The following is a 57,671-nucleotide window of genomic DNA, read 5'->3' on the forward strand; positions in this document are numbered from 1 at the left end:
CTGTTGCGCGACAACCTCGGCTGGCCCGCCGGCGCAGAGCGTTCGGCCATCCTTCGACCCGGCTTCACTGCCCGCCTTCGGAGGCTCGGCGCGGCCCTGGACTCGGGGACGGACGTGGAGGAGGCTCTGGTCGGCGTTCTTGACCACCGGGAATCCACCCTGGCCGGCCAGGACCTCGCGCCGCGCATGGCCGTGCGGCTGTCACGCTGGCTCGCGACGACGGAGGTCACGATGCACAGTCTGGGGGCGGACTTGCAACGCCAGCTCGACGACGGAGCCTGGGTCGATGCGGCACTCGGTGTGATCTGGAACGGCTCCTCTGACTCCGAGGTTGGCGCCGCCTACGGGCGTCTCATCGAACGCGTCCGTGCGCGCCGCCGTGGACGAGACGAGATCGCCGCGGCGCACCTCGGCGACACAGTTGCCATGCGGTCTCTGGCGGAACTGTTGGACGGTCCGGCGCTGGGCATCGAGAACATCCTGCGCACTGTCGTTGACCCGTGGAAGGCCCATGGCGGAGTACTGCTCGTCGTTCTCGACGGTATGAGCGGAGCAACGGCCATTGACCTCGCTGGGGAGGTCGGACGGTCCGGTCTTGTCGAATGGGTGCCCTCGGCGTCGAAGCACCGGCTTGCAGCAGTCGCGGCACTGCCGTCGATGACAGAGACTTCTCGCACGAGTCTGTTCTGCGGAGAGATCCGCATCGGCAACTCCTCGACCGAGAAGTCGGGCCTGGCCGCGACCTTCCCCGGCGCTAAAGTTTTCCACAAGGGTGAGCTACGCGCTCCGGGTGGCGCTCAACTCGCCGATGGCGTCGCCTCAGCCATCGCCGACCCTGCGATCCCAGTCGTCGGCGTGGTCATCAATGCCATCGACGACGCTGCGCACAAGAACGACACCTCGGCGAGGACGTGGACGATGGGGGACCTCGAGCCGCTCCGCGCGCTCTTGAACGCCGCATCCATCGCAGGTCGCGTCGTCGTCCTTACCTCCGACCACGGCCATGTCGTTGAGCGCTCGACTGAGATGCTCCCTGCGGTGTCGGGCGGGGACTCCCGCTGGCGGCCCGCGTCGTCTGGGCCCGCCAGGGAGGGCGAGGTGCTCGTCGATGGGTCACGGGTGGCAATAGACGCTGGCCAGGTAGTCATGCTCTGGCGCGACGACGCTCGATACGGCGCCGCACGGGGCGGGTACCACGGAGGCGCATCTTTGGCAGAGCTGACGGTGCCGGTACTCGTGTACCAGCGGTCGCTCGCGCAAGACGCTCCTGAAGGGTGGTTGCCCGCACCGCCTCAGGCGCCGACGTGGTGGAACGATCCGATCATCGAGACCACAGCCCGGGAGGTCGCGGCCGCGCCCGTGAAGAAGACTCGGAAGAGGCCAGACGTCCACAGGGAATCTCCGTCGCTGTTCGAGCTCGAGACGGAACCGGCTCCACCACCGCCGAGCGACAATCTGGTCGATCAAGTCCTCGCGTCCACCGTTGCCGAAGACCAGCTGAAGCTTGCCGGACGTGCCGCATCCAAGTCGCTGGTCGAGGCCGTGCTCCGCGCCCTGATCGAACGTGGCGGCCGGGCCCACCGGGACACCGTCGCCTCCGCAGCGGACATGCCCTATACCGCCATCGGACAGCGCCTCGCCGTGGTCAAGCGCGTCTTGAACGTCGAGGGTTACGACATCCTGTCCTTCGACAGCGACGGTGAGACTCTGCGACTCGACGTTGACCTGCTCAAGGAGCAATTCGAGGTCAGATGATGGTGGACGTTCCGATAAGCCCCCGACGGCGCAGGGAGATCATTGACGCCCTGCGGCGCGGCACCGTGCCCCAGCAAGGGCTCGATGTGATGGCCGTCGGCCTTGGGAAATTCGAGTCAGCGATCGACGACGAGCTCGACGCTGTTCGGCAGGGCGGAGCGCAGTTCAAAGCTGTGCGAGGCGACTACGGGTCCGGCAAGACCTTCTTCTCCCGCTGGCTGACGGAGCGAGCCAAGAAGAAGAACTTCGCCACGTCCGAGGTCCAGATTTCGGAGACCGAGACCCCGCTGTACAAGCTGGAGAAGGTCTATCGGCGCATCGTCGAGAGCCTCGCGACACCTGGGGTGTCGAGCGGTGCGTTCAGGGACGTTGTCGATGGCTGGTTGTACGTGCTAGGTCAGGACGTGCAAAACGCTGGGCCAGCCGACGCGGCTGAGCTCGAGGTGCGGACCGATGGGCTGCTCGAGAAGCGGCTCGCCGCGGTCTCGAAGGAAGCACCGGCCTTCGCGATGGCGCTTCGCGCCTACCGGCAGATGAGCGCCTCTGGGCAGACCGCGGAAGCCGACGCGCTCCTGGCATGGCTCAGCGGTCAACCCCATGTATCGGCAAGTGCACGACGATCCGCCGGTGTCCGCGGCGAGCTCGACCACTTCGGTGCGCTGGGGTTCCTGCAGGGTTTGCTGACCGTGCTGCGGGACTCCGACTATGCCGGTCTTGTGATCGTCCTGGACGAGGTCGAGACCCTGCAACGCATGCGCTCCGACGTTCGGGAGAAGGCACTCAATGCGCTACGTCAGCTCATGGACGAGGTCGACAGCGGACGGTTCCCCGGTCTCTACCTGTTGCTGACCGGCACGCCTGCCTTTTACGACGGACAGCAGGGCGTGCAGCGACTTGCACCGCTCGCCCAGCGGCTTCAGACCGACTTCGGCACCGACGCACGATTCGACAACCCTCGGGCCCCCCAGATTCGGCTTCACGGTTTCGCACCCGAGTCCCTGGTCGAACTCGGTAGTCGAGTTCGCGACATTTATGCGGTCGGAGCCGAGACCGCCGACCGCATCCACTCCGTCGTCGATGATGCCTACATTGCCGACCTCGCGGGGGCTATCGCAGGCGAGCTGGGTGGTCGCACCGGTGTCGCGCCCCGAGTGTTCCTCAAGAAGCTCGTCGCCGACGTCCTCGACCGCGTAGACCAGTTCAGCGACTTCGACCCGCGCGAGCATTACGAGCTCACCCTCAGCGTCACCGAACTGACCGACGTTGAGCGCGAAGCCCAGACCCGGGGTGACTTGCGGGCAGCGTCGTCCGTTGATGACGTCGACCTCGGGTTCTGACCTATGACCGGCGAGACCGGCCTGGAAGAGGCCATTGAGTACCACGTCGTCAACTCCCTCGGATGGAACAGTCTGCGGCCGCTGCAGTCAGCCTCGGTTGAACCGGTGCGCTCAGGAGCGGACTGCGTGCTGATCGCTCCGACGGCTGGAGGCAAGACCGAGGCTGCCGTCTTTCCGCTGTTGTCGTCTATGGTGCAGGAGAACTGGAGCGGTTTCTCCCTCCTGTACGTGACGCCGCTGCGCGCGTTGCTCAACAACCTCCACCCGCGCATCACGAGATATGGCGACTGGCTTGGTCGGCGGGTGGGGCTTTGGCACGGTGACGTCGGTGATACCGAACGAAAGCGAATGCTCGCTGAGCCGCCCGACATCCTTCTGACGACTCCCGAATCGCTTGAAGCGATGCTCGTCTCACGACGTGTCGACCACGACCGGTTCTTCTCAGGGCTACGAGCAATTGTGGTCGACGAACTGCACTCGTTTGCCGCGTCTGACCGCGGTTGGCACCTGCTTGGGGTGCTCGCACGCTTGGAGCGCATCGCAGGTCGACCGATCCAGCGTGTCGGATTGTCTGCGACTATTGGCAACCCCGAGGAGATCGGTCGCTGGCTGCAGGGCGGGCAGGGTCCTGGTTCACCAGAGGAGCGGGAGCTGCACGTGGTCTCGGAGGAGGCCTCCGCGGCTGCCCCCGACCCCGAAGTCATGCTCGACTACGTCGGGTCTGTGGAGAACGCCGCGAAGGTGATCTCCGCGCTCCACCGCGGCGAGAAACGCCTTGTGTTCTGCGAATCACGCAGAGTGAGCGAACAGCTCGCATTCGAGCTGCGAGAACTCGGCGTGGAGACGTTCGTCTCGCACTCGTCATTGTCCGCCGAAGAGCGAAGACGCTCTGAACAAGCGTTTGCCGAAGGACAGAACACGGTTATAGTCGCAACTTCCACACTTGAGCTCGGCATTGACATCGGCGACCTCGATCGCGTTATTCAGATCGATGCTCCGCGGACCGTTGCATCATTTCTCCAGCGGCTGGGGAGGACCGGACGCAGACCCGGTACCCGTCGAAACACGCTTTTCCTCGCCACTTCCTCCGACTCGTTCCTTGAGGCTGCTGGCCTGCTACTCCTCTGGCGGCGCGGCTTCGTAGAGCCGATCACGCCTCCACCCCACCCGCGGCACCTTACTGCCCAACAACTCCTTGCGCTCGCGCTGCAAGAGGGCGCTTATGGGGCGAACCTCTGGAAGAAGTGGTGGGGGGACCTCGCGTTGATGGACGATGGCGACGAGGTCCTCACCTACCTGCGGGACGGGGGCTTCCTCGTTGAAGACAGCGGACTGCTGCTGATTGGACCAGCGGCAGAAAAAGCGTTCGGCCGTCGACACTTTATGGACTTGCTGAGCTCGTTCGACGCCGAGAAAGAGCTGAGGGTCGTTGCGGGGACCAAGGAAATCGGGTCCATCTCTCCCCTCGCACTTCCCCGTGAGGGGTCCGAGAAACTCGGGTCGAAGCCCCTCCTCATCAACGGCCGAGCCTGGAAGGTCGAGCAAGTCAGTTGGGAGCGGTTCGAGATCCTCGTCAGCCCAGTAGGGCGCAAGGGCGACGTCCGCTGGCAAAGCGGCGCCATCGCACTGTCCTTCGAGATGATGCGCGCTCAGCGCGACGTCCTCCTCGGCGAGACGCCGGACGTGCCGTTCTCCCGGCGTGCCGTAGACCGATTGGGCCTTGTTCGAGAAATGCGTGCGGGCCAGGTGTCGGCTGACGGCCTCGTTGCTGAGAGTTCCGGACAAGATCTTCGCCTGTGGACCTGGGCTGGGCTCAAAGCCAACGAGACCCTTCGAACCGGCCTCGGTGGCGCGGAGGGGCAGTCGTACAACGACGTCATGATGTTGCGAGGGGTGGGGGCCAGCGACGTAGGCCGACTCGCAGGCGCCTCCTTCGAGAACGTCGCACCGCGCATTCCCATAGAGATGGTCGACAACTTGAAGTTCTCGGCGGCGCTCCCCGAGGTTGTAGCGATCAAAACGCTTGCTGAGCGCTTCGCTGATCGTCGGGGTGCTTCAGTCACCGCTGCCTCTCTGCTTCCCGTGGTGGCCGGTTCGAACGAAACCACTAGCGAAGGAACGACGTGACCGCAGGAGAGCCACGGCACCGTCGTCGCTGACAGCCCCCACTGAACCGCGGGGGGTCCGCTCGGGCGATAGGCAGTTTTGGGACGTTCCGTTCTAAGTGACGCTCTTACAGGACCTTCTCCCTTTTCGCCTTTGAGCGAGGATGAAACTGCTTGTAATTGAGCAGCGCTGACGAATCTCCTTCGATGAACATCGCGAGTGCAGTCATCGCCTTGCTCTCAATCTGTCGAATGCGTTCCCGTGTCACCCCGAACCGTTGACCGATGACGTCGAGGGTCTCAGGCTCGTCTGTGTACCAGCCGTGGCGTCTGCGAACGATTTCGGAGTCACGGTGGGGCAGCAGATATACAAGATCCTCGACGGCCTGGCGGCGTTCGTGCTCAAGCACCGCGAGTTCCGGATGCGGCAGCACGTGATCCGAGCGCTCGGTGCATTCGTCGAGGAGGGAATGCCCGTCGTTGAACATGCCCTTGAAAGTGTCGAGCTCCATCAGGCGGTCGAGCGCGAACGGTTCGAGACGCAGAATGCGCTCAGCTTCCTTGGCGAAGTCCCTATTGTGCTCTGGATCCAGCCGCCACTTGCTGAGGCTCTCGGTGACGTGAACCGGCAACCGAATCGTTCGACTCCTGTCCGCGATTGCACGAGTGATCGCCTGCCGAATCCACCACGTGGCATAGGTCGAGAACTTGAAGCCCCGTTTGAAGTCGAACTTCTCCACCGCGCGAACGAGACCGAGGTTCCCTTCCTGAATAATGTCGAGGAAGTCGAGCTTCAGGCTCGGGCTCACGTAGCGCTTGGCGATGCTCACCACCAGGCGGAGGTTGCAGGCGATGAACCGCTCCCGTGCTCGGATCCCGTCACGGACCACCCATTCGAGCTCGCGGACTTCCGATCGAGTGGAAAAGCGCTGCGTGTTGAGGACATGCTGAGCATAGAGCCCCGCCTCGATCATCTTTGCGAGCTCGACCTCTTCTTGGGCGGTGAGAAGCCCCGGTTCCCCGATCTGCTCTAGGTACTGCTTGACCGGGTCGTCAAATACCGGAGTGTCTCGGAGCCGCTCAGGGGGAGCATCGTCTTCATCCTCATCGATGAGAAGCACGATCTCGGCAGGGGTCAGAGAGGGGCTCTCCGGAGCAGGAACATCTTCGATGAGCGCTGCAGGCGAAGGAGCAGCTGCCGGGCTCCCTTCGGCGGGTATATCCGAGCGAGAAGCACCAGAGGGGTCGCCTCCAGCTGGCGGTCGCTCGTCCGCCGTGAGCACCAGGCGCTCCGGCGCGGGTTGGGGTTCTGCCGCTGGAGATTCCGGCTCGGCCAGGAGGAACTGCCGCAACTCGCGGACTTGATGCTCCTGGAAGTAGCCCGTGCGTGCCGCCGGTTCCAGGATAGGTTCGAGGTGATCCGCTTTCCCCTGCTTGAGGTCCTCGATCGTGTCCATCGCGTACAGGTGCACGTATCTGCCCGGTCCGCCGTCCTGCTTCCGTCGGATGACACGCCCCAGACGCTGCACGATCTGCCGCGACTGCCGGCTGGCCGACACCACTATGGCGAGGTCGGCCTCAGGAACGTCGATGCCCTCGTCCAGAATCCTCGGAGCACACAGCGCCTGCGCATGTCCGAGAGCGAACCGCTGCAGGGCGCCTCGGCGTTCCTGGGGCTTCGACTCGCTGCTGATGACCTCAGTCGGGATTCCCGTCCGGGCCAGGGTCTGGCCGGCTTCGGACGAGGTGCCGATCGTCTCCGAGAACACCAACGTTCCAGCGGATTTCTTGATGACTGGAGCGAGCTCGGCGAGGAGTTTCTGCTTCGCGGCGGAGTTCGAGAGCACCCGCTGGCGGCGGGCCACGGCATCCATGTAACGGCGCGCCATGATGGCCTCGGGGGAGTGGTCGTTCTCGCGTCCTGCCAGTTGCTGGATCTTTTTGAAGAACGCGTTTCCACGGGCACCCTGGAGGTTGAGCCTGACCGAGAGAGCTCTGCCCGCCTTGGTGATCGTCTGCGTCACCTGGTCGTACTCGGACCTCTCCTCGGGATTGAGCGAGACCCCGACGAAGGCGAGGTGGAACGGCGCAATGACATTGTCCTGAAGCGCGCGGTCGTACCAGAGGCGGAACACCACCCCGCCGAAGTAGGGATCCAGTTCCGCAGTATGAGCCTGATCCGGCCTGGCGTACGTTGCGGTGAGGCCCAGCCGGTACTCGAATCGGCGGCTCAGCGCCTTGAAGAATGTCGGCGCCGCATAGCGGTGGCATTCGTCAGCGATAAGGAGGCCCTGCTGGTGCTCGGCAAGCAGGGTGCGCCTGGCGGCGGAGTTGATGATTGACACGAGAATGTCGCAGTCCGCGAGGCCGTCATGGCGGCCGTTGCCCAACGTGCCGATGTCCGCTTGCGGGATTGTTTCGGACAGCCGTCGCTGCCATTGTGCCTGCAGCTCCGTTGTCGGAACGAGCACGAGTGTCTTGATGCCGTTCTTGAAGGCTTCGAATGCAGCGGTGACCCCGAGCATCGTCTTGCCGGCACCCGTGACGGCTTCGATGACTCCTCGGGCATCTGACTGGTGCCACGTGTCGAGTGCTTCCCGCTGCCATTGCCAGAGGTGCGGGTTGACCTCGCTGACTGGACGCGACTTCAGGATCCGGAGGAACTCGTCCTTGCCAGAGTTTGCTTCCGGCGCTGCCAGGACGATCTCGTTCACCGTAGAGTCGCCGGAATCAGTCGCTGGTGGAAACCGGGGCGGGTGCGCCGGCTTGGGCGGAATGTGGATATTGGGCGGGTACACGCGCGTGGCCATCTTTGGTCCTTCGCTTACCGAAAAGTTCGTTGAAAATGAGAGTAACTCCACTCGCGGACACAGGCCTCTCCGACCGCCGAGTGAGACAACCAGTAGCTCAGCATCCCGCCGCTCATTTCTTGCCCGGGCTGCGACTGCCCTCTGCATGAACGAAATTCGCACTACCTCCGCTAGAGTTCGTGCCAACAGCGTGGTTTCGACGCGTCACAGCGGGGAACGACCGAGCGGTTCGAGGGAAGGCGAAGATCGCATGGTGAACCTGACACCGGCAGAGCGGATCAATCGGGCTGGGGCCTTGATCGGCGAGGCGGTCGCTCCGTTCGTTGCGGCAAACGCTCCTTCCGAGGGTGATCTCGATTCGTGGCTCCCCGTGCTTGCTGCCAAAGACAAGACCGACGGGAAACCGCCGTTGCAGCGCAGCATGAGGGACGTCCGTGTCCTGCTGCTGGTGCAGAGCCGCTATTGGAGGAACTTCCGCTACCCGACCAAGCCGAGCCAGACTGCGTGGGCCAACGAGCTGCTCGGAACCCTGAATCGGGTCGCTCACGTGCCCCATGAGATCACCTTCGTCGATCTCATCACCTTCCTCGGCATCGCCCAGAAGCTCCTCGTCAGCCTCAACGCGGACCCCGGGATCCTGGGGGGCCTGCAGCAGCAGACGCACGAGGCGATGCGGGACAGCCTGCAGCACGACGGAGTGCTGCCGATTGCAGAAGCACCGCTGCCGCCGGCGACCCAGGAACCACCGAATCCCGGGACTCCGGGCCCCGCGGCGACCGCAACTCCAGCTCTGGTGCAGGCCGCATCTCTGACTCCACCACCAGTTCCGCCCGAAGTGGCCGCGGATACCGAGGACCTCCCACCCGCACCAGCCCCCGAACCGAGCGAGCCCAGCGGCCCTGAGTCCGCGACCAACCGAAAGAATGACCTCGCCGGCACGGAAGCCAAGGACGAAGAAGCTCGGCTGATCGAACTCTTCTTCCCCCGTATCCCTGGCAGCGACGTCGGCCTCGACGACGAGTTCATCGCATTCCGCGACCTCCGGATGGCCGTGTTCTACCGGAAGGACCTCAACTTCGCGCTGGCTCACAACCGCGTCAGCGTGTTCGCCGGAATCGGCGTCGTCGCGGGCGCCGCTGATTCGGACGGTGCCGACAACGAAACCGCTGTCCACGAGATCACCGGACTCACCGCGCGCCTCGGCTCCCTCAAGAATGACGAGAGCGCCGGCTGGACCGGCCCGAATATCGAGCTCAACCATGGAGAGAGCTGGTGGGCCGAGCCCGCCGATCTCAACTGGGCACTGCCGCACGGGCACTTCATCGGAGTCGACGAGGCAACTGCGGACACGCTGGAGCTCGAGTTCGACTACGACGGGGTCCGCATCCAGCGCTCCATTCCGCTGCGGATCCTCGCCCACGACCAGTGGACACCCGCCACGGTGCCGGAGATCGTCGCCGCATTCGTCCGACCCCGCGCTGAAGCCGTCGGCAGGGTCCTGTCCAAGACCTCCGACCTCCTGGCGGAGCGGACCGGCGACCCCTCGCTCGTCGGCTACCAGGACAGCCCGGAGCGCGTGCTGGAGACCGCGAGGGCGATCTACGACGCCGTCCGCAGCTTCGACATCCGCTACTCGGAGCCGCCCGCATCGTTCGAGACTGACGGCCAGAAGATCCGCACCTCCGACGTCGTCCTCAAAGAGCGCTTCGGCACCTGCCTGGATACCGCGGTGCTGTTCGCCGCGGTGCTGGAGGAAGCCGGTATCCAGCCGTACATCGTCCTGCTCAAGGGTCATGCCGTGGTCGGCTTCACGCTCAAGGAGATCGTCACGGAGATGGTGATCGCCGACTCCGATCAGCTCAGCAATCTGTTCGGCAGCGACTTCTTCATCCCTATCGAGACCACGCTGTGCGTGGCCGGCAGGGACGCGAGCTTCGAGGACGCAGTGTCCTCGGCGTTCTCGACCTGCAAGAACGGCCGAGCCGTGCAACTGGCCGTCAACGTTCAGGCCGCCCATCGCCGGATCAAACCCCTGCCCACCGTCGTCGACATGGGCGGGGAGCGGACCATCGTCGTCGTCGAGAACCGGGCGGGCAGCGAACGCGGACTGCCTGGTGCCTCGGCGACGTCGACCGACGGGGCCGGCCCGACCGTGCAGCTGACCGGATCCAGCTACCCATACAGAGTGCAGCGCTGGCGCTCGGACCTGCTCGATCTGTCGTTCCGGAACCCACTCCTCAAGCTCTCCGATTCGCGCGGCATCAAGTTTCTGGTGCCCGGCGACGACCTGGGTGAACTCGAGAACCGCCTCGCCGAGAACCAGTCCGTCCAGCTGACACCGCACGAGAACGTCGAGCACCTCGACCTCGAACAGGGAGTCCAGACGGCGTCGCAGTACGACGACGTCACGCTCTCGCGCCTGTTCCAGGAGGAGGGACGGACCTACGTCAGCGCGCAGCGAGGCCGCACGATCAACAAATTAACCAGCCTCCGCCGGGATGCCAAGTCGATCAAGGAGGACACCGGCGCCACGGCCCTGTTCGTCAGCCTCGGCCTGCTCAAGTGGAAGTCGGCCGGTCGCCGGAGCAAGGCGCAGGAAGGGCGCAGCCCGCTGTTCCTGCTCCCGGTCGAACTCACCGGCAGCACCACCCGCCCCTACTCCATCCGCATGGAGCCCAACGCGGAGGTCCAGCCGAACTACTGCCTCATCGAGAAGCTGCGGCAGGAGTACAACCTGACTCTGCCGCAGCTGGAGAGTCCGCCCGCGGACGAATCGGGCATCGACCTGCCGCGGGTGTTCCGGGAGCTGCGCGAGCTCTTCCTGGAGCGCGGCCTGGACTTCGCGGTCGAGGACCGTGCCCACCTGGCCATCCTGCAGTTCGCGAGCCTCGACATGTGGCGAGACGTGGGCGACAACTGGAAGGCGCTCACTGCCAGCCCGGTGGTCGACCATTTCGTCCACCACCCCAGTGAGCTGTTCCGGGACTCGGTCGAACCGGCGGCGGTGAAGCCCGCCGACGAGGTCGACACCTTCCTGCCGCTGCCCGCGGACGGCAGTCAGCTCGCTGCGGTCAAGGCCGCCTCGGCAGGCTGCAGCTTCGTGCTCGAGGGTCCTCCCGGCACGGGCAAGTCCCAGACCATCACCAACATGATCGCCGACGGGATCGCCCAGGGACGCACCATCCTGTTCGTCGCGGAGAAGCAGGCCGCGCTGACCGTCGTGCACGACCGCCTCAAGAACGTCGGGCTGGAGCCGCTGGTGCTCAACGTGCACGGCAAGGACCAGTCGATCAACCTCGTCCGGGACCAGATCAAGAAGTCGCTGCTCGCGAGCGCGAAGGGCAACGCCAGTGTCTTCGACACGCTCCGGAACCAGCTGCGCCATCACATCGAGGACCTGGAGAGCTACCCGACCGTCATCCACGACGGTGCCGACGGGCAATCGGTCTGGGACCGCTACCAGCGCTGCCTCCTGCTGGAGCGGAACTACCCGGCTGACGCCGGGTGGACGCCGGAGGAGATCACCGTCACTCCCGAGGTGCTGAACCTGGACCAGGACGACATCCGCCGGCTGGCACAGGCCGTCAACCTCGCCGCCAGGCGGGCACGAGGACAACGACTCTCGCAGGAGTGGACGTTCATCGGGCCGCACGCCGAGGCGCCCTCCGGGGAGAACGACACCGGCGCCATCCTCGGGGTGGCGGCGACAATCGCCGAGGCGGCACACCGTCTGGCAGCAGCGCTTGCCGAGGTCCCGCAGCCCCTGGCTGAGCTGCTCGACCGCTTGGATGCGCGCCAGCAGGGGGCATTGGACGCGTGGCTGGAGGACCTCCCGACCAACCAGGCAGTCCTCCCACGGGACCTCGATGCGCCGCGGCTGACACCCGTCGTGCTCAACCAGCGCGTCAACGAACTCCAGCGGTTCCGCCAGCGCTGGATGGGCGAGCACGCAGGCTTCGGCCCAGCGGCAGCAGACGCGGATACTGCGGCTCTGCAGGCGGAGTACGAGGAAGCCCAGCGTGCCGGGATTCTGCAGCGCAGGCGCCTGACCAAGCTCGCGTTGAGCAAGATCACCGCCGTCGCCACCCCGCAGGCCGTAGCAGCTGTCGAGCAGGATCCGCTGCGCTTCCTCGCCTCGCTGCGAGCGTTCCAGCAGGAACACGCAGAAACCCGGGCACGCCTGGCGGAGGGGCTGCCGGAACTGGCCCGGCTTCCCCTCTTCAGCGATGAGGCCGTTCGCCTGTTGATGCACGAGGAGCAGCGCGCGCGGAACTGGGAAGGGCACGCCGCGATCACTCGCGCACTCCTGGCCGCCGTTCCCGAGGCAGGCCCAATCGTCGACGCGATGGTCCGACAGGACCCGAGAGCTGCACAGCAGGGCCGATTCGGCACTGCCGTGCAGCAGTTCCGGACAGCGTGGGACGAGCTGCGTCAGGCCGCTGGGGCGACCGACGCCTCGGTCACCGCCTGGCTGCAGAACCGCACCCTGGTCGCGCGCATCCGCGAATGCGCCGCCGAGTGGAACCGCGTTGCAGCTGACCGGTCGGCGCAGGCGGACTTCATGCGGCAGGTCGAGCTGCAGCGCGTGCTGAGCGAGCTGGCGGAGAAGGGCCTGGCCGCCGAGGCGGAGGTGATCCAGCACGGGCACGCGACCGATCACCTCGCCGAGGCAATCGAGCTGGCGGCCGAACGAGAGCGGCTGGAAATCCAGCTGCGCGGCAGCGACCTCGACATCTTCGACTCCCGGAAGCGCGGCGCGCAGGTGCGCGAGTACGTCCGGCTGTCCAGGGAGCTCAAGCGGCAGCTGTGGAGCGAACTGCCCGCACGACTGCTGGCGGAACGGGGTGAACGACCCAACGTCAGCGTCGGGCTGCGCAAAGAGATCGACCGCAAGCGTGGTGGATCGATCCGGCGGTTGTTCGAGAACTACGGCGAGGAGATCCTCGGCCTCACGCCGGTGATCCTCATGAGCCCGTCCTCGGTCGCCCGCTTCCTCCCCGTGAACTCGATCCGCTTCGACACGGTGATCTTCGACGAAGCTTCCCAGGTCAAGGTCGCCGACGCGGTCGGTTCCCTGGGACGCGCGAACTCCGCGGTGATCGTGGGCGACTCCAAGCAGATGCCGCCGACGAACGTCTTCGGCACGGCTTCCACCAGCGAGGACGACGAAGACGTCGACGCGACCAACGCTGCCGAGCTGGTGAGTAGCATGCGCGGCAAACCGGAAGGCCAGGGCGACGGATCCGACCAGGGGCGGGGCGCCTCGGCGGTGGGTGATCTTGCGGGCGGTGACGGCGTCGGTGGCCGGCCGGATGGTGCCTCGGCAGCAGGTGAACAGGGGAAGGACCAAGGCTTCGCGCTCGCGGCGGCCGACCAGGAATCGATCCTCTCCGAGGCGGTCGGGTCGGGCCTGGAGCAGCGCTGGCTGTCGTGGCACTACCGCTCCAAGCACGAGAGCCTCATCAGCTTCTCCAACGTCAAGTACTACAACGGGAACCTGCAGGTGTTCCCCGGCCCGCCCGAGGCGCGCGAGGGGTTGGGCATCAGTGTCAAGCACGTCGGCGGACGTTTCGACCGCGGCAAGACTCGCACGAACGAGGACGAAGCCCGCGCTATCGTCGCCGAGATCACCGAGCGGCTGCAGGCGAACCCGATGGCTTCGATCGGCGTGGTCACGTTCAACACGCAGCAGCGCGACCTGATCCTCGACCTGCTCGAACAGTCGGAGTCGGTGGAGGTGCGGAGGTCGCTGGAGCGGGACGACGAAGCGGTGTTCGTCAAGAACCTGGAGAACGTCCAGGGCGACGAGCGCGACGTGATCCTGTTCTCCATCGCGTTCGCCAAAAACCCGGAGACCGGGGTCCTCAGCCACAACTTCGGGCCGTTGAACCAAAGCGGCGGTGAACGGCGCCTCAACGTCGCCATCACGCGTGCCCGCGAGGAGGTTGTCCTGTTCTCCTCGATCCGCTCCGGCGACATCGACCCCGCCAAGACGCGGGCGGAGGGCCTGCTTCATCTCAAGGAGTACCTCGCCTACGCGGAGCACGGCGGCTTGGCCGGTCCGGGTGGGGCGCTGCAGTTCAATGCCGACGACCTCTACCGGGAAGAACTGGCCGAGGCGCTGCGGACAGCGGGCCTGGAAGTGGTCACCGATGTCGGCACATCGAAGTTCCGGGTGGACCTGGCAGTGCGTGCCGGGGACGATTACGGATGGCTGGCGATCGTGCTCGACACCCCGGAATGGGCCAAGCGGCAGACGACCGCGGACCGGGAGTCGCTGCCGTCGGAGATCCTGCAGGGAGTGATGGGCTGGCAGGACACCGTCCAGGTGCTGCTGCCGGCATGGATCCAGGGGCGCGAGGTGATAGTCGAGGACATCGTTGCCCGTGCTGAAGCGCTCGCTCCCGGTTCGGCGGATGTGGTTGGCGATGAGGAGCCGGGAGAGCACCGGGGTGACAAGTTGGAGGACTGCCCTGGTCGGGAGCCGGGGGAGAGCACCGGCACAGGGGCAGAATCGCTCTTCTCGGAAGAGCCGTGGGACGAGGACGTCGACCCGGTGCTTGAGCTCGAGTTCAGCGGTGACTTCACGGAACCGGCCGGAGCGGAAGGACACCGCGAGGATGCACTGAGCGGTGGCGCGGGCAGGGAAACAGCTCAAGAGCTGGACCCACTTGCACCGATGCGATCAGCGGTCCAGGTCGAAGAAACTGCCGCTATGCCGCGGGAACTCGACGTCTCCGGCGAGTATCCCTTCGTCGAGGCGTCCGATGAGCAGATTGGCGAACCGGACGTGCTCGACGGGCTGTCGGATCGGCATAACAAGGTGCTGGTGCAGGAGCAGCTGACGGAGATCATCGAGACTGAGGGGCCCATCGAGGCGCAGCGCTTGGCCCGGGTTCTCGGTAGTCGGTTCGGTTTTTCACGGATGAGCAAGCCGCGCGCGGTTCAGATCCTGGGGAGCTCACCGATCAAGCCGGAGAAGAACCGCAAGTTCGGCGACTTCTACTGGCCGTCCGGCATAGTCCCTGGCGAGTACACCGGCTACCGCTCCCGCTACGATGCGGAACTCACGCTCTCGGTCAACGAGATCAGCCACCGGGAGTTGGCCAACGCTATGGCGGCAGTGCTGCACGACTCCGATCCGCTGCCGGAGGAGGCGCTGCTCCGGGAGACCATGGGGGTCTTCGGCTGGTCGCGGATGGGACGTCAGATTCGCGAGCGGTTGGAGGACGTCGCCGACTGGGCCGTGAAGGAGGGGCGGTTCGAGAAGGATCCGAATGGGGATTACCGGGCCGATGGTGACTACGGCGGTGTTGAGGCGGAGGCTGGCGTACCTGAGGTCGCCGTGGTGGAAGACACTGGAACGGACACTGATCAGCGAGCGAGAACTCCCCACGAAGCTTTCGCAAGCGGACATTTTGGTGCCTGGGTACTCACGTGCAACCCCAGCGTTTTCGACCCGAGGGACCTCGTCGAAACCGACTATTCGGAGGGCGGTTGGACTGTCAATCCCCGCGCTACGTCCCGGACTGCCCTGATGGAACCGGGGCAACGAGTGCTGATGTGGATGACGAATGGCTCGGACGAGTTCCCACGAGGCTTCTGGGGAGCGGGCTCCTTGACGTCATCCGTCTTCGCCGACGCCGCCGACTACTCCCAAGGTTGGTTGGTCGAGCGCGATCGCGAGCAGGAGATGTTCATCGAGTTCGAGATGGACATGTTCCGAGAACCTGTCCGAGCTGAACAGCTCGTCGCGGACGAGCTGCTCGCCGGGATTGAACCGTTGCAGGCGCCGCAGGTGACCCCGGCATTCCTGACACTTGCCGAGCTCGAGCACCTCAACCAACTCATGGAGGTTTCCTATGAGAAGTTGCTCGTCGATCCGCTTCCGCAGAACTGGCGGAAGATCGAAAAGCATGAGGCGCCGCATTTCGAGCACCGCCGCAGAACCGAGATGATCGCTATGGACATCGTGACGCAGCACTACGAATCGCTCGGGTACGAAGCGCGAGATGTGTCGCGAGACCGTGTTGGATGGGATATCAGCTTCGTCACTGAGAGCGGCGCGAGGAAGAACGTCGAGGTCAAGGGACTGTCACGAAGCCAACCAGTAGTCAGCCTCACGCGCAACGAACTCCGGAAGGCAGGAAGCAACCCGCACTGGGAGCTGGCAATCATCACCGATGCCCACAGTGACGTCAGACGCACAGCACGGTTCTTCTCACGCGAAGCAGTGCGCGCTGCGCGGAGTGAAAAGCGATTCCGTCACCAGTCGAAAGCGTTAGTGCTCGACTTCTCCTCGGTCGAACCCGACCTGGAGATCCGTCTCTAGCGAATCCACACACGAAAGAAGGCAACACATGGCAGTTCCCGGAATCTGGGTCACCGAGGGTTACTGGTCCTCAGATGTGTCCGATTCGCTATCGGTCAGACCGATGATGCAGGTGCTAGCGGCGTCGAAAACCGCGGACCACGTGCACCGGCATATCAATGATCCCGACGATCTGGTCAAGGCGTTGACCCTATTGGGGCAACGGCGACAGGACCGATTTTCGATTGCATATATTGCTTGTCATGGTTCCCCCGGTGTGATCTCCTTCGGAGACGACCAGATCAGCCTTGAGGAGCTTGCGGATGCGCTGCCGTCGGGCGCGCTGGAGTCGAAGACGCTTCACTTCGGCGCATGCTCGGTTCTCCAGGACGAGGCAGCGTGCCGGACTCTTCTCGAAGCCACCGGAGCGAAAGCGATCACCGGCTTCACCCAGGAAGTCGACTGGCTGGAATCCATGGCCCTCGATCTCCTGATGTTCAACTTGTTCTTCCAGTACGAGCGCATCGGCTTCTTTGAACGAGCGATGAAGCGGAACTACGGAGAACTCGTGGACAAGACTGGCTTCACGGTTTTCCGCTGACCAGCCGATTCGCGAACCGCAGCACCTGCTCGTCAGCACCCGGTTGGCCGACGATCTGCACCGACAGCGGCGTTCCGACGGTCGCACTCCGGGGAACCGGAATCGTGATTGCGGGCCAGCCGAGCACGTTGAACGGGGCCGTGTACCTCATGAACCGGGCCGCCGATCCGCTGTCGAGATCCGCCCAGCGCACGACCTCGCCCGCAATCGCGGGTGTGACCAGCAGGTCGGTCTCCTCGAAGATCGCCAGCGCGGATTCGCGGAGCTGCTCCAGGTCCTGCACTGCTGACTCGTATTGGTCCTCGGTCACCTCCGCGCCGGACAGGATCTTGCCCAGTACGCCGGGCTGATAGCGCTCCCGCTGGTCCGCGACGAGTTCGCGGTGGATCCGGTAGGCCTCGACTCGGCGGATTATGTCGTACAGATCGAGTGTGTGATCGAGGACTTGGACGACGTCGGTGCGGCTGACGGTCGCCTCGACAGGGCTGACATCGAGGGACGGGAACTTGCGCCGGAGGGATACGAACTCGCGGGCGGCCGATGGCGCCTCGGCGTCGTTCAGCAGGAGGCTCGTGTCCACGCTAAGCCGGCCACCCTGGCCGGCGCCAGGTGCGGCGCCCAGGCCCTCCTCATCTCCGGCGAACAACCCGTAGGCTCGCTCGATCAGCGCGATGTCCTTCGCGAAGAACCCGACCGTGTCGAAAGACGGCGCCAGCGGGAAGACGCCATCGATCGGCACAGTGCCGGGAGTTGGCTTGAACCCGATGACCCCGGTGCACGCGGCGGGCACCCGCACGGATCCGGCGGTGTCGGTGCCGACCGCCAGCGGCACGACGTCCGCGGCGACCAGGGCGGCCGACCCCGAACTCGACCCGCCCGTGCACAGCTCCGGATCCACCGGGTTGACCACCCGGCCGAACGCGCTCTCCTCACCGAGGATGCCGTAGGAGAACTCCTGACAGTTCGTCTTCGCGACCGGCAGCCCGCCCGCCTCCTCGAGCACGGTGATCACCGGCGCGGACGCCTCGGCGGTCCCGCCCACTCTCACATCCGACCCCATGAGGGTGGGGTAGCCGGCGACGTCGACGACGTCCTTGATGACGAAGGGAACGCCCTCCAACGGCCGAGGCGGCCGGCCGGACCCGACACGATCGTCAGCGACCCGTGCCAGTGCCTCGGCCCGTTCCCGAGTCACGGTCACAACCGCATTGAGGTCCCGCCCGGTCGTCTCCAGACGGTGGAACACGTCCTGCAGGTCCCGAGAAGACTGACCCATCCCTCACACCTTCCTGTCGGCCAACGTGCAGAACGCCGCGGCGATGAGGTTGGCGGCGGCGAGGTACAGCGCCACGGCTACCCAGGACCCGAACTGGGCGTACAGCAGCGTGGAGATGATCGGGGCCGGCGCGGAGGAGATCAGCCCGCAGACCTGGTAGGAGATCGAGGCGCCCGTGTAGCGGACGTTCGGTTGGAAGAGCCCCGCGATGAAGCCTGAGGACGTCGCATAGGTGAAGGAGTGGGCGATGGGGAACGCGATCACCATCGCCAGCACCGCTCCGAGGAAGGTGCCGGTGTTCATCGCCATGAAGATCGGGATCGCAGCGAGCGCCGTGAGTACGTTGCCGACGATCATCATCGTCCTCTTGCCGTGCCTGTCCGCGAGGATCGCCACCAGCGGGATCGCGAAGATGTCGAGGGAGGCGCCGATCGCGATCGCGAGCAGCACATCGCCTCGGGTGAGCGCGGTGGCCTCCGGGGCGTAGGCGAGCAGGTAGACCGTCGCGACGTAGAACAGGGTGTTGGAGCCGACCAGGCAGAAGATGCCGATGAGCAGCGACTTCTTCGAGGTGCGCAGCACCTCCGCGACCGGCACCTTGACGTCCTTCTTCTCCTCTTTCACCCGGTCGAACTCCGGGGACTCGGCCAGGCGCAGGCGGATGAACAGGCCGATGACGACGAGCACCGCCGAGAGCAGGAATGGGATCCGCCAGCCCCAGGACAGGAACTGCTCGTTGGGCATGAGCTGGACGACGAAGAAGACCAGGCTCGATAGCACGGACCCGGCAGGCACTCCCGCCTGTGGCCAGGCCCCGTAGAACGCCTTCTTGGCAGGAGGCGCGTGCTCAACGGCCATGAGGACCGCACCGCCCCATTCGCCGCCGACGGCGAAGCCCTGGATCACGCGCAGGACGACCAGCAGGATGGGCGCCGCAACGCCGATCTGGGCGTAGCCGGGCAGCACGCCGATGAGGAACGTCGCCGCGCCCATCAGCATGAGCGTCAGGACGAGCATGGACTTGCGGCTGAGCCGGTCCCCGAAGTGCCCGAAGATCAGTCCGCCGAGAGGACGCGCGACGAAGGCGACCGCGAAGGTGCTCAGCGCGGCCAGCTGGCCTGCCAGCGGGTCGAGCTGCGGGAAGAACTGCTCGTTGAGGACGAGCACGGCCGCCGTGCCGAATAGGAAATAGTCGTACCATTCGACCGTCGTGCCGATGAAGCTGGCGAAGGCGACCTTGGCGGGGTTGTGGGTGAGCGGCGGGGCCGAGGCGCTCGCGGCTGCCGGATGTTCGGGACCGCCGGGTGTGGGCGTGTGATGCGTCATGACTCCGACTCCTATGTCTGATCAGACCTGCTGCCAAGGCTCACCATAACTGTGACCGTCAGAGTCGAGCGAGGGAAGAGGTCGACCGAGAAAAATCATGCGTTGTTGATCGCGGCAGCCGGCCGCTGCCCTTTCAGCGCCTCCCGAATAGCCGCCAACGCCTGGACTCCGGCCGCTTTGAACGCCTCGGCCGTCTGCCCGGCGACATGAGGAGTGACGATGAGGTTCGGCACCTCGGAATGGTCGATGGGCGAATGGGCAAGAGGGTTCCTCATGTCCACGGACTCGCCCTCGATCACGTCGAGCGCTGCCGCTGCCAGCCGCCCTTGCCGCAGAGCCTCCACCAGAGCCCGTTCATCCACCACGCCTCCTCGCGAGGTGTTGATGAGCACCGAGCCCGGCTTCACGGCTGCCAGCGCATCAGAGTCGATGAGATGGGCAGTGCCAGAGGTGAGCGGCAGGTGCAGGCTGATCACGTCGGCTCTGGTCAGCACCTCACTCAGTGTCGCGGACTCGGCCGCGAGCGCCTGGACCTGAGCGTCATCGACGAAGGGATCGTGAACGATCACCTGCATGCCGAAGCCGCGAGCAATTCCGGTGACCATGCGGGAGATGCTGCCGAAGCCGACCAGTCCGAGGGTGCGGCCGTGCAACTCGAAACCGACCAACTCGGGCTTTGCCTCAGTCCAGTGACCGGCCGCAGTGCTGGCGGCAGCGAACGGAACCCTGCGCGCAAGCGAGAGCAGGAGGGCGAACACGTGCTCGGCTACGGCACGGCTGTTGCTGCCCGGCGCAGTGGTGACCCACACCCCGGAAGCGGTGGCAGCATCGATGTCGACGTTGTCGGTACCCACTCCGTGACGGGCGATGATGCGCAGCTTCGGTGACATCTCGATCTTGGCGCGGTCGAAGTTCTCCGCCCGCAGCAGAACCGCGTCGACCTCTGCAGCGACGTCCCGGTAGTCCACTGCGCTGTCGCCGAAGCCGAGGTGAACATGGCCCATCCTGGAAAGTTCGCCCAGCACCTCTGGGTGAATCGGGTCGGAGACATAGAACGTCCGCGGCGCGCTCTGTGCCATCACCTTTGGTGCCATCGCGTTACGACTGCAGCGATCGCAGCTCGGCCGCCGCGGCATCGCAGAGGTGGTTGACATCATTGGCAATCGTCACGTTCGTGTAGCCCACGGCGCGGCGCTGCCGGGCCACCTCGGCGGACGAGGTGTGGAACACGACGAACTTTCCCGCATCGTTCGCGGCGGTGAGGATCCGATCGACAGCTTGGGAGAACTCTGCCTCGATTGCCGGGTCGTCGACGCCGTATCCGCCCAGCCCGATGCTGAGATCGCCCGGCCCGATGTACAGGCCATCGAGGTTGGGCGTGCGCACGATGCTTTCGACATTGTCCAGCCCCGAACGGGTCTCGATCATGCCCAGAATCAACGTCTTCTCGTTGATCTCCTCAAGAGTTCCCTGCAGGGACGGTGATTTCCGCGCCGGCCCACGAGATCTGCTGCCGAGCGGGGGGAACTTCGCGGCCCTCGCGATCAGCTCAGCGTCGGTCGCGGTGTCGAGCAGCGGCACGATGACCCCTGTCGCGCCGGCATCCAGCGCTTTCCCGATGATCCCTACCCCCGCCTCGGGCACCCGGATGAAGCCCGTGCCGCCGCCGGCTTCGATCGCCTGCATGCAGCCCAGCCACTCGTTCTCCGAGTAGGTCCCGTGCTGGCCGTCGATGACGATGTAGTCATACCCGATCTCTGCCAGCCGCTCGAGGGTCAGGGGGGTAGAGGACAGGCAGAAATACCCGGTCGTGGGCTCTGCCGACAGCAACCTCTGTCTGAGATCAGTCATGTGTATCTTCTCCAACTCTCTGCGCTTCATTCGACGTTGCATCTGCGCAACGCCGACGTTCTCTCTGTGAACACCGCCGCGACGTTCGCCGCGGTCTGCGGACATCGCCGCTGACCTCGGGTCACGAACACCGCGTGCTCGCCTTCGTTTACCAGATCTCCGGCTCCGGATTCCCGACCCCAGCCAGGAAGTCGAAGTCGCAGCCCAAATGTGCCTGCTCCACATGGGTTCGATACAACTTCACGAACCCACGATCAGCCGAAAAGTCTGGAGCCACGAGTTGCTGCCGCCTCGCCTCCATCTCCGATTCGCTGAGTACGACATCCAGCGTCCCGTTGGGGATGTCCAGTGAGATCTCGTCTCCCGTGCGCACAACCGCCAGCGGCCCGCCTACTGCGGATTCCGGGGAGACGTGAAGGACGCAGGTGCCGTAGCTGGTGCCGCTCATCCTCGCATCAGAGATTCTCACCATGTCGCGCACGCCTGCTTCGAGGAGCTTCTTGGGAATCGGCAGCATTCCCCACTCCGGCATTCCGGGCGCGCCGACCGGTCCGGCCCCGCGCAGCACCAGCACTGTGGTCTCGTCGACGTCGAGGTCCGGGTCGTCGATCCGCGCCTTGAGGTCTGCGTAGTTGTCGAAGACGAGGGCCCTTCCGCGGTGCACCATCCTCTGAGGGTTGACCGTGGAGGGCTTGACGATGGCCCCGTCCGGGCACAGGTTGCCCTTCAGGACCTTCAGGGCAGGAACACTGGTGACAGGGTCGTCCATCGTCCTGATGACGTCGGTGTCGCAGTGGTCGCTGACCTCGATGTTCTCCCCAAGAGTTCTGCCGTTGATCGTCAGGGCGTCCGTGTTCAGCAGCGACCGCAGGTTCTTCAACTGCGCGAGCAGACCCCCGGCGTCATAGTAGTCCTCCATCAGGTGCGTACCCGCTGGGCGGATGTTGGCCAGCAGCGGCACCCGCGCGGCGAACTCCTCGAAGTCCTCGGCGGAGAACGCGATGCCCGCACGTCTGGCAATCGCGATGAGATGGATGATGGCGTTCGTCGAGCCGCCCAGGGAGAGCACGGTCACCGCCGCGTTCTCGACGGCTTCCCGCGTGAGAATCGAGGACGGTCGGCGGTCGGCCCAGACGGCGTCGACGATCGTCCGCCCGCACTCGGCCGCCATGCGCGAATGATCCGCCATCGTCGCCGGGATGGACGCCGCGCCCGGCAAGCACAATCCGAGGGCCTCGACTGCGGATGTCATCGTCGAGGCGGTGCCCATCGTCATGCAGTGGCCGGGAGTGCGAGCGATGCCGTTCTCGATATCGCGCCAATCGCATTCGGTGATGTTCCCCGCCCGCAGTTCGTCCCAATACTTCCAGGTATCGGAACCGCTGCCCAGCACGTTGCCCTTCCAGCAGCCCTTCATCATGGGGCCGGCGGGGAAGAAGATCGCGGGGTAGTCGGCACTGGTCGCTCCCATCACCAGTGCCGGGGAGGTCTTGTCGCAGCCGCCCATCAGCACGGCGCCGTCGATCGGGTACGACCGCAGCAGTTCCTCGGTCTCCATCGACAGGAAGTTGCGGTACATCATGGTGCTGGGCTTCTGGAAGTTCTCGGCCAACGCGATCGCCGGCAGCTCGAGCGGGAATCCGCCGGCCTGGATGACGCCGCGCTTGATGGCCTCGACGCGGTCCTTGAAGTGGAAGTGACACGGGTTGATGTCGCTCCACGTATTGATGATGGCGATGACCGGCTTGCCGGCGAAGTCCTCCTCCGAGTAGCCGATCTGCTTGATCCGGGAACGGTGTCCGAAGGATCGGAGATCATCAGCACCGAACCACCGGTGACTGCGCAGCTGTTCCGGGGTGAGTCGTGTCGACATGGTTTTCCTTTTTCGAATCGCTGGTTGGGCCGGCGGTCTGGGCTCGTCGATGAGCAACGTCCACTGCAGGTCAAGGGGAGCCTAACCGCGGGCAGGAGCGGCCAGAAATGCCGTTTCGGCATGAGCTGATCCAGGAGCCACTGTTCGCTGCTGATGTCTGCGGCGAGTTGCGGGATAGAGGCTGTCGGACGCTTCTTATGCTTGTTGGGCATCTGATAATGCGAAATGCGTATTGGACGCTGTGGGCCCCGTTCCCTAGCTTTAGGGAGAGCCATCTCGGAGTCTCGTCCGTTCAACAATGAAGTTGGGAGATAGCACATGCTGTCAGTCACTCGAGAATCGAACGCCATCCGCCGTCGGAAGTCGTACGCGATGCCGGTCGTGGGCGCAATCGGCGCCGCTGCCCTGGTGCTGTCCGGTTGCGGGGCAGTCCAGGGAGGAACGGGGAGCGCGGAGGAGGACTATCCGACACGTGAACTCACGCTGACGGTGCCGTTCGCCCCGGGCGGCAGCAGCGATCTGACCGGACGCGCGTTGTCCCAGGCGCTCGAAGAGCCTCTCGGTCAGAGCGTGGTCGTCGAGAACAAGGAGGGCGCCAACGGCGCAGTGGGCACCGACGAGGCGCTGAACGCGGCTCCCGACGGCTACCAGCTCCTGTTCTCCTCCCAGTCGCTCTTCTCTGTGACACCGCTGTTCGTCGAGGACGCCACTGCGGTGACTCTCGACGACATGGAGATCGTCGCGCCCCTCACGGAGGAGGGCTACGTGCTCGTGACGAGCACCGAATCAGAGTACGAGGACCTCGATTCCCTGATCGAAGCCGAGCGAGTGCGGTTCGCGACCTCGGGCGTGGGCAGCGGCTCCCAGTTCGCGCCCACTGCGCTGTTCGCGATTGCGGGTGCCAACGCGGAGGACGTTCCCCATGACGGAGGAAACCCGGCCGTCACTTCGCTGCTGGGAGGGCACACGGATGCAACCACGGTGCAGATCGCGGAGGCGATGCCTCGGATCGAGGACGGCTCCTTCCGGCCGCTCGCAGTCTTCTCCGAGGAGCGGAATGTGAATCTGCCGGATGTGCCCACGGCAAAGGAACTGGGGTACGACCTCAATGTCAGCCAGCGCCGCTGGCTCGCCGTGCCGGCCGAAACCCCGGACGAGGTCGTGACGACGTTGGCTGATGCCGTTGCCGAGGCAAAGGCCTCCGACGAATTCCAGCAGTTCCTCGAGGACAACTACATCGACAACTGGGATGCGGAACCGGCCGACGTGCAGGAGATCGTCGCCACCGACAGCGAGCGGTATCGTGCGATCGCCGAGGAGCACGGAATCGGACTTGCAGGGGAATGATGTCAGCGACCGATAGCCGCGACGTCGAGGAATTCAACGGCGCAGCTCCTTCTACGGCAGCCGAGGCGGACAGGCCGCCCCGCGGGGGGCTTGCGACTGCGCTCTTCGCCGTGGCAGGGCCGCTGGCGCTGGGGCTGTTCGGAATCGTGCTCTCGCTTCAGCTGGGACTCGGAGAGCTCAACTCTCCGGGTCCCGGCCTGTGGCCACTGATCATCTCGGTTTTCCTCACTGTGATGTCCGCGGCAGGTGTTTTCAGCTTCAAGCGCGACACCGATGTCGAGGCGTGGGGGTCCGGATACCTCCGGATCGGCCTCGGACTCGTCAGCCTCGTCGCCTACGCCCTGCTGTTCGAGCGGATCGGCTTCGAGATCCCCACCCTGCTCCTGCTGTTCTTCTGGATCAAGGTGCTCGGCCGCGAGGGTTGGCGGACCGCGATCGTCGTGTCGACTGTCGCGACCGCAGCCGCCTACGGGCTGTTCATCCTCGCGCTCCGGGTCAATATTCCGCACTTGTTCTGATCTGAGGTTTTCATGGAATTCCTGGAACCGGCCCTGGCCGGATTCGGAGTCGTCTTCCAGCCGGCGAATCTGCTGTTCTGTCTGATCGGTGTCACCGTCGGCATGGCGGTCGGGGTGCTTCCCGGGCTCGGCCCGGCCGCATCGATCGCCGTCCTGCTGCCGATCACCTACGCGCTCGAGCCCGAGAGCGCCATCATCCTGCTCGCCGGAATCTTCTACGGTGCCCAGTACGGCGGGACGATCACCTCGGTCCTGCTGCGGCTGCCCGGCGAATCCTCGACCGTCGTCACCGCGATCGACGGTTACCAGATGGCCAGGAAGGGCCGCGCGGGTGCGGCCCTGGGAATCTCCGCGGTCGGCTCCTTCATCGGCGGAACGGTCGCTATCCTGGCGCTGACCTTCGTCGCACCGCTCGTCGCCTCCTTCGCCCTTGCCTTCGGACCGGCGGAGTACACGCTGCTCGCGGTCCTCGGCATCCTGCTGGTCTCAGCGCTGGGCGAGGGGTCGGTCCGCAAGGCGGGCGTCTCCGCTGCGATCGGGCTGCTCCTGGCGACCATCGGGCGTGACCCGCTCACGGGCGTGGACCGCTTCACCTTCGGGTCGAACAACATGGCCGACGGCATCGACTTCGTGATCATCGCGATGGGGATCTTCGGCGTGGGGGAGATCCTCTACAACATGACGCTGCGCAGCGGGCCCAGCCCTTCGACGCCGTCATTCAAGCGCGCACTGCCCTCGCGGGAGGACATGCGCGAATCCGGCGGGGCGATCGCTCGCGGCTCAGTCCTCGGGTTCATCCTCGGCGTCCTGCCCGGAGGTGGAGCGGCCGTGTCCTCGCTGGTCGCCTACGCCACCGAGAAGCGGATCTCCCGCAACCCGGAGCAATTCGGCAAGGGCGACATCAAGGGCGTGGCGGGTCCGGAGACCGCCAACAACGCAGCGGCCACATCGTCCTTCATTCCGCTGCTGTCGCTGGGCATCCCGGCCAACGCGACGATGGCTGTCATGCTCGGTGCGCTGCTGCTGCAGGGGATCACTCCCGGACCCACGCTCATCACCGATGAGCCTGCAGTGTTCTGGGGCGTCATCAATTCGATGTACATCGGAAATCTGTTCCTGCTGCTGCTCGCCATTCCGCTCATCGGCGTGTTCATCAAGCTTCTCAAGGTGCGCGAGTCGATTCTCTACCCCCTGACGCTGCTGATCACGATGATCGGGGTCTACACCGTCCGGACGAATGTGTTCGACATGTTCCTGATCCTCGTGTTCGGCGTGCTGGGGTTCCTCATGAAGAAGCTCGGGCTGCCGCAGGGTCCGCTCGTCCTGGCCTTCATCCTCGGTGCCCTGATCGAAACGAACTTCCGTCAGTCGATGATCCTCTCCGACGGAAGCTTCGACATCTTCATCGGAAGCCCCATCGCGATCACCCTCAGCGCAGTCATCGTCATCGTGCTGGTGCTCGCGCCGGCAGTCAGCTGGCTGCTGGCTCGCCGCAGCAAGGGCACCCGTGCTGAGAGGAAGGACACCCCTGCGGAGAAGAAGGGTGTCCAGGCGGAGAAGGACACCGTTGCGGAGAAGCCGGAGAGCGCTCACTCCCAGAAACCAGTCCACGTGAATGGAACGAACGAAGGACAGAGATGAGAACAGTCGTCGGCTACGTACCCAACGACCGCGGCCGAGCCGCGTTTGCCCAGGGTCTGGACCTGGCAACCCAGTTGGGGGACACCCTGGTCGTCATGAATGTCAGCAACCGGACTTCCCTGGTCGACCCCAAGCTCGCCTCGGACGACGAGCTCAGCTCGCTCTCCGCGGACGCGGAGGCGGCGAACGTCCCGTTCGAGACCGTTCGACGCACTGACATCGACGGCCTCGACGCGCTGCTGGAGGAATCCGAGTCGCCCGACACCCGCATGCTCGTGATCGGCATCCGCCAACGATCCAGCGTTGGCAAGCTCATTATGGGCAGCACTGCGCAGCAAGTGCTGCTGCAGGCGCAGTGCCCGGTTCTGGCGGTGAAGGCATGACGATGTCTCAGCGCACAGACACTGTCAGGGCGGACGTCACATCCCTGACCGCACGCGCTGCGGCGTGCCTGCAGCAGGCCGGCAGCGAGGCGGACGAGGCGCGACTTGTGGCCGAATCGCTCATCGAGGCCGACAGGCGCGGCATCTACTCGCATGGGCTCATCCGCCTGCCGATCTACGCCGAGGCGGCAGTCGCCGGCGGAATTGTCGTCAACGCTCCGATGGAGTGGACCCGGGAGACGGGCGCGACGGCTGTGCTCGACGCTCAGTGCGGCTTCGGCCAGACCGCGATGGCCCGGGCGCTTGAAAAGGCGCGCGAACTCGTCGACCGGTTCGGCACTGCATGCGTGGCCGTCAACAACAGCTCCCACTACGGCGCCGGCGCGATCTGGACCGACCAGCTCGCGGCGGCCGGATTGGTCTCGCTCCTGTGCTCGACCACCGGCCCCCTGGTAGCCCCGTACGGTGCGCGCGAACGAGTCTTCGGCTCCAATCCCCTGTCCGTGTCCGTCCCGACCCCCGGCGCACCGGTCACCGTCGACATGGCGACCAGTGCCGCCGCGTTCGGCAAGATCAAAGAGGCCTACGCGGCGGGCCAGTCGATCCCCGAGGACTGGGCCCTCGACAGCGCAGGTCACGCGACGACAGACGCTGCCGCCGCAATGACCGGTGCTCTGATGCCGTTCGGCGGGCACAAGGGATCGGGCATCGCCGTTGTCGTCGAACTCCTGGCCGGTGCGGTGGCCGGAGGACGATTCGCCTCGGAAACCACCGACCTGTGGACCGACCGGTCGGCGAACACGCGAACGGGACACCTGCTGTGGGTGCTCGACCCAGTCAAGCTGCTCGGCGACGACTCCGGGATTGCCCGGGCGGGAGAGCTCCAGGATCGAATTCGCTCCAGCGCGCCGGCCGCCGGGTTCGAACGCGTCCAAGCCCCCGGCGACCCGGAGCGTGCTCACCTGCGAGCCGGCACCGTTGAGGTCGACATTCCGAGTCACATTCTCGCCGGGTTGGACAAGCTCGAGGCCGACCTCGGCGTCAGTCCCTGAGAGTGCGGTGGTCGTGCGGTGGCGAGGTCCTCCGGAGCAGCTGAAAGTGAACCTGCGGCCCGCCGGCAGGATCTGGTCGTTGGATACGATGACTCGGTGTCCTCCATCGACTTCACCTTCGAACAGCTCCGGTGCTTCGTCGCGGTGGCCGAGGAGTTGAATTTCGGTCGGGCGGCCAATCGGCTGTCCATGACCCAGCCGCCGCTCAGTCGCCAGATTCAGCGACTGGAGAAGACGCTGGGCGTCGAGCTCCTCATCCGCGATCGGCGCACCGTGCAGCTGACACCGTCGGGAGAGACCTTCCTCGCGGACTGCTACGCAACCCTGGCGATGGTCCGGACCTCGGTGGAGCGCCTGCACACCCTCGACGATGAGTATGCCGGTACGATCCGCTCCGGTTTCACCGGTGTCGGCACGTATCGGGTGCTGCCGGACCTGATGCGCGCGGTCGCCACGGAGCTTCCGAAAGTCAAGCTCGAAGTCGCAGAGCGCGTCTCCCCGATCCAGACCGAGCTGATCCGGCAGGGAACCCTCGACATCGGCTACATCCGCCCCCAGGAACTGCCCGAAGGGGTGGAGCATCGCGTGATGAGCGATGAGCCGCTCGTCGCGGTCATGGCCGAGGACCACCCGCTGGCCTGCGCGCAGGGTCCGCTGACGCCCGAGGTGATCGCCCGGACCCCGGTGATTCGCTACGAAGAGGAAGGCGCCCCGTACCTTTCGCGTGTCTTCGACGGTGTGTTCGACCAGTTCCGGCCCGAAGTCAATGTCGAGATCTCGCAGGCGATGTCCGGGGCGGCGCTGGCAGCTGCGGGATTCGGCTGCGTGCTGGCCCCGGTCTCCGTGCTCAAGCTCGGCTTCGAAGGCTTGGTCGCCCGTCGGGTGCGGCTGCCTGAGGAACATTCGACTCTGCCGTTGTGGACCATCTTCTCGTCCCGCCGCGCCGGTCCGCTGATGTTCAAGCTTCTGGAGATCTCCGATCGGGTCGCCAGACACGTCGACGACGAGAATCGAGAGCTCATCGAACACGTCCGATGAGAAGTCATGGGATTTGATATTTGGTATACTGAATCGCAGATCCGCACCAGATGCGGCCGCGACGTGCCAGCGATGCGAGGAGCAAAGATGCCCCAGATGCAGACAACCCAAGACCCGACCGGCAGGAAGCAGGTCTCCCAGGAGGCGCTCGATGCGCTGCGCCGAACCAGCACCGCGACATTGTCGACGCAGCTGTTCAAGCGCGGCCTGCGCAATGTCTTCCTCCATGGGATCACCGCGTACAACGACTACGGCACCAGAATGGTGGGCGAGGCGTTCACGATGCGCTGCATTCCGTCGCGCGAGGACTTGGATCCCCTGTCGGTCTTCGAGGACTACGATCACCCGCAACGTGCAGGCGTGGAGAGCGTCGGGCAGGGACAGGTGCTGGTCATCGATGCCCGGCGCCAGACCCAGGCGGCCTCGCTCGGTCACATTCTCGCCACGCGCTTGAAGATGCGCGGGGCAGCCGGCATCGTCACCGATGGTGCGATCCGCGACTCGGGCGACTTCGCATCGCTCGACCTGCCGACCTTCACCGCCGGCTCCTCCCCGGTGACCAACCTCCTCCAGCACCATGTCGTGGAGTCGCAGGTGCCGATCGGCTGCGCCGAGGTGGCTGTCTACCCTGGCGACTACATCGTCGGAGATGCCGACGGCGTGGTGTGCATTCCCCGGCATCTAGTCGAGGAGGTCGCCCGCGACGGCGCCGAGCAGGAACGGCTCGAGGATTTCATCCTCGGCAAGATCGAATCGGGACGGGCACTGCGCAACACATATCCCGCGAGCCCCGAATTGCTCGCAGAGTACGAGAACCAGTGAAAGCAGGACGGTTGCAGCCTCCGGTGACGGAGCGCGAGCGGCCTCGGCAGGAGCAGGAGTACGACATGGCAGATCCGAAGACCTTCGACAACTACATCAACGGTCGATGGGTGTCAGCCCAGGACTACACCGACAACATCAATCCCTCTGACACCTCCGACATCGTCGGCTGCTACGCGGCCGGTTCTGCAAGTGACGTCGCGAAGGCAGTCGAGGCTGCGCGTGCCGCGCAGCCGAAGTGGGCGGACGCCGGGGTGCAGACCCGATTCCAGGTCCTGAGCGCGGCCGCGCGACTCATCGAAGAGCGTGCCGGAGAGCTCGGCGACTTGCTCGCGCGTGAGGAGGGAAAGCCGCTCGGCGAGGCAACAGCAGAAGTGAAGCGCGCTGCCCAGCTCTTCCACTTCTTCGCCGGTGAGGCCGTTCGCAACACGGGTGAGATCACCGAATCCGTTCGCCCTGGACTCGTCGTCGAGACGACCCGCGAACCCATGGGCGTCGTCGGAATCATCACGCCGTGGAACTTCCCGATCGCAATCCCGGCATGGAAGATCGCACCTGCGCTGGCCTTCGGCAACGCGGTGGTCTTCAAGCCGGCAGCGCTGACGCCCGGCTGCGCCTGGGAGCTCGTGAACATCCTGGCCGAGGCCGGTTTGCCTGCCGGAGTGCTCAACCTCGTCATGGGTTCGGGTTCGACGGTGGGCAACGCGATCACCTCTGCTCCCATCGATGCGCTGAGCTTCACGGGATCCGCGCAGGTGGGACGCGGAATCGCAACGACCTGTGCAGAGAACGGAATCAAGGTGCAGTGCGAGATGGGCGGGAAGAACCCGCTGGTCGTGCTCGAAGACGCGGACATCGACCAGGCGGTGGAGCACGCGATCAACGGTGCGTACTACTCCACCGGTCAGCGTTGCACCGCGTCATCGCGACTCGTCGTCGTCGCTGACGTCCACGACGAGTTTGTCGAGAAGATGAAGGCCCGGATGGCCGACCTGGCCGTCGGTGACGCCCGAGCGGCGGGCACTGTCATCGGACCGGCGGTCAGCGCCCAGGAGCTGGAGGGCAACCTGGAGTACGTCGAAATCGCGCGCGGCGAAGGCGGCGAGGTGTTCGGCGGTGAGAAGGTCTCGGTGGACGCCGACGGCTTCTACATGACGCCGGCCCTCATCACCGGCACGACCAACGCCATGCGGATCAACCGCGAAGAGGTCTTCGGCCCGGTCGCCTCGGTGATCAAGGTTGCCGACTACGAGGAGGCCCTGCAGGTCGCCAATGACACCGATTACGGACTGACCTCCGGTATCTGCACCACGAACCTGACGAAGGCGAACGACTTCAAGCGCCGCTCCCAGGCGGGCATGGTGATGGTGAACGCACCGACGGCCGGCGTGGACCCACATGTGTCCTTCGGCGGTCGCAAGGCGTCGAGCTATGGGCCCAGGGAACAGGGAGCCGCCGCCCGCGAGTTCTACACCCAGTACAAGACGTCGTACACGAACGCCGGATAGCCGGCGGCGCTGGGTGGCTGGCGGCTCCGGATAGCCGGGAGCACAGAACTGGCTCCGACCTCACGAGGTCGGAGCCAGTGTCGTGTTCGAGCAGTATGCCCGGGCCCAGGAGTGAGGGCCGCGGGATCAGCTGCTGCCGGTACTGTCGTCGGCCGCAGCCAGATGCTCGCGCGCGCTGGTGATCGATCGCCGGATGTGCGCTTCGAGGAGAGAACCGGCTTCATCCTGGTTCCCACTCAGTGCCGTGCGGAGGATCTCCCGGTGCTCGTCGTGCTCGAGATCGGCGCTTCCCCAGTTCTGCCAGACCACAGTGGCGGTTGCCAGCGCGGTGAGATCCTGCAGCCCGTCGAGGGAGCGGACAATCAGCGGATTGCTGCACGAGGCGTACAGCGCCCGGTGGAACGCACGGTTGGCCAGTGCCGCCTCGGCGCCGTTGTCCTCCGCCCGAGCGCGAGTGGCGCGGTCGAGGGCTTCTTCGGCCAGGCGAACGCTGTCCTCGGTGAGATCAGCCTTCCGCACTGCCCACGGTTCCAGCAGCGCGCGTTCCTCGTAGATGTGCACGACGTCCTCGAACGTCAGGGAGGCGACCGTCATGCGACGATTCGCCGCAGAGGTGACCAGACCCGACTGCTGGAGCATGATCAGGGCCTCCCGCACCGGCGTCTTGGACACACCGAGATCCTCGGCAATGCGGCGCTCGACAAGCGTGTCGCCCGGACGCATGCGCTGCGAAAGGATGGCCTCACGGATCGCGGCGGCGACGACTTCGGAACGGCTTTGAACCTTTGGCAGCGGATCAAGGATGGTGCTCGACTCCGTCACGGCGCTTCCCCTTTCGGTCCCGGTGGTCCTGTCGGTCGTCACCCGCTCAGTCGCGGCGCAGCAGCATACGCGGATTTTGGTGTACCAAGTATCGCACGGGCACAGTTCATGAGGCGGCGCGCTCGTGCGCATGGACGAGAGTGGGAACATCGGCGCGCAGCACGTCCGCGAACAGCTGCGGGTCCTCGATCACCTCTTCGGCCGTGTGATAGCGGAAGCCGAATGCCGTCGCATAGGATTCGAAATCCGGGTTGACCAGGTCAGTGCCGCTGACTCGTCCCGGGAACTCCCGCTCCTGGTGATTCCGGATCGTGCCCAGCCGGCCGTTGTCGACGACCACCACGACGATTCCTGCACCGCACCTCTTTGCGGTCGCCAGCTCCTGACCGTTCATGAGGAAATCACCGTCGCCGGAGAATGCGATGACTGCGGCATTGGGACGAGCAAGCTTCGCGGCGACGGCCGCGGGCACTCCGAAGCCCATCGAGCCATTGCGAGTGCCGAGCGCTCCTCTGTGGCAGGTTGCAGGCAGGAGAGTCTGCGGAACGCCGGTGAAGCTTCCGGCGCCGTACGTGATGATCGTATCCGCCGGCAGGACGTCCCGGATTGCGCCGGCCAGCAGTGCAGAGGTCCTGTAGGCCGCCAGCCGCTCCCCGGGCGCCGCGGCCGCGGCGGCGTCGGTGGATTGCTCATAGGCGGCGCGCCCGCGTCGCAGCCATTCCGACCGCGCCGTCCCTCGCGCGGCCGCCGGCGGGTTGCCGGACAGCGCGCAGCACAGGGCGTCAGGAGAGATATCGACGAGCAGATCGAGGCGTCCGCAGTGGAACGGCAGGAGCTCTGGCGGCCCGACCACGACGGTCGGCCGATCGAAGGCAGGACTGAGATGGTCGCTGTTGATGTCCGAGCGTACGCACCCGAGGTAGACGAGGAGGTCCGCTTCCGCCGCCCATTCGGTGACGTTCCATCCCTTGCCGACGCCGAGTGCGCCGACAAAGCAGTCCGAGGAATTGTCCACCTGGCCATAGGTCCGGAAATCAGCGACCAGAGGCACCTGGTGGGCACTCGCAAACGTCGTCAGCCGGCGGGACCCCTCCTCGTCGATCCCATCGCCGACCACAATCAGAGGACGCTTCGCCTCGGAGACAAGCCGTTCCACGGCATCGACTTCCGGGCGGGCCGCGGCCATCGCCGCTTCCCCCATGACTGCGCTCAGCATTGATGAGGTCTGCTCGATGGCAGGAAAGTTCCGCTCGATAGCTGGCCAGCTCCGCTCGGGCACCTCGGCGATGAGGACGTCTTCCGGCAGCCCGATGATCACCGGTCCGGGCCGACCCGCACGGGCGGTCGCGAGAGCGGTATCGACTGCGGCTGTCGCGTGGCGCGGTTCATCGATGACGACCACCGACTTCGCCGTCGCATTGAACCACTGCTGGAACTCGAACTCCTGGAACGCGCGGGCACCGCGGGAGGACAGCGGCGGGAGGCCGACCAGCACCACCATCGCCACGCCCTCCTCGTATGCGCAGTGGATGCCGATCATCGCGTTGGCTGGTCCGGGGCCGCGGGTGACCAGCAGGAGCCCGGGCACTCCCGTCAGGCGGCCCTCGGCCATCGCCATGTAGGCGGCCCCGCCCTCCTGCCGGCAGGTGATGGTTGAGATGTCGGACGAATAGAGAGCGTCGAGCACCGCGAGATAGCTCTCTCCGGGGACGCAGTAGCCGCGGGTGATGCCATGGCGTTCGAGCAGGTCCACGATGGTGGTCGCAACGGTTGAGGACATCTGGTCTCCTAGTGCTTCAGTCCGGCGATCACGGCGCTGGTTGACGGGGATCGAGGGCGCCCCGATCGTCGAACGCGAGGACGGGGACGGGACGGCGACTGCGGTGTCGCGTGACGCGGGCACGCCTGCTCCTTCGCCGGTGCGTGACTCAGTACTTGCGCTTGAGGTCTATCTGCGCTTCCAGGGGCTCGCCCGCCGCGAAGCGACGCAGGTTCTCCCCGGCATGAGCAGCGAAGTGCGGTTCCATATTGCGCAGAGGATTGGCCACATGCGGAGTGATGAGGACATTCGGCAGCACCCAGAGCGGGTGATTGTCGGGCAACGGCTCTGGTTCTGTCACGTCGAGAGCCGCGCCGCCCAGCCCGCCGGACTGCAGGGCAGCGACGAGGGCGTCGGTGTCCACCAGATCTCCGCGGGCGATGTTGACGAGGAACCCGTCAGGACCGAGCTGGGCCAGCTGTCCGGCGCCGATCAGGTGGCGCGTCTGCTCCGTCGAGGCGCCGGCGATGATCGCGTCATCGGCCAGCCCGAGCGCTTCGTCGAGGTTCTCCGACGTCAGAGTCCGGATCGCCCCTTCAACATCCCGGCCGGATCTGTTGACCGCGACCACCTCGGCGCCGAACGCAGTCAGCAGCGGGATGCAGGCTCGGCCGATGGACCCGGCACCGACAATAGCGATGCGGCGACCTCGAAGTGAGGCGACCCGCTTCCAGTTCTCCTGTTTCGTCCATGTCGTCTGCCGGGCGAACAGCGGGAATTGTCGGAGACAGGCGATGAGCTGCCCCACGGCATGCTCGGCGACATCCAGGGAGTACGCGCCCACCGCGGAAGTCCATTGGCGGCGCTCATCGACCGTGCCGGCCGTGATCCATTGCTGAACCCCGGCTGACTTGAGCTGCACCCAGCGGATTCCCTCCGGAAGCGACGATGGGAACCCGGCCGGGGACGATTCGGTCCAGATGAGCGCCTGGGCCTTGGAGAGATCGGTGATCACGGCGCCGGCGTCCTTGATGACGGCAGTCAATGGTTCAGTGGTCTTGGGCAGGACGGCAACTTTCACAGGTTCCGGCATTGCAGCTCCTCGTTCGACTCCGGGCAGTGGCCACGTCGTCGTGAGGTGGCCCGGAGATTGTCTTCAAAAGATATCGTATACCAAGCCCTAGGCTCAGTAAGTGCCCGCGCGGCGCACAAGGAGGCTCGTCGCGTCACGAGATCGGGAGCACAGTAAGCGGGAAGAGTTCACAAAGAACGGAAGGACCCAGGCTGAGAGCTGAACGCCGGGGTCGAGGAGTCCGGCGTGATCGGCACCGGAATCGCCGAACGCACAGCGGAGATTGGAGCCAAGTGGGCCGCTGCGTCCGAGGAGCTCGGCTGCGCGGACGAGGGCGGCTTCGAGGACGTGGACGACTGGTTCAGCCCGGATGAAACACCGCCGGCTCTGCAATGAACCCTCGATAGTCGTATCAGCAGAACCGGCGGCGAGTATGGAAGAGGGAGCGGCGATCGCTTCCTCAGTCGGGCAGATCTCTTTCGTTCGACGGGTCCTTGCGAGATTCTCGAATCTGTCGGAGAACGCCGAGATGGTAATCGGGTCTCTCGAACTCTCCGAGGCTCACTCGGGTATTCGACTGATAGATCTTCGTCTGCCCTTCGATGAGCTTCTCGAACAGGACCTCGTTGAGGTGTTCCCTGTCGCGGACGTTGATCTTGATCAGCAGGTCGTGCGCCCCTGTGGTGAGGATGACCTTCTCCACCTCGTCGATCTCCGACAGCTGCCGCGACTGCTCCCGGTGTTCTGGTCCGAGTTCACAGGAGATCTCGGCAAAGACCGTCATGGAATAGCCGAGCTTGGCCAGGTTGATCTTCGTCGTGTAGCCCTCGATCACACCCGCTTCCTCGAGCTGGGCGATCCTGTCGGCGATCGCCGGCGGGGACAGGCCGATGTCCTTGGCGAGAGACCTCTGAGATCGCCGGGGATCCTGCACGAGAAGCTCCAGGATTTGGAGATCGATGTCATCGATCTCCTTGCGTGCCGAGCGATGCGCCCCAGCGTCGGGCCTGCGGGTGTTCACTGCCATCCCCTATGTGTCCATCACGATGACCGAGCGCGCGCCCTCCGACCTGCCCATCCTGGCGAAGCCGTCTGCGAGCTCGTCGAGCCCGAGTCTATGCGAGATCATGGGTTCCAGATCGAGCTGGCCGGCGACAATGCGGTCGACCATCGCGGGAATGTCCCGCTCCGGATCGCTTGAGCCGAACACGGACGAGCGCAGCGTGCGATTGAAGTGGAAGATCTCCATTGCGCTCAGGGAGAGCTCATCGTCCTTGCGCCCGACTCCGACCACCGTGCAGGCGCCGCCTCGCCGAGTGGCCTTCCACGCAGTCTTCATAGTCGTCGACAGTCCGACGCATTCGAACGCATGATCAGCGCCTCTCCCGTCGGTGAGAGCACGAACCTCCTTCGGCAGGCTGCCGGTGGAGATCACGAAATCGGTCGCACCCATCGCCATGGCGAAACCACGCTTCGCGTCCGACACATCCGCGGCGATGATCTTCGAGGCCCCTGCCAGTCGCGCGCCGGCAATGGCGGAGAGCCCGATCCCGCCGAGACCGACGACGAGAACGGTTTCATCCGCTTTGACCTGTGCGGTGTTGACAGCTGCGCCGACCCCCGTCAGCACGGCGCAGCCGAGCAGAGCCGCGTGACTCGGATCCATCCCGTCCGGAATGGGAACCACCGCATGGGCTGGAAGCACGACTTCCTCGGCGAATGCCCCGACTCCGAGAGCCTGATGGACCGTCCTGCCGTCCGCGGTCTTGGTGTAGGGCGCAGAGGTGCCAACCCTCTCGACGGTCGAGCACAACCAGGGCTCCCCATTCGCACAGAACCAGCACTCGCGACACGGCGGAGCCCAGTTGAGCACGACCGGGTCTCCCACCTTCAAGCCGGTGACATACTCTCCCGCCTCCGCGATGCGGCCGGAAGCCTCATGCCCCAGCACCACCGGAAGCTCCGACACGACGGTGCCGTTGATGAAGGACAGGTCGGAATGGCACACCCCTGCAGCCGCCACTCGGACCCGCACATCGTTCGGCCCCACCTCGGGAAGCTCGAGATCGAGGATCGAGAGCGGAGCCCCGACCTCTTCGAGAACTGCCATCTTGACCATGACTTGCCTTTCTGTTCGAGCAGTAATAATGCTCTGACGCTGCTGATCGGAGGAGAGCGGAGAATCTCAGCCGGGGAGCGCGACGTATTGAGCAGCCGCGTCCTGGACCATCTCGGACAGGGTCGGATGAGGGTGGATGGTGAACGACAGATCGTCCGGAGTGGCCGCCATCTCGATGGCGAGGGTCATCTCCCCGACGAGTTCGGACACATGCGGACCGACCAGGACTGCGCCGACGACGGCATTGGTGGCTCGGTCGACCACGAGCTCGACAGCTCCCTCAGTGCTCTCCATCGTGGCGGCCCGTCCCGAGGCGCCGAACGGCAATCGAAGAACAGCGGTCTCCATTCCGGACGCCTCGGCTGCGGCCGCGTCGAGGCCGACAACCGCGATCTCGGGATCGCTGAAGACAACGAGCGGAATGGCGGTGGAGACGAGCGCGGCAGGTTGACCGCAGAGGGCTCGAGCAGCGACCTTGGCCTCGGCGATCGCCTTATGGGCAAGAGCCGGCCCTGCCACCGCATCGCCGACGGCGGCGATATGGCTGCTTGCGCGGAAGCCTGCGTCCACAGGGATGAGTCCCTGCTCGTCCACCCTGATCCCGGCTGCCGCCAGGCCCAGGTGCTTCGTCGCGGGGCGCCGGCCGACTGCCACGAGGACGGCATCAGCGGGGAGAGTCCGCGAGGCGCCATCGGGACCGACCACTTCGATCCCCTCGTCGCCCACACCCTGTGCCGCATGCCCGGTGAGGATCTCGATGCCCAGCTTCCGCGCGCGGCGCACCACGTGCTTCACCGCGGAGGGCGGCATCCCGGGCAGGATCGTGTCCATCGCCTCGACGACGACCACCAAGCTCCCGAGTTTCTGTGCTGCTGTTCCGATCTCCATGCCGATGTATCCGCCGCCGACCACCACCAAATGCTGAGGCAGCTCTTCGAGATCGAGGATTCCGGCGGCGTCGAACACCTTCGCGCCATCGAAGGGCAGTGACGGAACCTGCACGGCCGTGGACCCGACAGCAATGACGGCGTCTTCGAACTCGACATGCTGAGGTGGGCTGTCGCCGCCGATCTCGATCACTCCGCGGTTGGCACCCGTGAACGAGAAAGTGCCGCCGATGACGTTGACGCCACCGGATCGAAGCTTGCCGTGGACGCCCTTCGACAGTCGCGTCACAATGTCGTTCTTCCACGCCTGGAACTTCGGCATGTCCACGCAGGCGGCTTGGAATCCGAGCGCGGATCCTGCGAATTCGAGCGCTCGGGAGCGCAGCTCTGCGGTCTCGATGAGAGCCTTGCTCGGGATGCACCCCTCGAGCAGGCAGGTGCCTCCCACGCCCTCCGCTCCGGCTCGATCGACGATCGTCACGCTCCGGCCGAGGGCGGCAGCTTCGAGGGCTGCAGTGTAGCCGCCCGGTCCTGCGCCGATGACGAGGAAATCGAGCCCCTCGGGCATCTCGCCGACGACCATCAGAACTCCTCCGCCATCATCCGCACCGGGTCTTCCAGCAGCGTGGTGAGCAGTGCCAGGAACTGTCCCATGTCCGCACCATCGATCAGCCGGTGGTCGGCCGACACGGCAAGCGGCAGGATCGGGCGCACTGCCGGAACCCCATCGACGGGTACGACGCGATCTGCGATCCTGCCGAATCCCGCGATCGCAGATTCGGGCGGGCGGATGATCGGCGTGCCCAGCCATCCGCCGTATGATCCGAAGTTCGTGATCGTGAAGGTGCCCCCCGACATCTCCTGGCTGGTGATCGACCGCTCCCTCGCCTTGTCGGCCAGCTCCTGGGCAGCACGGGAGATCTGCACCAGGGACATCGACTCGGAGTCCTTGAGCACGGGTACGAACAGGCCCGCATCAGTGGACACCGCCAGTCCGATGCCGCGCGAGCCGAAGTAGGTGATCTGCTCGTTGCCCATGTCGAGAGAGGCGTTGAACTTGGGGCAGCGCGCGAGCGCGATGGACACCGCGCGGACCAGGAACGGCAGATAGGTGATCTTCTCCGCCCGTCCCGTCGACTGGAGATGTTCGTTGACTGCTGCGCGAGCTGCAACCAGTTTGGTCGCGTCGACCTCGCGGAAGTCGGTGATGTGCGGGACCTGCTGCCACGACTCCACCATGTTCTTCGCGATCTGCCTGCGCAGACCGCGGAGCGGCACCACCTCGTCCTCTCGACTCGCAGCAGCCACCCGAGGCGCCGCGGGAGCGGGTTCGGCAGGCGCCGGGCTCTCCGCTGTGCTGGTCTCGCCGCGGGCGGCGCTTTCGACGTCTTCCTTGGTGACGCGACCGGCGGGACCCGACCCGGGCACGGTCTGCAGGTCGACGCCGAGCTCCAGCGCGAGCTTGCGAGTGGCCGGTGAAGCGAGGACCCGTTGTGGACGGTCGTCCCCAGAAGCAGAGGCAGGGGCAGCCGCGGGCGCCTGCTCCGCCTCGGGCTTCTCGCCCTGGCCTGCCGGACCAGCGTTCGCGGCACCCCCGCCTGCAGGTCCGCCGTGGTCGCTGTCCGCTCTCGCACCGGGCGCTCCGTCGGTCAGCGCGATCTCGACGAAGGTGGCTCCGACTTCGATGATGTCACCCGGGTCACCGGCGAGTGACGTGATCGTGCCCGTCACCGGCGAGGGCACCTCGACGACCGACTTGTCGGTCTCCACCTCGGCGAGGACCTGGTCGGGGACGACGGGGGATCCGACCTCGACCTTCCACGAGATGATCTCCGCCTCGTCGAGTCCTTCGCCGACGTCCGGCAGCCGATATGCGAACGTGCTGCTCATCGAGTATTCACCGCCTTCAGGGCTGCGGCGACCACACGGTCGACCTGGGGGAGGAACGTCTCCTCGATGCCGATGTTCGGATACGGCACGTCCGGGGCGGCGACTCGGGCGACAGGTGCTTCGAGGGAGAAGAAGGCCTCCTCCTGGATGGTGGACACCACCTCTGCGCCGAAGCCTGACGTCAGCGGGGCCTCGTGGACGACCACGGCGCGTCCGGTGCCGGCGACTGCGTCGCGGATCCCATCGACGTCCAGGGGGACCAGTGTCCGCAGATCGACAACCTGGGCGGAGACCCCCTGCTCTGCGAGCCTGTCAGCGGCCTTTTCGGCGAGCTGCACGGCCGCGCTCCATGCGAAGAGGGTCACGTCCGTCCCCTCACGCGCGACTCGCAGCTCGCCGAAGGGAATCGCGTAGTCGTCGTCGGGCACCTCGCCCTTGACCAGCCGGTAACCCTTCAGCGGTTCGCAGAACAGCACTGGATCCTCGCCTCGGACGGCCGTGGTCAGGAGTCCCTTCGCCTCCGCGGGTGTGGAGGGCATGACCACCCGAAGCCCGGGCACGTTGGTGAACTGGGATTCGATCGCATCGGAGTGCAATTCCGGTGCTCGCACTCCGCCTCCGAAGGGCGCCCGGATTGTGACGGGGGTCGCGTACCGGCCCTGTGAGCGGTACCGGAACCGCGCCAGCTGCGGCACGATCTGGTGATAGGCCTGCTGGGTGAAGCCGAGGAACTGGATCTCCGCGATGGGATTCATTCCCGACAGTGAGAGGCCGATCGCCGATCCGACGATCGACGCTTCCGCCAGGGGCATGTCGACGATCCGGTGCTCGCCGAACTCCGCCTGCAGGCCTTCGGTGGCACGGAAGACGCCTCCGAGCTTTCCGACGTCCTGTCCGAGCACCATGACCTTGTCGTCACGGAGCATCTCCTGGCGGATCGTCGAGCGGATAGCCTCGATCATGGTCATCACCGTCATCGGTCTGCACCTTTCAGAATGTCGTCGCGCTGTCTGCACAGCCGGGGATCCATCTGCGAGTACACGTGTTGGAACAGTGACTCGGCCGGAGGCGGGCCGACTTCGTCGAGTGCCTCCACGGCGCGATCCACCTCGGCGCGGTTGCGCGCTTCGATGTCGGCGACAGCGTCATCCGTGATGGCGCCCTGCTGCTTGAGGTAGGAGATGACGCGCGGGATCGGGTCGAGTTCCTCCCAGGTGAGCTTCTCCTCGGTGTCGACATACTTCGTGGGGTCATCCGCCGTGTTGTGAGCGCCGAGTCGGTAGGTCTGAGTCTCGATCAGGGTCGGGCCGCCACCGCTCTGTGCCCGATCCACCGCTTCGGCCGCCGCCTGGTGCACCGCGAACAGATCGTTGCCGTCGACGAGAATCGACGGAACACCGTATCCGGGTCCGCGAGCCGCGAAGGACTCTGCAGCAGTCTGCTTGGAGCGCGGTGTGGAGATCGCCCAGCCGTTGTTCTGCAGGACGAACACGACCGGGGCCTTCATCACGCCGGCCAGGTTGAGCGCCTCGTGGAAGTCGCCCTCGGAGGAACCGCCGTCGCCGATGAACGTCATGACGACGCCGGGATCGTTCTGCAGCTTCAGCCCCCATGCCAAGCCAACGGCGTGCGGAAGCTGAGCCGCCAGCCCGATCTGCGGCGGCAGCACCTTCACGCCCTCGGGGATTCGGCCGGCAATCGAATTGCCTTTCCAGTAGGACAGGAAGCCCTCAATGGTCACGCCATGCCGAAGAAGCGCCGGCAGCTCGCGGTACTGGGGGACGATCCAATCCCTTGCGGGGTCCAGGGCCAAGCAACTGCCGATGACGGAGGCCTCTTGTCCACGGACGGCGGAGTACGTGCCCATGCGCCCTTGGCGCTGGAGGCTGAATGCTCTTTCGTCGACGTGCTTCGAGAGCAGCATCCGTTCGAGTGCCTCGACCGTCTGTTCGATGTCGAGGGTGGGGCACTGACCGTCAAGCAGCTTGCCGTGGGGGTCGAGTATTTCTCTGCGTTTCATTGATTACTGCTCCCTTGCAGACGAAGAAGGTGGGGTGTTGTGGCAGCGGGACGAAGACGTGAGGTGGACTTGGCGCGCACTGCTCGTCAGCCGCGGATCAGGTTGGGCAGCCAGGTCACCAGCTCGGGGAAGGTGAAGAGGATGAGAACGATCACGATCTCCATGGGGATGAACCAGATGATTCCCCTGAACGCGTCCTCCAACGTCACCCCCTTGGTGCCGGCGAGCACGAACACATTCATCCCGACCGGGGGAGTGATGAGACCGAGCTCGACGAGCTTGATCATGAGGATTCCGAACCAGATGCCGTCGAAGCCCAACCCTGTGACCACCGGGTAGGCAAGCGGCACCACGATGAGCAGGATGGACAGCGAATCTAGGAACATGCCCAGAGGAATCATGAGCGCCAACAGCAGCAGGACCACGAGGTGCGGTGGCGGATCGAGGCCGATCACCCACGCTGCGAACTCTCGGGGAGCCCCGGCACTCACGAGGAAGAAGGTGAAGATGCTCGCCCCGATGAGGATCGCGAAGATGAAGCTCGACACGGAGGCCGCTTCGGCGAAGGAGTCCCGGATCGTCCGGAGCAGTTCTCGTCTTCCCAGCTTGAAACCGTCAAGCAGCAGCATGATGAGGGCTACGGTTGCACCGATCGCAGCGGATTCGGTGGCGGTCAGGATTCCGGTGTAGATGCCGCCGATCACCACTGTGAAGAGGATGGCGATCTTGAACGCCCCTGCATAGCCCTTGCGCTTCTGGGCCAGCTGATCGAAGAGCTGGTCATCGGCGTCGAGTTGATGCTCGTTGTCGGTTCCGGCCGAGGTGGCGGGATCTCCGGGTGCCGTCCCTCGGGATGAGCCTGCGGCGGCACCTACCATCGCCGGGACACGCGCGGCTCGCTGTTCTCTTGGTGGCAGTCCGACGAGTTCCGGCTTGAGCATTGCCCGTCCGATGATGAGGATGCCGAAGACAATGACAGTGATGATGCCCGGGATGATGCCGGCCGTCAGCATCCTGCCCACTGATTCTCCGGTCAGCAGGGCATAGACCACCAGGACGATGCTCGGCGGAATCAGGAAGCTCAGGGTGCCGCCGGCCGCGACTACTCCGGCGGCGAAAGAGGTGCTGTATCCGTACTTCTGCATCTGCCCGATGGACATACGCCCGATAGTGGCAGTGGTGGCCACGCTCGACCCCGACACCGCCCCGAACGCTGCACATGCGAAGAGTGAAGCCAGTGCCAGGCCGCCGGGAAAGCGATGGAGCAGCCTGTGACCAAGGACGAATACGTCCTCAGCGATCCGGGCTTTCTCCGCCAGCACACCCATCAGCACGAACATCGGGATGATGACCAGTGTCACCTTCGCGGTCGACTGGTAGGGAAGGTTTCCGAGAGTCGAGGCTGCGATGTCGGAGCCGGAGAGTACGAACAGGCCGAGCGAACCGGATGTCGCCAGTGCGAAGGCGACGGGGATGCCAGTGGCCAAGAGGGCCAGCAGGATGAGGACTGCTCCCGCTATCACTATGAGGACGATTGGTTCCATGGTCACAGCCCCTGTGGCGGTTGAAGTTCGAGCTCGGCCTCGGTCTCCGGGTCGCCCGAAGCGGTGGAGTCACCGGCGACGACCCGTCCCATGGTCACCAGGCACTCGAGAATCAGCGCGAGCAGACCGAGGGGAATCGCCAGTTTCGCGGGCCACACGGGCACCTTGATGATTCCGTACCGGAACTCGTTGACGGCGATCGAGTGCATAGCGGTGCCGACGGTCTCGAAGGTCATCCAGACCAGAATGACGATGCCGATCGTCAGTCCGGTGACCTGCACGATCTTGGCTGCCCTCGGCTTGAGCCTCATGAGGACGAGATCGACGCCCACGTGGGCGCCGGTCCTCATGGCGTAGGCCAGGCCGAAGTACACTGCGACGACGAGGAACACCTCGCTGAACTCAGCGGTGCCAGGAATCGATGAACCGGTGAAGAACCGCTTGATAACGTCGGCTGTCGTCATGATCATGATGACGGCGATCACGCTGGCGGCCAGAACCGCGAGAGTCAGTGATACGGACTTGGAAACTCTGTCGAGAGTCTGCATGTTCTCTCCCTCTGGAGAATTCGCTGCGCTGGGGCGACCCGTTGGGCTCAACCCGCCTGTTCGATGCAGGGGCGGACGGACAGGTCCTTCTCGGACTCCGCCTCGTACTTCTCAATGCCCGCCTGCAGCGCTTCGAGGAAGTTGTCGACGTCGCCTTCTTCGACTCCGGCCTTCACGGCCTCCGACTTCCAGGACTCGATGAGCGAGTCGCCGACCGTGTCCTTGAACTTCTTGATCTCGTCGTCAGGCAGAGCCGCAGGCGTGCCGCCGGCTTCGAGGAACGTTCCGCAGAGGCTCTCGAGATCATCGGCGACCATCTGAGCCGCTGAATCCGCGAACGTGCGCGAATTCTCGTCCAGCGCCGTGCGCTGCTCGTCGGTCAAAGCGTCCCAGTCACCCTTGTTCATCAAGATCGCGCCGACGCTGTAGACCCCGGTTCCGGGATCGATGGCCACCGGGGCGACTTCGTGGAGGCTGTTGGAGACCGCGATATCGAACGGGTAGGACGTGTATCCGTCGATGACTCCCTGCTCCATGGACTGGTAGATCTCACCGGCCGGCATCGACACCGGGTTTGCGCCGACCTCGGACATCGCGTTGGACAGCAGTCCGACCGACCGGATCTTCTTCCCCTTGAAGTCGTCGAGGCTGTTCATCTCGTCCTTGGCGCCGAGGATGGTGGTCGCCACTGGCACGAAGGTGATGAGTTCGACCCCGGCCTTCTCGTATTCGGCCTTGAGCTGCTCGCTGTTGTCGTATACCTCGTTGAGTGCAGTGGTGTGAGCCCACGGGTCCTGGGACATGAACGGAACACTGGCCACGTTCGTCAGCGGAAGCTCGCCGGGGTAGTAGAAGGGGTTGATGATGCCCATGTTGGCTCGACCGTCGGCGATGCCGGGCAGGATGTCGGATGCACCGAGCAGTGATTCCTGATGGAAGACTTCGACCTGAGCGATTTCCTGCTCCTCGATGAAGTCTGCGACTTCCACGACGGCGCGGCTGAACGAATTCTGCTCGGGCATGTAATTCGCGCCCTGCCACGCTGCGAGTTCCCCCTCCGCGGCACCGCTGACGCCTCCGCACGCGGTCAGGGACAATGCCAGGCCCGCTGCGGCGGCTGCTCCGACGGCTGTTCTTACTCGATTGCTCATGAAAATCTCCTTTGATCTCCAGAATTCGGCTGGAACGAGCGCTCCGGCCAGCGGGCCAGGCTAATCGCTCATTGACAAGCGAAAAGCGTCTCACACGCGTCATATGCATCTCGTTCTCGTTCGAAAGTAGTCAAATGTAGACTCAGAGTCAAGAAGCACTTGGCAAACTACAATTCGGTTTGCGGACAGATGGGCGTACTCCGACGTCGTACGGACAAGGGGGCCAACTTCTCTGGTTGCTCGTCTATTGACGTCCCAGTTCATGTGCCTTTCAGGGGCGGCCTCGGGTGCTGGGAAGAGTGGTCGGCGGACGGAGATCAGCGGGGATTGCAGTAGCCGTACCAACATTTATGGCCGTAAATGTTGGTATCATTGGGGACATGCCAACGCTGAGCTCGGACGGCGGTTCGCCCATCCCGGTCGAAGCCGTCTCCTGGGAGTCCTACTCGTGGGAACCGCGGTTCCCACAGGTGTACTTCCGCGCCGAGGTGAAGCGGCAGACCGGACCCTACGAGGCCTCGGTTCCGCCATCGATCGCGATGCAGGAGTTCATGATCTCCGCCTCCGACATCGCCGATGTCGAGGATGCGACGCGGGCGCTCGTCGCGTTCGATTCCCACGCACGCGCAACTCTGGGAGCGGGCAGCGCCGCTTTGAGCCCGATGTCGGCGATTCTTCTGCGCACCGAGAGCGCCTCGAGTTCACAGATCGAGCGGTTGACAACGAGTGCGCGGCAGCTGGCACTCGCCGAGATCGAGGCGGGCGCGACTGCGAACGCGAACACCGTTCTCGGAAACGTCCGCGCCATGGAAGCAGCCGTGAGGCTGTCCGATGACATCAGCGTCCACTCTGTGCTGGCGATGCACCGCGAGCTGATGCGCTCTCAACACGGCATGAAAGGCGAGGCCGGTCGGTTCCGGAACGAACAGGTGTGGATCGGGCCGGGAGATGCTGGGCCGCGCACCGCCGACTTCGTCCCGCCGCACCACGAGCGAGTCGAAACCGGAGTCACCGATGTACTCGAGTTCGCTCGGAGAGACGATCTGCCGGTCCTCGTCCAAGTCGCAGTCGCTCACGCCCAGTTCGAGACGATGCATCCGTTCTCGGACGGCAACGGCCGGACGGGTCGTGCGTTGGCACAGTCGATGATCCGAAACAAGGGCTTGGTCACCAGCGGCACGGTCCCGATCTCCGCCGGTCTGCTGGTGAGTACCGATCGATATTTCTCCGCGCTGGGCGACTACCGCAATGGGGATGGAGGGCCGATCATCCGGCGCTTTGCGGAAGCTGCACGCGTCGCGGCCGTCACCGGAAAGAAACTCGTCAACGAGCTCTTCTCCGCGCTCGCCGATTCGAACGAGCTGCTCCACGGCATACGCTCAGACGCCACTGCCCGGAAGCTGCTTCCGCATCTCATCGCCCAACCCGTCATCAATACGAACTACCTGGTGTCGGTGCTCGGCGTCGGAGAGATGGCGGCGCTGCGAGCTCTGGACACGCTGACCGACCGTGGTGTCCTCGTGGAGAAGACCGGTCGCCTGCGCGACCGCGTCTGGGAGCACCCCGGCATCCTGGATGTGCTCGATGACTACGCCGAGGCAATCCGACGAATGGCTCGCTGATCCTCCGGGAAAGCGCCGAGGCGCCCGCCGGCAGGAGCCGGCGGACGCCTCGGCGGACAGCAGCCGGGAGCAGAGGGCGCCTCGGCGACTGATGGAGCGTCACCGTTCGATCGGCGAATCCTCGTGCAATACCCCGCCGTCGCTAGCAGATCCATCAGCCGCAGCCCGGGCATCGATTGCAGCCGAGGCTTCCGTCGAATCCACCGCCGCCGAACCAGCCGCGGCCCGATCAGCCTTCGCCGCGTCCTTCGCGAAGATCCCGTCATTCTCACCGCGGAAGAAGTTCGTGGTGTAGATCAGGGCGCACAGCAGGATGCCCGCGACGAAGCCCCAGGTCGCGCCGCTGGTGGCCAGGATCGCGCCGGTGACGCCGGCGATGCCGAGGTCGGTCTTGGAGGTGGCCTCCATGATGCCGACCCGGATCGACACGAAGCCCTGGATCAGCAGCGTCAGCGCGAGCGCCACGCCGAGGACCGGCTCCATGAGGGACACGATCGGCAGCAGCCACAGGCCGGTGTTCGTTCCCCAGCAGAAGGATCCCGCGCCGGAGAAGATCGACTGCATGGCCTTGGGGCCCTTCTTGTACCGCTCCGAGGTGGTCACGTGCATCGCGGCCCAGAGCGGGCCGCACATCGCGGTGTCCGGTCCGAAGATGCTCATGATCGCGTTGCGCCCGCCGAAGATCAGGTGCGCGCGGTTCTCGTTGTACTGGACGTTCTCGTCCTTGCGGACCTCGTTCGCCTCGTCGAGCACCGCCCGGGCCTGCAGGACGTCGCCGAAGACGACGATGTAGGCCGCGAGCACGGTCGGGATCGCGGTGAGGAACATTATGAGCGGCGGGAAGCCCAGCCCGAACACCGTGTACTCGGCGAACAATGTCGCGAAGTCCGGGGTGCTGATGCCCCACTCGATCTTGGGCCACGGGGCCTCGCCGAAGATCGGCGCGACGATCACTGCGGCGAGCATCGCCGGCAGGATGCCCAGGCTGCCGATGAACGCGAGCGTGCGGTTCTTCAGCTGCCACGCCTGGAACTGCTTGGAGTACAGCAGGAAGAAGGCCAGTCCCACACAGATGGTGATCGTCCACGGGAACGATTCGAAGCGGCCGCCGGCGGCGAAGATCCCCTGCACGGCGGCGATGCCGGCACCCATCACGATGCCGGCCCGCAGCGCGTTCGGGATCACTCTGACGACCTTGCTCGCCAGGCCCGTCGCCCCCAGGAAGATGGCGAACACTCCGAGCATCAGCTGGAACGCCACCAGCGCGTGCACGCGCTCCTCCACGGGGAAGTCCTGGAGATAGAGCGCCAGCAGCGGGATGGCCGGGGTGATCCAGCCGGGGATCACCGGATCGCCCAGCAGGTGGTGGAACAGGTAGAGGATCCCGTTGAGGATGACGATCGCCAGCGCCGCCTCGAACGGCATGCCCAGCAGCTCCATCATCAGCGGGATCGCCGACAGGTCAACCGCACACATGATCAGGCCCTGCGTGTAGTCCTGCCACTCCAGGCGGTAGTGGTAGAAGGGAAGGCGGACCTCGAACGGGCCCGCCTTCCACGGCTTCGCGTATGTCCGGGCCACCCTCAGATCTCCTCGTCGCCGAACACGATGACCTGGCGCACGGCCTTGCCGTCGGCGAGCTCGTCCATCGCCTGGTTGATCTCGTTGAGGCGGATCCGGCGGGTGATCAGCCGGTCGACCGGCAGCCGCCCGGCCCGCCACCAGTCGGCGAACTTCGGATGTCGCGCGAGGGGACGGCCGATCCCAGGTAGGACCCGATGATCGTGCGCGCCTCACCCGTGATGACCTGGGGCGAGATCTCCGACTTCGCCTTCGGGTCGGGCAGGCCGACGGTGACGGTCCGGCCGCCGGGCTTGGTCGCCTCGAACGCGGTCTCGAAGGCGCGCGGATGACCCGCGCACTCGATCGCGTGGTCGGCCTTGATGCCCTGCTCGGCCACCTGCTGCGGGGTGTAGACCGCCGAGGCGCCCAGCTCCCGGGCGAGCTCGAGCTTCTCTTCCAGCGCGTCGACGGCGATGACCTCGCCCTTGCCCTCCGCGACCGCGGAGATCAGGGCGGACATGCCGACGCCGCCCAGGCCGACGACCATGACGGATTCCCCGTCGGCCGGCTGGACCGCGTTGAGCAGGGCGCCACCGCCGGTGAGCACGGCGCAGCCGAGCACGGCGGCGACCTCGGGCGGGACGTCGTTGCCGACCGGCACCAGCGAGGCACGGTCGACGACCGCGTAGGTCGCGAACCCGGAGACGCCGAGGTGGTGCTTGACGTTCTCGCCATCGCGGGTCAGGTGCTCCGAGCCGTGGAGCAGCGTGCCGGCGGTGTTCGACTCGGTGCCGCGGGTGCAGGGGAGGCGGCCGTCGGTGGCGCACGCCGCGCACTCTCCGCAGCGGGGGAGGAAGGTCATGGTGACCCGCTGGCCTTCCTCGAGGTCCTCGACCTGGTCGCCCCAGCTGACGACTACTCCCGCGGCCTCGTGGCCCAGGAGCATGGGGACGGGACGGGGACGGTTGCCGTCGACCACGGACAGGTCGGAGTGGCATACGCCCGCGGCCTCGATGCGGACGAGGACCTCGGTGGGGCCGGGTGCGCTGAGCTCGAGCTCGCTGATGGTGATGGGCTGCGAGTCGGCGTAGGGCCGCTCGCGGCCGATCTCTTCCAGGACTGCGCCGGTGATGCGCACGATTCCTCCTCAGTTGTATTCGGAGGCACCGCGCGTGTCTTGGCTTGCCCGCAGGAAGACGGTCGACTCGGCCACGGGGTCGGGTCGTTGTCAGCAGGTGTACGGCGGTGCCGTCCGGTCGCCAATGATCGCGCGGCCAGTCTAGGTCATACGAATTCGACTGATCCGTTGAAGTGATCAATGCCTCTACTACTGCTGTCTGTTCTGCCGGAACTCAGCTACTCCCGAGTAGTTCTGGAATCGGCGTGTTCACCCTGTTGACGCTGATCACGCAACGGATTAAAGTCCCACTCAAGCGATCACTCGTTTTTAGTTAACGAAGGCACCACCGCTGTCGCCTTCAATTCGGGCCTCTTTCGGAGGTCCGGTTCCCGTCTCAGTCCCTCGCCCCGTCCGGGCGAAAACCTTGGGCCAGCAGTCGGCCCGAAAGGAACGGCAATGGATTTCCGCATTCCGGAGAAGCTCCAGAATCTCCTCAACGATCTCGACGCCTTCATCGAGCGGGAGATCCGCCCGCTCGAGCAGCAGGACGACAACATCCGGTTCTTCGACCACCGCCGTGAGTGGGCGCGCACCGACTGGGACAACGGCGGAGTGCCGCACCCGGACTGGGAGGCGCTGCTGAGCGAGGCCAAGCGCCGGGCCGACAAGGCCGGCTTCTACCGTGCCCAGCTGCCGGAGCACCTCGGCGGGATGGGGCTGGGCAACCTCGACATGGCCGTCATCCGCGACCACTTCGCCTCCCAGGGGCTGGGCCTGCACAACGACCTGCAGAACGAGCACTCCGTGGTGGGCAACAACGTCGGCCTGATGCTGCTGATGAACTACGGCTCCGACGCTCAGATCGCGGAGTGGAAGGAGAAGGTGGGCGCGGGAGAGGCGCACTTCGGCTTCGGCATCACCGAACCCAACCACGGCTCGGACGCCACCCACATGGACACCAAGGCCACCAAGACCGACACCGGCTGGGTGATCAACGGCGAGAAGATGTGGAACTCCGGCGTCCACACCGCCGACTGCGACATCGTCTTCGCGCGCACTCACGGTGAGGCCGGCGACGCCGAGGGCATCACCGCGTTCCTCGTGCCGATGGACGCCCCCGGGGTTGAGGTGCTGGAGTACGTGTGGACTTTCAACATGCCCACCGATCACGCCCATGTCCGGTTCAGCAACGTCGAGGTCGACGAGTCCCACGTGTTCGGCGAGTTCGGTCGCGGGCTGGCGATCGTGCAGCACTTCTTCAACGAGAACCGGATCCGGCAGGCGGCCTCCAGCCTGGGTGCGGCCCAGTACTGCATCGATCAGTCCGTGCAGTACGCCAAGGAGCGCAAGCCCTTCGGCAAGCCACTGGCCGTCAATCAGGGCATCCAGTTCCCGCTGGTCGACCTGCAGGCACGCGCGTCGATGCTGCGCTCCTTCGTCCGGGAGACGGCGTGGCTGATGGACCAGGACGGCGCGTTCTCCGTGTCCGATCGGGTGTCGATGGCCAACTACCAGGGCAACCGGCTGGCCTGCGACGCCGCGGACCAGGCGATGCAGGTCCACGGCGGGATGGGCTACTCGCGGAAGAAGCCGTTCGAGCACATCTACCGCCACCACCGCCGCTACCGCATCACCGAAGGATCGGATGAGATCCAGATGCGCCGCGTGGCCGGCTACATGTTCGGCTTCATGAGCCAGCGCGCCCCCAAGGGCGTGAGCTCCGCAAGCTACAAGACCCAGAGCCAGGCTGTCTCTCAGGGACAGGCCTGATCCAGTTCTCACCAAGGACGGTGAACCTATGAATGCATCAACCCTGTTCGGTCGGTCCTCGCGGCGAGCACGTCTGCTTGCCACGGGCACCGCTGCCGCAGCCGCGCTGGCGCTCACCGGCTGCGCCGGCAGCGCCGGGGACGCCGACGCCTCCGAAGGCGGCGGCGACGGCTTCGCATATGGCGCCTCGCAGGAGGAGGTCGACGCGGCGATCGCGGACCTTGAACCGGTCAACCTCGTGTTCCAGGCCTCGGCAACCTCGCCGAACTCGGAGATCGCCACCTCGAACATCGCCTTCGCCGAGGAAGTCGAGAAGCGCTCCGGCGGCAAGATCACCGTCGACATCCAGTACGGCCACCCGATTGCCGGCTACGACGAGATCTACGACGCCCTGGTCGACGGTCGTGTCGACATCTCCTACACCAACCCCGCGTACGACCCGGACAAATTCGACGGGTTCGACGCGCTGGTGGGAATCACCAGCTCCCTGCCGGAATCTCCGATGGCCGGTGAGCTGGTTGCCATCGCCGCTCTCACCGAGCTGGCGTGGACGTCCGAGGAGATCACCCAGGACTTCGCGGACCAGGGCCTCGTCCCGCTCGTCCCGGTCAATCCGCCCGGTGCCTACTTCTCCCTGTGCAACGAGCCGGGCAACACGCTCGACGACTGGCAGGGCAGGCAGGTCCGGATCGGCAGCACCACCCACTCCGAGCTGGTGACGTCGATGGGCGGTTCACCGGTATCGCTGGAGTACGTGGAGACCTACGAGGCGCTGCAGCGCAAGACGATCGACTGCACGATGATCGTCATGAGCGCCGCGCTGGAAGCCGGCTACTTCGAGATCGCTCCGAACATGCAGTACACGGGCGGCATGGCGCTGCCGCGGATCTTCGGATCCATGCTCGCCGGGTCCAAGGTCGATCAGATGCCGACGGCCTACAAGCAGATCGTGTTCGACTCCTGGCAGGTGTCGCACTACGACGGGCTCAAGCGCGTGCCGACCGACAACATGCGTGCCGTGGAAGCTGCCAATGAGAAGGGCGGCGAGATCACCCAGTTCGGTGATGACGTCAAGGAGCTCATCGAGGAGAACCGGCAGACGTCCATGGACGACGCAGTGGAGAGCGGTCTGCTCGGTGACGACATCGACACCCGCATGGCCGACACGGTCGAGAAGTGGGAAGGCATCGTGGCCGAGCTCGGCTACGAGGACGGCGGAACGCTGACGGACATGGACGAGTGGTTCAGCGAGGAGGAGTTCGACACCAAGCCCTACGTCGACCGCCTCTATGAAGAAGTCATCTCGAAGCACCGTCCGAGTTGATCTGACCCTTCGGGTGCCGCGTCCGGACCGGGCGCGGCACCCGAACCGTCCAAGGAGAATTCCGTGAACCCCGATCTCGCAGCCAGACTGCAGTCCCGCATCCACGCCCTCGGCCACTCGGACGTCGACATCACCGAGATGAAGATTCTTACCGGCGGGGCCAGTCGGCAGATGTGGAAGGTCACCACCACCGGCAGCGGCGACTGGCAGACGTTCATCCTGCGGATGGACCACCCCAGCGACCCGCAGCCCCAGGCGAACGCCCGCGAAGCCGAGGTGCTCATCGCCGCGCACGCCGCCGGCGTCCCCTGTCCTGCCGTGCTCGACTACTCATCCGACGCCGAGGTGCTGGGCACCCCGTTCCTGATTCTGGCCTTCGTCGAAGGCCAGACGATCGCGCGCAAGATCCTGCGCGACGACGAGTTCGCGGTGGCGCGCACTCGGTTGCCTGCCCAGCTGGGCAGGGCGATCGGGCTGATCCATCAGGTCGACCCCACCGGGCTGGACCTCGAGGATCTGCAGGATCCCGTCGGCAGTCTGGTCGCCGACTATGACGAACTCGGCTTCGATCGCCCGGCCCTGCTGCTGGGGCTGCGCGAGCTCGAACGCCGCCGGCCGGAACCCGCGCCGAGGCGCACCCTCGTCCACGGAGACTTCCGCCTGGGCAACCTCATGGTCGACCAGGACGGCCTCGCGGCCGTGCTCGACTGGGAGATCCCGCACTTCGGGGACCCCTTCGGGGACTTGGGCTACGTGTGCATGCGGGCCTGGCGCTTCGGCGGACCCGGTCGCGTGGCCGGGGTGGGCGACGAAGCGGATTTCCTCGCAGCCTACGAGGCGGAGACCGGGTTCCGGCCGAGTCCTGAGCAGCTGACCTGGTGGGAGGCGAAGGCAACCGCGCAGTGGGGAGTCGGTTGCCTCAAGCAGATGCAACGCTCGGTTCCCGGCCACGCCAACGAGCTCGAACTGCTGGCGATCGGCAGGCGCACCGCGGAGCAGGAGTACGACCTGCTCAATCTGCTGTATCCCGAGGTGGAGCCGGCTCCGTACGAGCCTCCCGACACCCGCGTCGGGACGGCTGGCTCCGCGGAGGCGCCCGGGGCGACACTATTCAGCGAACCGAGCGCCGAGGTGCTCCTCGCCGCGCTGGAGAGCTACCTCGACACAGATTTGATCCACGGCACCGGCGAACCGAACCGGTTCAAGGCGCGAGTGGCGAAGAACGCGCTGAGCCTGCTCCGCCGTGAACGGACCTTCGGGCCGAATGCCGACCGCTGGTACGCCGAGCAGCTGTCGAAGCTGGGCGCGAGGAGCGAGCGGGAGCTCACCGAGCGGGTACGCGGCCTCCCCGACACGTCGGCGGCGGACCCGCAGATCCGCGCCCTCGTCGCCGTCTTCAAGACCGCCTCCCGACTGCGGCTGGAGGTATCGAACCCGAAGTACCTGCAGGAACCGGCGGCTGCCGCCGCGAAGAACAGGACGGCCGTCACCAACAGCTAGCCCGGGCGGTGTCGGCGCTCGCTGTGCTCCCCGGCCGCACCTGACCGACCCTCAGCCGGGTTCGCCTCGGGCCGGAGGGCGCGCTCTTGTCGCCTCCATCCGGTTCCCGCTTCCAGAGTTTCCACCCGCGACACATTCAGGAGAAGCACATGTTGCTTGGGCACGTCATCTCCAACACCGCGCTGAGGCATCCCGAGCGGGATGCGATCATCTTCGGCGAGCAGCACACCCGCTTCTCCGAGCTCGACGATCGCATGAACCGGATCGCCAACGGGCTGCGGCAGATCGCCGAGGACGGGGCCCGGATCGCCGTGCTGTCGCGGAACCGCCCGGAGGTCATCGAGCTGCAGCACGCAGTGCCGATGGCTGGGATGGGCTGCGTCTTCGTCAACTACCGGCTCACCCCGCGGGAGGTCGCCTACATCCTGCAGAACTCCGGGGCCGCCGTGATCGCCGTGTCGCAGGAGTTCGAGAATGCCATCCGCGGCCTGCGTGACCAGCTGCCGGATCTGCGCACAGTGATCACGCTGGACGAGCCGCAGGCCGGAACCGCCGGTCAGGCACCGGACGGAGCGTTCGGCGAGGACGGCATCCTGTCCTACTCGCAGCTGGCGACATTCGAGGACGACACCCCGGCAGGGGCAGGCGTCGACCCGAACTCGCTTGCCTGGCTCGTGTACACCTCGGGCACCACCGGCCGGCCGAAGGGCGCCATGCTCAGCCACGCGAACATCATCGCCGCGGTCGCGAACTCCCTGGGAGGCGCGCCGTCCCAGCCTTTCGGCCGCTACATCAACCCGTTCCCGCTGTGCCACATCGCCGCCTACGGGATGCCGACCCAGTTCGCCGACAAATCGACGGTCGTCCTGCAGGAGGCGTTCGAGGCCGAGGACTACATGCGGACGATCCAGGACCTCGAGATCACCGCATCCTCGATCGCCCCGGTCATGCTCGGGCTGATCCTGAGCAGGCCGGAGCTGGACTCCTACGACGTGACCAGCTTGCGCCACATCAGCTACGGAGCCTCCAGCATCTCGCCCGATCTGCTCCGGAAGTCACTGAAACGGTTCTCCAATGCGGAGTTCTTCCAGGCCTTCGGCATGACGGAGCTGGCCGGCAATGTCGCCTGGATGAGCCACGAGTGGCACCTCAAGGGACTGGAACAGCCGGAGATCCTCTCAGCGGCGGGAGTGACCGCACCCTTCGCAGGCATCCGGATCGCTGACCCCCTCGACCAGCCGGTCGCCAACGGTGAGGTGGGCGAGATCCAGGTGCGCGCCGACCAGGCGATGATCGGGTACTGGCAGAACGAGGAAGCCACCCGCGAGGCGTTCGCCGGCGAGTGGTACAAGACCGGGGACCTGGGCCGAATGACCGACGAGGGACTGCTCTACGTGGTCGACCGGAAGAAGGACATGATCCTCACCGGCGGGCTCAACGTGTACAGCCGCGAGGTCGAGGACGTCCTCGCCGAGCATCCCGACATCCAGGACGTCGCGGTGATCGGCGTTCCGGAGGAGATCTGGGGCGAGTCGGTGTGCGCCGTCATCGTGCGGCGGCCGGGCAGCCAGCTCACCGCCGCCGAGGTGACCGCTTTCGTCAAGGAGAACCTCGCCTCCTTCAAGAAGCCCAAGTACGTGGAGTTCGTCGACGAACTGCCGCGCAATCACACCGGGAAGGTCCTCAAGCGCCAGCTGCGCCAATCGTACGAGCACATCGCCGCGACTGCGGCCGAAACGAAGGGAGCGTCGCTGTGAACGACGCACAGACGGAAGTCCGCGCAGGGCTGAGCCTGGAGGTCCGGGACGGCGGGGTCGCGGTGCTGCGATTCAACCGGCCGGAGAAGAGGAACGCCCTGCGCTACATCGACCTCGACGCGTTCGAGGAGCTGATCGAGCAGGCCGCCGCCTCACCCGACATCCGAGCCCTCGTCGTCACCGGCAGCGGCGGCTCGTTCTGCGCCGGCATCGACCTGCAGGACCTGGCCTCCCGCGATCCGGACGACCGCGGCCGCGGCGAGAACCGCACCCAGTCGGTCGACCGCTGGAAGCTGATCGCGTGCCCGCTGCCGGTCGTCGCCGCAGTCGACGGCCCGGCCGTGGGCATGGGAGTGGAGATCTCGTGCCAGGCCGACATCCGCATCGGCTCCCCGAACGCCGTGTTCGCCTGGAACTTCGGCGCTCGCGGCCTCGTCCCGGACATGGGCCTGAGCTCGCTGGTGCTGCCGACGATCGTCGGCCTGCCCACGGCACTCGACCTCATGTACTCCGGGCGGAAGATGCTCGCTCAGGAGGCAGCCGAACGCGGCTATGTGTCCGAGATCGCCGACGACCCGGTCGAGGGAGCGGTCGAGGTCGCCCGGCAATTGGCGCAGAACTCGCCGTTCGCGCTCAAGGAGACCAAGCAGCTGGTCTACGGCAGCCTGCTCGACTCCCAGTCCCACCTGAGCCGCCACGACGCGGCGATGGCCGCCTGCTTCGCCTCCGACGACCACCGCGAGGGAGTCGCCTCCTTCGTGGAGAAGCGCGCACCCCGGTACGCGCCGCCGGTGTTCCCGGTCGGATCGCAGCAGCCGGCGGGCGGAACCCATGTCTGAGATCAAGGAAGCCGTGTATCAGGACATCACCTACGAGGAGTCCGACCACGTCGGGGTCCTCACGATCAACCGCCCGGAGAAGCACAACGCGCTGCGGTTCACCACCTACGACGAGATCGAGGAGGTCGTCCGCACCACGACCGCCCGGGCGCTGATCATCACCGGCGCCGGTCGCTCGTTCTGCTCCGGGGACGATCTGCAGGAAGTCATGATGGGGACGGAGGCGCCCCGCAAGTACGCCGACATGACGCCACTGGGCAAGGCCCTGCTCGAGGCTGACGTCCCGATCATCGCCGCCGTCAACGGCGCCGCCGTCGGGTGGGGCATGGAACTGTGCCTGCTGGCCGACCTGCGCATCGCCTCGGCCCGTGCCCGGTTCGGCGAGATCTTCGTCAAACGCGGCCTGGTCCCCGATGTCGGCGGGATGACCCGGCTGGAGAGCATCGTCGGCCGGCAGCAGGCGATGCGCCTGCTGCTCACCGGCGACATCATCGACGCCGCGGAGGCGCAGCGGATCGGGCTCGTGCTCGACGTCGTGGAGCCCGAGGCGCTGCTCGACTCCGCCCGGGCGCTCGCCGGATCCATTGCGGCCAATCCGCCGCTGGCAGTCCGCCGTACCAAAGCCGGACTGCGGCTGGCGGGGGAGAAGCGGGAGTACGAGGAGTTCGGCCGCTGGTTCTCCGCCGCGATCCGCGACCTCAAGGGGACGCGCGATCACAAGGAATCCGTCGCGGCGTTCCTGGAGAAGCGGGAGCCCCACTACACGGGGGAGTGAGTTCCGCCTCGCGCCCGGTGACCCCGACGCCGTCG

The 57,671-nt window shown here is 65.6% G+C and carries 40 protein-coding genes and 1 pseudogene (1 of these 41 only partly in view); 21 read left to right on the forward strand and 20 right to left on the reverse strand.

Annotated elements, in window-relative coordinates; genetic code table 11:
- The 3 genes in view from pglZ to LXN01_RS11530 are tightly spaced (at most 3 nt apart) and all read left to right on the forward strand, a layout consistent with a single transcriptional unit that may run on beyond the window.
- Positions 1–1,755: the 3' portion of a BREX-2 system phosphatase PglZ gene (pglZ, locus tag LXN01_RS11520; RefSeq protein WP_236865298.1), read on the forward strand. Its footprint begins 924 nt before the window's first position; only the last 1,755 of its 2,679 coding nucleotides appear in the window; the start codon falls outside the window, past its left edge; it ends in the stop codon at positions 1,753–1,755.
- On the forward strand, positions 1,752–3,092 hold the full coding sequence (gene brxD / locus LXN01_RS11525; RefSeq protein ID WP_236865301.1) for a BREX system ATP-binding protein BrxD: 1,341 nt from the start codon (positions 1,752–1,754) through the stop codon (positions 3,090–3,092). The genes pglZ and brxD overlap by 4 nt, the downstream gene beginning before the upstream one ends.
- A 3-nt stretch (positions 3,093–3,095) precedes the next feature.
- Positions 3,096–5,219 (forward strand): DEAD/DEAH box helicase, encoded by a 2,124-nt coding sequence (locus LXN01_RS11530; protein ID WP_236865303.1) that lies wholly within the window; start codon positions 3,096–3,098, stop codon positions 5,217–5,219.
- Between the two features lie 106 nt (positions 5,220–5,325).
- Here LXN01_RS11530 and LXN01_RS11535 read toward each other — a convergent pair whose 3' ends face one another.
- A complete protein-coding gene (locus LXN01_RS11535) occupies positions 5,326–8,154 on the reverse strand; it encodes a sigma-70 family RNA polymerase sigma factor (protein WP_236865306.1) in 2,829 nt (942 codons plus the stop codon).
- A gap of 274 nt (positions 8,155–8,428) precedes the next feature.
- Here LXN01_RS11535 and LXN01_RS11540 point away from each other — a divergent pair, with 274 nt between their 5' ends.
- Together LXN01_RS11540 and LXN01_RS11545 are read left to right on the forward strand one after the other, a co-directional pair.
- Complete coding sequence (locus LXN01_RS11540; protein WP_236865308.1) at positions 8,429–16,339, forward strand: DUF3320 domain-containing protein; 7,911 nt, start codon at positions 8,429–8,431, stop codon at positions 16,337–16,339.
- Positions 16,340–16,367: 28 nt separating this feature from the next.
- The gene (locus tag LXN01_RS11545; RefSeq protein WP_236865309.1) at positions 16,368–16,919 is read left to right on the forward strand and encodes a DUF6642 family protein; all 552 of its coding nucleotides are present in this window, start codon (positions 16,368–16,370) and stop codon (positions 16,917–16,919) included.
- Here LXN01_RS11545 and LXN01_RS11550 read toward each other — a convergent pair.
- The 5 genes from LXN01_RS11550 to araD all read right to left on the reverse strand — a co-directional run bounded on the left by LXN01_RS11550 (position 16,903) and on the right by araD (position 23,245).
- Positions 16,903–18,195, reverse strand: a complete 1,293-nt coding sequence (locus tag LXN01_RS11550) for an amidase (RefSeq protein ID WP_236865311.1) — start codon at positions 18,193–18,195, stop codon at positions 16,903–16,905. The genes LXN01_RS11545 and LXN01_RS11550 overlap by 17 nt on opposite strands.
- 3 nt (positions 18,196–18,198) lie before the next feature.
- A complete protein-coding gene (locus tag LXN01_RS11555; protein ID WP_236865313.1) occupies positions 18,199–19,521 on the reverse strand; it encodes an MFS transporter in 1,323 nt (440 codons plus the stop codon).
- A gap of 95 nt (positions 19,522–19,616) precedes the next feature.
- Positions 19,617–20,600 carry a hydroxyacid dehydrogenase gene (locus LXN01_RS11560; RefSeq protein WP_236865314.1) on the reverse strand — a complete coding sequence of 328 codons (984 nt, stop codon included), beginning with the start codon at positions 20,598–20,600 and terminating at the stop codon, positions 19,617–19,619.
- 19 nt (positions 20,601–20,619) lie between these two features.
- The gene (locus LXN01_RS11565) at positions 20,620–21,372 is read right to left on the reverse strand and encodes an HpcH/HpaI aldolase family protein (protein WP_236865315.1); all 753 of its coding nucleotides are present in this window, start codon (positions 21,370–21,372) and stop codon (positions 20,620–20,622) included.
- A 148-nt stretch (positions 21,373–21,520) separates the two neighbouring features.
- Positions 21,521–23,245, reverse strand: coding sequence for an L-arabinonate dehydratase (gene araD / locus LXN01_RS11570; RefSeq protein ID WP_236865316.1), 1,725 nt, complete (start codon positions 23,243–23,245; stop codon positions 21,521–21,523).
- A 318-nt stretch (positions 23,246–23,563) separates the two neighbouring features.
- Between araD and LXN01_RS11575 the strand changes: the two genes are divergently transcribed.
- From LXN01_RS11575 to LXN01_RS11610, 8 genes are all read left to right on the forward strand, one after another.
- Positions 23,564–24,592 (forward strand): Bug family tripartite tricarboxylate transporter substrate binding protein, encoded by a 1,029-nt coding sequence (locus tag LXN01_RS11575; protein WP_236865317.1) that lies wholly within the window; start codon positions 23,564–23,566, stop codon positions 24,590–24,592.
- Positions 24,592–25,110 (forward strand): tripartite tricarboxylate transporter TctB family protein, encoded by a 519-nt coding sequence (locus LXN01_RS11580; RefSeq protein ID WP_236865318.1) that lies wholly within the window; start codon positions 24,592–24,594, stop codon positions 25,108–25,110. Before LXN01_RS11575 ends, LXN01_RS11580 begins: the two co-directional genes overlap by 1 nt.
- A 12-nt stretch (positions 25,111–25,122) precedes the next feature.
- Positions 25,123–26,751, forward strand: coding sequence for a tripartite tricarboxylate transporter permease (locus LXN01_RS11585; RefSeq protein WP_236865319.1), 1,629 nt, complete (start codon positions 25,123–25,125; stop codon positions 26,749–26,751).
- Positions 26,748–27,134: a universal stress protein gene (locus LXN01_RS11590; RefSeq protein WP_236865321.1), complete on the forward strand. Its 387-nt coding sequence runs from the start codon at positions 26,748–26,750 to the stop codon at positions 27,132–27,134. The genes LXN01_RS11585 and LXN01_RS11590 overlap by 4 nt, the downstream gene beginning before the upstream one ends.
- Positions 27,135–27,136: 2 nt before the next feature.
- Positions 27,137–28,186, forward strand: coding sequence for an Ldh family oxidoreductase (locus tag LXN01_RS11595; RefSeq protein ID WP_236865322.1), 1,050 nt, complete (start codon positions 27,137–27,139; stop codon positions 28,184–28,186).
- A 96-nt stretch (positions 28,187–28,282) separates the two neighbouring features.
- Positions 28,283–29,224 (forward strand): LysR family transcriptional regulator, encoded by a 942-nt coding sequence (locus LXN01_RS11600; protein WP_236865324.1) that lies wholly within the window; start codon positions 28,283–28,285, stop codon positions 29,222–29,224.
- 87 nt (positions 29,225–29,311) lie between these two features.
- Positions 29,312–30,046 (forward strand): ribonuclease activity regulator RraA, encoded by a 735-nt coding sequence (locus tag LXN01_RS11605; protein WP_236865325.1) that lies wholly within the window; start codon positions 29,312–29,314, stop codon positions 30,044–30,046.
- Positions 30,047–30,111: 65 nt separating this feature from the next.
- Positions 30,112–31,554 (forward strand): aldehyde dehydrogenase family protein, encoded by a 1,443-nt coding sequence (locus LXN01_RS11610; protein ID WP_236865327.1) that lies wholly within the window; start codon positions 30,112–30,114, stop codon positions 31,552–31,554.
- Positions 31,555–31,680: 126 nt separating this feature from the next.
- On the opposite strand, the gene LXN01_RS11615 is transcribed toward LXN01_RS11610, so the two are convergent.
- The 3 genes from LXN01_RS11615 to LXN01_RS11625 form a co-directional block, all read right to left on the reverse strand.
- Positions 31,681–32,376, reverse strand: coding sequence for a GntR family transcriptional regulator (locus LXN01_RS11615; protein ID WP_236865329.1), 696 nt, complete (start codon positions 32,374–32,376; stop codon positions 31,681–31,683).
- Between the two features lie 106 nt (positions 32,377–32,482).
- Positions 32,483–34,156, reverse strand: coding sequence for a thiamine pyrophosphate-dependent enzyme (locus tag LXN01_RS11620; RefSeq protein ID WP_236865330.1), 1,674 nt, complete (start codon positions 34,154–34,156; stop codon positions 32,483–32,485).
- 148 nt (positions 34,157–34,304) lie between these two features.
- Positions 34,305–35,228: a D-isomer specific 2-hydroxyacid dehydrogenase family protein gene (locus LXN01_RS11625; protein ID WP_236865331.1), complete on the reverse strand. Its 924-nt coding sequence runs from the start codon at positions 35,226–35,228 to the stop codon at positions 34,305–34,307.
- Between the two features lie 225 nt (positions 35,229–35,453).
- Between LXN01_RS11625 and LXN01_RS11630 the strand changes: the two genes are divergently transcribed.
- Positions 35,454–35,603 (forward strand): hypothetical protein, encoded by a 150-nt coding sequence (locus tag LXN01_RS11630; protein WP_236865332.1) that lies wholly within the window; start codon positions 35,454–35,456, stop codon positions 35,601–35,603.
- A gap of 64 nt (positions 35,604–35,667) precedes the next feature.
- Here the strand turns inward: LXN01_RS11630 and LXN01_RS11635 are convergent, their stop codons facing one another.
- The 9 genes from LXN01_RS11635 to dctP form a co-directional block, all read right to left on the reverse strand.
- Positions 35,668–36,234: an Lrp/AsnC family transcriptional regulator gene (locus LXN01_RS11635; protein ID WP_236865333.1), complete on the reverse strand. Its 567-nt coding sequence runs from the start codon at positions 36,232–36,234 to the stop codon at positions 35,668–35,670.
- Positions 36,235–36,237: 3 nt separating this feature from the next.
- On the reverse strand, positions 36,238–37,326 hold the full coding sequence (locus LXN01_RS11640) for a Zn-dependent alcohol dehydrogenase (protein WP_236865334.1): 1,089 nt from the start codon (positions 37,324–37,326) through the stop codon (positions 36,238–36,240).
- Between the two features lie 66 nt (positions 37,327–37,392).
- Positions 37,393–38,796, reverse strand: a complete 1,404-nt coding sequence (lpdA, locus tag LXN01_RS11645; RefSeq protein ID WP_236865336.1) for a dihydrolipoyl dehydrogenase — start codon at positions 38,794–38,796, stop codon at positions 37,393–37,395.
- Positions 38,796–40,103: a dihydrolipoamide acetyltransferase family protein gene (locus LXN01_RS11650; protein ID WP_236865338.1), complete on the reverse strand. Its 1,308-nt coding sequence runs from the start codon at positions 40,101–40,103 to the stop codon at positions 38,796–38,798. The genes lpdA and LXN01_RS11650 overlap by 1 nt, the downstream gene beginning before the upstream one ends.
- Entirely contained in the window at positions 40,100–41,080 is a 981-nt protein-coding gene (locus tag LXN01_RS11655) for an alpha-ketoacid dehydrogenase subunit beta (protein WP_236865343.1), read from the reverse strand. The genes LXN01_RS11650 and LXN01_RS11655 overlap by 4 nt, the downstream gene beginning before the upstream one ends.
- Positions 41,077–42,123, reverse strand: a complete 1,047-nt coding sequence (locus LXN01_RS11660; protein WP_236865344.1) for a thiamine pyrophosphate-dependent dehydrogenase E1 component subunit alpha — start codon at positions 42,121–42,123, stop codon at positions 41,077–41,079. Before LXN01_RS11660 ends, LXN01_RS11655 begins: the two co-directional genes overlap by 4 nt.
- An 86-nt stretch (positions 42,124–42,209) precedes the next feature.
- On the reverse strand, positions 42,210–43,667 hold the full coding sequence (locus LXN01_RS11665) for a TRAP transporter large permease (protein ID WP_236865345.1): 1,458 nt from the start codon (positions 43,665–43,667) through the stop codon (positions 42,210–42,212).
- A gap of 2 nt (positions 43,668–43,669) precedes the next feature.
- Positions 43,670–44,215 (reverse strand): TRAP transporter small permease, encoded by a 546-nt coding sequence (locus LXN01_RS11670; protein ID WP_236865346.1) that lies wholly within the window; start codon positions 44,213–44,215, stop codon positions 43,670–43,672.
- Positions 44,216–44,262: 47 nt separating this feature from the next.
- Positions 44,263–45,366: a TRAP transporter substrate-binding protein DctP gene (dctP, locus tag LXN01_RS11675; RefSeq protein WP_236865348.1), complete on the reverse strand. Its 1,104-nt coding sequence runs from the start codon at positions 45,364–45,366 to the stop codon at positions 44,263–44,265.
- A gap of 380 nt (positions 45,367–45,746) precedes the next feature.
- On the opposite strand from dctP, the gene LXN01_RS11680 reads away from it, so the two are divergent.
- Positions 45,747–46,988, forward strand: a complete 1,242-nt coding sequence (locus LXN01_RS11680; protein WP_236865353.1) for a Fic family protein — start codon at positions 45,747–45,749, stop codon at positions 46,986–46,988.
- Positions 46,989–47,087: 99 nt separating this feature from the next.
- Here LXN01_RS11680 and LXN01_RS11685 read toward each other — a convergent pair whose 3' ends face one another.
- Positions 47,088–48,569, reverse strand: coding sequence for a permease family protein (locus LXN01_RS11685; RefSeq protein WP_236865354.1), 1,482 nt, complete (start codon positions 48,567–48,569; stop codon positions 47,088–47,090).
- 2 nt (positions 48,570–48,571) lie between these two features.
- Positions 48,572–49,689, reverse strand: a pseudogene (locus LXN01_RS11690) (alcohol dehydrogenase catalytic domain-containing protein).
- A gap of 438 nt (positions 49,690–50,127) precedes the next feature.
- On the opposite strand from LXN01_RS11690, the gene LXN01_RS11695 reads away from it, so the two are divergent.
- From LXN01_RS11695 to LXN01_RS11720, 6 genes are all read left to right on the forward strand, one after another.
- Positions 50,128–51,441 (forward strand): acyl-CoA dehydrogenase family protein, encoded by a 1,314-nt coding sequence (locus LXN01_RS11695; protein WP_236865355.1) that lies wholly within the window; start codon positions 50,128–50,130, stop codon positions 51,439–51,441.
- 28 nt (positions 51,442–51,469) lie between these two features.
- A complete protein-coding gene (locus LXN01_RS11700) occupies positions 51,470–52,765 on the forward strand; it encodes a type 2 periplasmic-binding domain-containing protein (RefSeq protein ID WP_236865357.1) in 1,296 nt (431 codons plus the stop codon).
- A gap of 63 nt (positions 52,766–52,828) precedes the next feature.
- Entirely contained in the window at positions 52,829–54,265 is a 1,437-nt protein-coding gene (locus LXN01_RS11705) for a phosphotransferase family protein (RefSeq protein WP_236865359.1), read from the forward strand.
- Positions 54,266–54,414: 149 nt separating this feature from the next.
- Positions 54,415–56,022 (forward strand): AMP-binding protein, encoded by a 1,608-nt coding sequence (locus tag LXN01_RS11710; protein ID WP_236865361.1) that lies wholly within the window; start codon positions 54,415–54,417, stop codon positions 56,020–56,022.
- On the forward strand, positions 56,019–56,861 hold the full coding sequence (locus LXN01_RS11715) for an enoyl-CoA hydratase/isomerase family protein (RefSeq protein ID WP_236865362.1): 843 nt from the start codon (positions 56,019–56,021) through the stop codon (positions 56,859–56,861). The genes LXN01_RS11710 and LXN01_RS11715 overlap by 4 nt, the downstream gene beginning before the upstream one ends.
- Positions 56,854–57,636, forward strand: a complete 783-nt coding sequence (locus LXN01_RS11720) for an enoyl-CoA hydratase/isomerase family protein (protein ID WP_236865363.1) — start codon at positions 56,854–56,856, stop codon at positions 57,634–57,636. Before LXN01_RS11715 ends, LXN01_RS11720 begins: the two co-directional genes overlap by 8 nt.
- Positions 57,637–57,671: the final 35 nt, after the last annotated feature.

It is taken from the genome of Brevibacterium daeguense, assembly GCF_021729135.1.
Classification (GTDB): Bacteria; Actinomycetota; Actinomycetes; order Actinomycetales; family Brevibacteriaceae; genus Brevibacterium; species Brevibacterium daeguense.

Coding starts and splice junctions, on each gene's coding strand:
- araD (WP_236865316.1), bottom strand. CDS start 23,245: ATGTCGACACGACTCACCCCGGAACAGCTGCGCAGTCACCGGTGGTTC.
- LXN01_RS11590 (WP_236865321.1), top strand. CDS start 26,748: ATGAGAACAGTCGTCGGCTACGTACCCAACGACCGCGGCCGAGCCGCG.
- LXN01_RS11595 (WP_236865322.1), top strand. CDS start 27,137: ATGTCTCAGCGCACAGACACTGTCAGGGCGGACGTCACATCCCTGACC.
- LXN01_RS11550 (WP_236865311.1), bottom strand. CDS start 18,195: ATGGGTCAGTCTTCTCGGGACCTGCAGGACGTGTTCCACCGTCTGGAG.
- LXN01_RS11710 (WP_236865361.1), top strand. CDS start 54,415: ATGTTGCTTGGGCACGTCATCTCCAACACCGCGCTGAGGCATCCCGAG.
- LXN01_RS11535 (WP_236865306.1), bottom strand. CDS start 8,154: ATGCAGAGGGCAGTCGCAGCCCGGGCAAGAAATGAGCGGCGGGATGCT.
- LXN01_RS11620 (WP_236865330.1), bottom strand. CDS start 34,156: ATGTCCTCAACCGTTGCGACCACCATCGTGGACCTGCTCGAACGCCAT.
- LXN01_RS11545 (WP_236865309.1), top strand. CDS start 16,368: ATGGCAGTTCCCGGAATCTGGGTCACCGAGGGTTACTGGTCCTCAGAT.
- LXN01_RS11655 (WP_236865343.1), bottom strand. CDS start 41,080: ATGACGGTGATGACCATGATCGAGGCTATCCGCTCGACGATCCGCCAG.
- LXN01_RS11660 (WP_236865344.1), bottom strand. CDS start 42,123: ATGAAACGCAGAGAAATACTCGACCCCCACGGCAAGCTGCTTGACGGT.
- lpdA (WP_236865336.1), bottom strand. CDS start 38,796: ATGGTCGTCGGCGAGATGCCCGAGGGGCTCGATTTCCTCGTCATCGGC.
- LXN01_RS11580 (WP_236865318.1), top strand. CDS start 24,592: ATGTCAGCGACCGATAGCCGCGACGTCGAGGAATTCAACGGCGCAGCT.
- LXN01_RS11670 (WP_236865346.1), bottom strand. CDS start 44,215: ATGCAGACTCTCGACAGAGTTTCCAAGTCCGTATCACTGACTCTCGCG.
- LXN01_RS11585 (WP_236865319.1), top strand. CDS start 25,123: ATGGAATTCCTGGAACCGGCCCTGGCCGGATTCGGAGTCGTCTTCCAG.
- LXN01_RS11625 (WP_236865331.1), bottom strand. CDS start 35,228: ATGCCGGAACCTGTGAAAGTTGCCGTCCTGCCCAAGACCACTGAACCA.
- LXN01_RS11635 (WP_236865333.1), bottom strand. CDS start 36,234: ATGGCAGTGAACACCCGCAGGCCCGACGCTGGGGCGCATCGCTCGGCA.
- LXN01_RS11530 (WP_236865303.1), top strand. CDS start 3,096: ATGACCGGCGAGACCGGCCTGGAAGAGGCCATTGAGTACCACGTCGTC.
- LXN01_RS11700 (WP_236865357.1), top strand. CDS start 51,470: ATGAATGCATCAACCCTGTTCGGTCGGTCCTCGCGGCGAGCACGTCTG.
- LXN01_RS11565 (WP_236865315.1), bottom strand. CDS start 21,372: ATGACTGATCTCAGACAGAGGTTGCTGTCGGCAGAGCCCACGACCGGG.
- LXN01_RS11560 (WP_236865314.1), bottom strand. CDS start 20,600: ATGGCACAGAGCGCGCCGCGGACGTTCTATGTCTCCGACCCGATTCAC.
- dctP (WP_236865348.1), bottom strand. CDS start 45,366: ATGAGCAATCGAGTAAGAACAGCCGTCGGAGCAGCCGCCGCAGCGGGC.
- LXN01_RS11680 (WP_236865353.1), top strand. CDS start 45,747: ATGCCAACGCTGAGCTCGGACGGCGGTTCGCCCATCCCGGTCGAAGCC.
- LXN01_RS11640 (WP_236865334.1), bottom strand. CDS start 37,326: ATGGTCAAGATGGCAGTTCTCGAAGAGGTCGGGGCTCCGCTCTCGATC.
- brxD (WP_236865301.1), top strand. CDS start 1,752: ATGATGGTGGACGTTCCGATAAGCCCCCGACGGCGCAGGGAGATCATT.
- LXN01_RS11575 (WP_236865317.1), top strand. CDS start 23,564: ATGCTGTCAGTCACTCGAGAATCGAACGCCATCCGCCGTCGGAAGTCG.
- LXN01_RS11540 (WP_236865308.1), top strand. CDS start 8,429: ATGAGGGACGTCCGTGTCCTGCTGCTGGTGCAGAGCCGCTATTGGAGG.
- LXN01_RS11650 (WP_236865338.1), bottom strand. CDS start 40,103: ATGAGCAGCACGTTCGCATATCGGCTGCCGGACGTCGGCGAAGGACTC.
- LXN01_RS11720 (WP_236865363.1), top strand. CDS start 56,854: ATGTCTGAGATCAAGGAAGCCGTGTATCAGGACATCACCTACGAGGAG.
- LXN01_RS11610 (WP_236865327.1), top strand. CDS start 30,112: ATGGCAGATCCGAAGACCTTCGACAACTACATCAACGGTCGATGGGTG.
- LXN01_RS11665 (WP_236865345.1), bottom strand. CDS start 43,667: ATGGAACCAATCGTCCTCATAGTGATAGCGGGAGCAGTCCTCATCCTG.
- LXN01_RS11555 (WP_236865313.1), bottom strand. CDS start 19,521: ATGACGCATCACACGCCCACACCCGGCGGTCCCGAACATCCGGCAGCC.
- LXN01_RS11695 (WP_236865355.1), top strand. CDS start 50,128: ATGGATTTCCGCATTCCGGAGAAGCTCCAGAATCTCCTCAACGATCTC.
- LXN01_RS11605 (WP_236865325.1), top strand. CDS start 29,312: ATGCCCCAGATGCAGACAACCCAAGACCCGACCGGCAGGAAGCAGGTC.